52 protein-coding genes and 1 pseudogene (1 of these 53 running past the window's edge) are annotated in these 57,671 nt (G+C 42.9%); 20 read left to right on the top strand and 33 right to left on the bottom strand.

Translation table 11 applies throughout. From position 1 onward, the window contains the following. The 5 genes and pseudogenes from V7K42_RS21510 to V7K42_RS21490 form a co-directional block, all read left to right on the top strand. Positions 1 to 94, top strand: partial view of an MBL fold metallo-hydrolase gene (locus V7K42_RS21510; RefSeq protein WP_334919367.1) — the end only. The gene continues 1,409 nt to the left of window position 1, outside the view; only the last 94 of its 1,503 coding nucleotides appear in the window; the start codon falls outside the window, past its left edge; its stop codon occupies positions 92 to 94. Between the two features lie 189 nt (positions 95 to 283). Further along, positions 284 to 667: pseudogene (locus V7K42_RS21505) on the top strand (ABC transporter ATP-binding protein/permease); the annotation flags it as partial. 238 nt (positions 668 to 905) lie between these two features. Then, on the top strand, positions 906 to 2,258 hold the full coding sequence (locus V7K42_RS21500) for a histidine phosphatase family protein (protein ID WP_334919365.1): 1,353 nt from the start codon (positions 906 to 908) through the stop codon (positions 2,256 to 2,258). A 179-nt stretch (positions 2,259 to 2,437) separates the two neighbouring features. Next, positions 2,438 to 3,745, top strand: a complete 1,308-nt coding sequence (locus V7K42_RS21495) for a dihydroorotase (RefSeq protein ID WP_334919364.1) — start codon at positions 2,438 to 2,440, stop codon at positions 3,743 to 3,745. 282 nt (positions 3,746 to 4,027) lie between these two features. Further along, a complete protein-coding gene (locus V7K42_RS21490; protein WP_334919363.1) occupies positions 4,028 to 4,936 on the top strand; it encodes a peptidoglycan-binding protein in 909 nt (302 codons plus the stop codon). Between the two features lie 49 nt (positions 4,937 to 4,985). Here the strand turns inward: V7K42_RS21490 and V7K42_RS21485 are convergent, their stop codons facing one another. From V7K42_RS21485 to V7K42_RS21470, 4 genes are all read right to left on the bottom strand, one after another. After that, positions 4,986 to 5,900, bottom strand: a complete 915-nt coding sequence (locus V7K42_RS21485; RefSeq protein WP_334919362.1) for a TauD/TfdA dioxygenase family protein — start codon at positions 5,898 to 5,900, stop codon at positions 4,986 to 4,988. A 534-nt stretch (positions 5,901 to 6,434) separates the two neighbouring features. After that, on the bottom strand, positions 6,435 to 7,235 hold the full coding sequence (locus V7K42_RS21480) for an SDR family oxidoreductase (RefSeq protein ID WP_334919361.1): 801 nt from the start codon (positions 7,233 to 7,235) through the stop codon (positions 6,435 to 6,437). Between the two features lie 25 nt (positions 7,236 to 7,260). After that, the gene (locus V7K42_RS21475) at positions 7,261 to 7,614 is read right to left on the bottom strand and encodes a hypothetical protein (RefSeq protein WP_334919360.1); all 354 of its coding nucleotides are present in this window, start codon (positions 7,612 to 7,614) and stop codon (positions 7,261 to 7,263) included. 100 nt (positions 7,615 to 7,714) lie between these two features. Beyond that, the gene (locus V7K42_RS21470; RefSeq protein ID WP_334919359.1) at positions 7,715 to 8,662 is read right to left on the bottom strand and encodes a zinc-binding dehydrogenase; all 948 of its coding nucleotides are present in this window, start codon (positions 8,660 to 8,662) and stop codon (positions 7,715 to 7,717) included. 317 nt (positions 8,663 to 8,979) lie between these two features. Between V7K42_RS21470 and V7K42_RS21465 the strand changes: the two genes are divergently transcribed. Both V7K42_RS21465 and V7K42_RS21460 read left to right on the top strand, forming a co-directional pair. Further along, positions 8,980 to 9,276, top strand: coding sequence for an acetolactate decarboxylase (locus V7K42_RS21465; protein WP_334919358.1), 297 nt, complete (start codon positions 8,980 to 8,982; stop codon positions 9,274 to 9,276). Positions 9,277 to 9,777: 501 nt separating this feature from the next. Then, on the top strand, positions 9,778 to 10,179 hold the full coding sequence (locus V7K42_RS21460) for a VOC family protein (protein WP_334919357.1): 402 nt from the start codon (positions 9,778 to 9,780) through the stop codon (positions 10,177 to 10,179). 164 nt (positions 10,180 to 10,343) lie between these two features. On the opposite strand, the gene V7K42_RS21455 is transcribed toward V7K42_RS21460, so the two are convergent. From V7K42_RS21455 to V7K42_RS21410, 10 genes are all read right to left on the bottom strand, one after another. Beyond that, positions 10,344 to 12,062, bottom strand: coding sequence for an NAD+ synthase (locus V7K42_RS21455; RefSeq protein WP_334919410.1), 1,719 nt, complete (start codon positions 12,060 to 12,062; stop codon positions 10,344 to 10,346). Positions 12,063 to 12,421: 359 nt separating this feature from the next. Then, entirely contained in the window at positions 12,422 to 13,168 is a 747-nt protein-coding gene (locus V7K42_RS21450; protein WP_094332339.1) for an NUDIX hydrolase, read from the bottom strand. Continuing rightward, entirely contained in the window at positions 13,129 to 13,728 is a 600-nt protein-coding gene (locus tag V7K42_RS21445) for a nicotinate-nucleotide adenylyltransferase (protein WP_334887114.1), read from the bottom strand. The genes V7K42_RS21450 and V7K42_RS21445 overlap by 40 nt, the downstream gene beginning before the upstream one ends. A gap of 43 nt (positions 13,729 to 13,771) precedes the next feature. After that, positions 13,772 to 15,187: a nicotinate phosphoribosyltransferase gene (locus tag V7K42_RS21440; RefSeq protein WP_334919356.1), complete on the bottom strand. Its 1,416-nt coding sequence runs from the start codon at positions 15,185 to 15,187 to the stop codon at positions 13,772 to 13,774. Between the two features lie 480 nt (positions 15,188 to 15,667). Next, positions 15,668 to 16,372, bottom strand: a complete 705-nt coding sequence (locus tag V7K42_RS21435) for a mobilization protein (protein WP_334887029.1) — start codon at positions 16,370 to 16,372, stop codon at positions 15,668 to 15,670. Between the two features lie 362 nt (positions 16,373 to 16,734). Further along, positions 16,735 to 17,451 carry a pirin family protein gene (locus tag V7K42_RS21430; RefSeq protein WP_334919355.1) on the bottom strand — a complete coding sequence of 239 codons (717 nt, stop codon included), beginning with the start codon at positions 17,449 to 17,451 and terminating at the stop codon, positions 16,735 to 16,737. A gap of 346 nt (positions 17,452 to 17,797) precedes the next feature. Beyond that, positions 17,798 to 18,376 (bottom strand): DNA starvation/stationary phase protection protein Dps, encoded by a 579-nt coding sequence (dps, locus tag V7K42_RS21425; protein ID WP_334919354.1) that lies wholly within the window; start codon positions 18,374 to 18,376, stop codon positions 17,798 to 17,800. Between the two features lie 218 nt (positions 18,377 to 18,594). After that, entirely contained in the window at positions 18,595 to 18,729 is a 135-nt protein-coding gene (locus tag V7K42_RS21420) for a hypothetical protein (RefSeq protein ID WP_334919353.1), read from the bottom strand. A 44-nt stretch (positions 18,730 to 18,773) separates the two neighbouring features. Beyond that, positions 18,774 to 19,190: a hypothetical protein gene (locus V7K42_RS21415; RefSeq protein ID WP_334919352.1), complete on the bottom strand. Its 417-nt coding sequence runs from the start codon at positions 19,188 to 19,190 to the stop codon at positions 18,774 to 18,776. A gap of 27 nt (positions 19,191 to 19,217) precedes the next feature. Further along, positions 19,218 to 20,114 carry an FAD-binding domain-containing protein gene (locus V7K42_RS21410; RefSeq protein WP_334919351.1) on the bottom strand — a complete coding sequence of 299 codons (897 nt, stop codon included), beginning with the start codon at positions 20,112 to 20,114 and terminating at the stop codon, positions 19,218 to 19,220. 513 nt (positions 20,115 to 20,627) lie between these two features. On the opposite strand from V7K42_RS21410, the gene V7K42_RS21405 reads away from it, so the two are divergent. After that, positions 20,628 to 21,686, top strand: coding sequence for a glycosyltransferase family 4 protein (locus tag V7K42_RS21405; RefSeq protein WP_334919350.1), 1,059 nt, complete (start codon positions 20,628 to 20,630; stop codon positions 21,684 to 21,686). A 288-nt stretch (positions 21,687 to 21,974) separates the two neighbouring features. Here the strand turns inward: V7K42_RS21405 and V7K42_RS21400 are convergent, their stop codons facing one another. From V7K42_RS21400 to V7K42_RS21390, 3 genes are all read right to left on the bottom strand, one after another. Further along, the gene (locus tag V7K42_RS21400) at positions 21,975 to 22,607 is read right to left on the bottom strand and encodes a hypothetical protein (RefSeq protein ID WP_334919349.1); all 633 of its coding nucleotides are present in this window, start codon (positions 22,605 to 22,607) and stop codon (positions 21,975 to 21,977) included. Between the two features lie 381 nt (positions 22,608 to 22,988). Beyond that, the gene (locus V7K42_RS21395) at positions 22,989 to 26,276 is read right to left on the bottom strand and encodes an efflux RND transporter permease subunit (protein WP_334919348.1); all 3,288 of its coding nucleotides are present in this window, start codon (positions 26,274 to 26,276) and stop codon (positions 22,989 to 22,991) included. A 218-nt stretch (positions 26,277 to 26,494) separates the two neighbouring features. Next, on the bottom strand, positions 26,495 to 28,072 hold the full coding sequence (locus tag V7K42_RS21390; protein ID WP_334919347.1) for an efflux RND transporter periplasmic adaptor subunit: 1,578 nt from the start codon (positions 28,070 to 28,072) through the stop codon (positions 26,495 to 26,497). 576 nt (positions 28,073 to 28,648) lie between these two features. On the opposite strand from V7K42_RS21390, the gene V7K42_RS21385 reads away from it, so the two are divergent. Beyond that, on the top strand, positions 28,649 to 29,191 hold the full coding sequence (locus V7K42_RS21385; RefSeq protein WP_334887018.1) for a phycobiliprotein lyase: 543 nt from the start codon (positions 28,649 to 28,651) through the stop codon (positions 29,189 to 29,191). Positions 29,192 to 29,458: 267 nt separating this feature from the next. Then, positions 29,459 to 29,791, top strand: coding sequence for an RNA recognition motif domain-containing protein (locus V7K42_RS21380; protein WP_334919346.1), 333 nt, complete (start codon positions 29,459 to 29,461; stop codon positions 29,789 to 29,791). 87 nt (positions 29,792 to 29,878) lie between these two features. On the opposite strand, the gene V7K42_RS21375 is transcribed toward V7K42_RS21380, so the two are convergent. The 4 genes from V7K42_RS21375 to V7K42_RS21360 form a co-directional block, all read right to left on the bottom strand. Continuing rightward, the gene (locus V7K42_RS21375) at positions 29,879 to 30,262 is read right to left on the bottom strand and encodes a nuclear transport factor 2 family protein (RefSeq protein WP_334919345.1); all 384 of its coding nucleotides are present in this window, start codon (positions 30,260 to 30,262) and stop codon (positions 29,879 to 29,881) included. Positions 30,263 to 30,443: 181 nt separating this feature from the next. Beyond that, positions 30,444 to 30,662 (bottom strand): BrnT family toxin, encoded by a 219-nt coding sequence (locus V7K42_RS21370; RefSeq protein ID WP_442938616.1) that lies wholly within the window; start codon positions 30,660 to 30,662, stop codon positions 30,444 to 30,446. A gap of 51 nt (positions 30,663 to 30,713) precedes the next feature. After that, positions 30,714 to 32,426, bottom strand: a complete 1,713-nt coding sequence (locus V7K42_RS21365) for a diflavin flavoprotein (protein ID WP_334919343.1) — start codon at positions 32,424 to 32,426, stop codon at positions 30,714 to 30,716. A 142-nt stretch (positions 32,427 to 32,568) separates the two neighbouring features. Continuing rightward, positions 32,569 to 34,293 carry a diflavin flavoprotein gene (locus tag V7K42_RS21360; protein WP_334919342.1) on the bottom strand — a complete coding sequence of 575 codons (1,725 nt, stop codon included), beginning with the start codon at positions 34,291 to 34,293 and terminating at the stop codon, positions 32,569 to 32,571. A 109-nt stretch (positions 34,294 to 34,402) separates the two neighbouring features. On the opposite strand from V7K42_RS21360, the gene V7K42_RS21355 reads away from it, so the two are divergent. Continuing rightward, entirely contained in the window at positions 34,403 to 35,200 is a 798-nt protein-coding gene (locus V7K42_RS21355) for a pantothenate kinase (RefSeq protein WP_334919341.1), read from the top strand. Positions 35,201 to 35,369: 169 nt separating this feature from the next. On the opposite strand, the gene V7K42_RS21350 is transcribed toward V7K42_RS21355, so the two are convergent. Together V7K42_RS21350 and V7K42_RS21345 are read right to left on the bottom strand one after the other, a co-directional pair. Further along, on the bottom strand, positions 35,370 to 36,182 hold the full coding sequence (locus tag V7K42_RS21350; RefSeq protein ID WP_334919340.1) for an alpha/beta fold hydrolase: 813 nt from the start codon (positions 36,180 to 36,182) through the stop codon (positions 35,370 to 35,372). A 221-nt stretch (positions 36,183 to 36,403) separates the two neighbouring features. After that, on the bottom strand, positions 36,404 to 36,898 hold the full coding sequence (locus tag V7K42_RS21345) for an NUDIX hydrolase (RefSeq protein ID WP_334919339.1): 495 nt from the start codon (positions 36,896 to 36,898) through the stop codon (positions 36,404 to 36,406). 423 nt (positions 36,899 to 37,321) lie between these two features. Here V7K42_RS21345 and V7K42_RS21340 point away from each other — a divergent pair, with 423 nt between their 5' ends. Together V7K42_RS21340 and V7K42_RS21335 are read left to right on the top strand one after the other, a co-directional pair. After that, a complete protein-coding gene (locus V7K42_RS21340) occupies positions 37,322 to 37,813 on the top strand; it encodes a PEP-CTERM sorting domain-containing protein (RefSeq protein ID WP_334919338.1) in 492 nt (163 codons plus the stop codon). 559 nt (positions 37,814 to 38,372) lie between these two features. Then, positions 38,373 to 38,540: a hypothetical protein gene (locus V7K42_RS21335; RefSeq protein WP_322643767.1), complete on the top strand. Its 168-nt coding sequence runs from the start codon at positions 38,373 to 38,375 to the stop codon at positions 38,538 to 38,540. Between the two features lie 128 nt (positions 38,541 to 38,668). On the opposite strand, the gene argH is transcribed toward V7K42_RS21335, so the two are convergent. The 6 genes from argH to trmD form a co-directional block, all read right to left on the bottom strand. Then, positions 38,669 to 40,054 (bottom strand): argininosuccinate lyase, encoded by a 1,386-nt coding sequence (gene argH / locus V7K42_RS21330; RefSeq protein ID WP_334919337.1) that lies wholly within the window; start codon positions 40,052 to 40,054, stop codon positions 38,669 to 38,671. Between the two features lie 75 nt (positions 40,055 to 40,129). Further along, complete coding sequence (locus V7K42_RS21325) at positions 40,130 to 40,336, bottom strand: hypothetical protein (RefSeq protein WP_334919336.1); 207 nt, start codon at positions 40,334 to 40,336, stop codon at positions 40,130 to 40,132. A 107-nt stretch (positions 40,337 to 40,443) separates the two neighbouring features. Next, positions 40,444 to 41,232 carry a nickel pincer cofactor biosynthesis protein LarB gene (gene larB, locus V7K42_RS21320; protein ID WP_334919335.1) on the bottom strand — a complete coding sequence of 263 codons (789 nt, stop codon included), beginning with the start codon at positions 41,230 to 41,232 and terminating at the stop codon, positions 40,444 to 40,446. A 58-nt stretch (positions 41,233 to 41,290) separates the two neighbouring features. After that, positions 41,291 to 43,072, bottom strand: coding sequence for an ABC transporter substrate-binding protein (locus tag V7K42_RS21315; RefSeq protein ID WP_334919334.1), 1,782 nt, complete (start codon positions 43,070 to 43,072; stop codon positions 41,291 to 41,293). A 63-nt stretch (positions 43,073 to 43,135) separates the two neighbouring features. After that, on the bottom strand, positions 43,136 to 43,621 hold the full coding sequence (gene ispF / locus V7K42_RS21310; RefSeq protein ID WP_334919333.1) for a 2-C-methyl-D-erythritol 2,4-cyclodiphosphate synthase: 486 nt from the start codon (positions 43,619 to 43,621) through the stop codon (positions 43,136 to 43,138). Between the two features lie 99 nt (positions 43,622 to 43,720). Continuing rightward, entirely contained in the window at positions 43,721 to 44,410 is a 690-nt protein-coding gene (trmD, locus tag V7K42_RS21305) for a tRNA (guanosine(37)-N1)-methyltransferase TrmD (RefSeq protein WP_334919332.1), read from the bottom strand. A gap of 538 nt (positions 44,411 to 44,948) precedes the next feature. On the opposite strand from trmD, the gene V7K42_RS21300 reads away from it, so the two are divergent. Both V7K42_RS21300 and cphA read left to right on the top strand, forming a co-directional pair. After that, on the top strand, positions 44,949 to 45,812 hold the full coding sequence (locus V7K42_RS21300; protein ID WP_012412065.1) for a cyanophycinase: 864 nt from the start codon (positions 44,949 to 44,951) through the stop codon (positions 45,810 to 45,812). A gap of 418 nt (positions 45,813 to 46,230) precedes the next feature. Continuing rightward, positions 46,231 to 48,936, top strand: a complete 2,706-nt coding sequence (cphA, locus tag V7K42_RS21295; protein ID WP_334919409.1) for a cyanophycin synthetase — start codon at positions 46,231 to 46,233, stop codon at positions 48,934 to 48,936. A gap of 58 nt (positions 48,937 to 48,994) precedes the next feature. Here cphA and V7K42_RS21290 read toward each other — a convergent pair whose 3' ends face one another. After that, positions 48,995 to 49,168: a Sec-independent protein translocase subunit TatA/TatB gene (locus V7K42_RS21290; protein ID WP_334919331.1), complete on the bottom strand. Its 174-nt coding sequence runs from the start codon at positions 49,166 to 49,168 to the stop codon at positions 48,995 to 48,997. Positions 49,169 to 49,290: 122 nt separating this feature from the next. After that, entirely contained in the window at positions 49,291 to 50,712 is a 1,422-nt protein-coding gene (locus V7K42_RS21285; RefSeq protein WP_334919330.1) for a serine/threonine protein kinase, read from the bottom strand. A 95-nt stretch (positions 50,713 to 50,807) separates the two neighbouring features. On the opposite strand from V7K42_RS21285, the gene cbiT reads away from it, so the two are divergent. After that, positions 50,808 to 51,410 (top strand): precorrin-6Y C5,15-methyltransferase subunit CbiT, encoded by a 603-nt coding sequence (gene cbiT / locus V7K42_RS21280; RefSeq protein WP_334919329.1) that lies wholly within the window; start codon positions 50,808 to 50,810, stop codon positions 51,408 to 51,410. A 145-nt stretch (positions 51,411 to 51,555) separates the two neighbouring features. After that, positions 51,556 to 52,437 (top strand): phosphatidate cytidylyltransferase, encoded by an 882-nt coding sequence (locus tag V7K42_RS21275; RefSeq protein ID WP_334919408.1) that lies wholly within the window; start codon positions 51,556 to 51,558, stop codon positions 52,435 to 52,437. 288 nt (positions 52,438 to 52,725) lie between these two features. On the opposite strand, the gene V7K42_RS21270 is transcribed toward V7K42_RS21275, so the two are convergent. Next, complete coding sequence (locus tag V7K42_RS21270; RefSeq protein WP_334919328.1) at positions 52,726 to 53,442, bottom strand: LmeA family phospholipid-binding protein; 717 nt, start codon at positions 53,440 to 53,442, stop codon at positions 52,726 to 52,728. 134 nt (positions 53,443 to 53,576) lie between these two features. Here V7K42_RS21270 and V7K42_RS21265 point away from each other — a divergent pair, with 134 nt between their 5' ends. Both V7K42_RS21265 and V7K42_RS21260 read left to right on the top strand, forming a co-directional pair. Further along, the gene (locus V7K42_RS21265) at positions 53,577 to 54,389 is read left to right on the top strand and encodes a pseudouridine synthase (RefSeq protein ID WP_334919327.1); all 813 of its coding nucleotides are present in this window, start codon (positions 53,577 to 53,579) and stop codon (positions 54,387 to 54,389) included. Beyond that, entirely contained in the window at positions 54,364 to 55,176 is an 813-nt protein-coding gene (locus V7K42_RS21260; protein WP_334919326.1) for a helix-turn-helix domain-containing protein, read from the top strand. The genes V7K42_RS21265 and V7K42_RS21260 overlap by 26 nt, the downstream gene beginning before the upstream one ends. A gap of 204 nt (positions 55,177 to 55,380) precedes the next feature. Here the strand turns inward: V7K42_RS21260 and malQ are convergent, their stop codons facing one another. Beyond that, complete coding sequence (gene malQ / locus V7K42_RS21255; RefSeq protein WP_334919325.1) at positions 55,381 to 56,889, bottom strand: 4-alpha-glucanotransferase; 1,509 nt, start codon at positions 56,887 to 56,889, stop codon at positions 55,381 to 55,383. A gap of 206 nt (positions 56,890 to 57,095) precedes the next feature. Between malQ and V7K42_RS21250 the strand changes: the two genes are divergently transcribed. Next, positions 57,096 to 57,527 (top strand): NUDIX hydrolase, encoded by a 432-nt coding sequence (locus V7K42_RS21250; RefSeq protein ID WP_334919324.1) that lies wholly within the window; start codon positions 57,096 to 57,098, stop codon positions 57,525 to 57,527. Positions 57,528 to 57,671 lie beyond the last annotated feature (144 nt).

The raw sequence follows: 57,671 nt of genomic DNA, 5'->3' as shown, positions 1-57,671 counted from the left end.
AGATGCTCTTGCGTTTGCTCAAGAAGATACGCAAGTAGTTCAAAACCAATCTTGGCCATATTTTAAGTCGCTAGGGGAGCAACTCTTGAGCTAAATATGACTTACGCATGAGTTATGGAATAACGAACCGCAGAGGCGCAGAGGACACGGAGAAATCAGAGTTTGAGAGATATTTTGCGTAAGTCCTACTAAAGAACGAATTAACCTTTCAATTGTCGGCTTGGAGGCACAATATAGGTGAATTTTCTTCAGCAATTTTTGTCTCGGCTTTTCTAATAGTCTCTTACAAGAGACAAAAACAACGTTTATTAGTGTTGGACATAGGGAAAGTCTATTTGATTATCACCAATGGGTTTTGGAACTTTCACAAGATTCTAGTTGGCAACTTTTGACTGTCCAGGATTATCGAAATCAAAAAGCAAGCATTCCTAAACCCTCTGCAAATACTCCAGCTAAAATAGATGATTTTTCTTTAGAAAAATCTCCAAACAAGTCAGAAATTAGTACAATTGGAGGGCTTTCATATAAAGAAATGAATGCCTTAACGCCATATTCTCTTAGCACTATTAGAAGCAAGGCAAGTAAAGGAGAGTCGATCGCTACTACGGACGGCTTTATCTACCGCTATGACAAAGACCCAAAGGGATCGAAATGGGTTAGAGTTTAGCCCGCACTTACACAGCTAATTTAGGTATTGTATAAGTACAGATTAGTAGACAAAGAAGTCCTGAACATAATAAACGATCTTTAAGAAAAAATTGAGGGTTTTAAATCCACAGAGATGGATTTTGCCTGTGTAGTTACGCTTCCTAACTACCCTTTTAACTAAATCCGCCTTTCTGGGTCGGTAATTCTGCAATCATTTTGCAGTAGAATTAATCGTCTAGATACAGGAGGGCTTTAAAATGACTCGTGTCATCATTGTGCGCCACGGTCAAAGCGGTTATAATACCGAGCGGCGTATTCAGGGACGCACTGATGCGTCAACATTAACCGAAAAAGGTCGTAACGATGCAAGTATTGTTGGCAAAGCCCTCAGCAATATTATATTTAATGCTATTTATAGCAGTCCCCTGCAACGAGCGAAACATACAGCAGATATTATCCATAGTGAGTTAGCTACTCATCCTGAACAGTCTGCCGTAATCCAAGTTTCTAATTTGCTGCTAGAAATTGACCTGCCTTTATGGGAAGCACTGCTAACTTCTGAAGTTAAGCAAAAATTTGCCGAAGACTACCGCACTTGGCACCAACGGCCTGATGAACTGCGGATGCTGCTAAATGATGCAGAGGGAACAAGAGAACATTTTCCTGTTCTTGCTTTATACGAACAAGCGCGGCAGTTTTGGCAAGAAACTTTGTCTCAACATCAAGGCGAAACTATTCTGATAGTGGGACATAACGGCATTAATCGCGCTCTGATTAGTACAGCTTTGGGAATCTCTGCAAGTCGCTACCATTCAATTCAGCAATCTAACTGTGGCATCAGTGTACTTAATTTTGCTGGGGGATTGGGTGAACCAGTCCAGCTAGAATCTTTAAATCAGACGCAACACACTGGAGAGGCTTTACCTTCATTGCGACCGGATCATCAAGGAATACGTTTATTACTAGTGCGTCACGGCGAAACCGACTGGAATCGCCAAACTAGGTTTCAAGGACAAATTGATGTTCCCCTCAACGACAACGGTAGACAACAGTCGCAAAAAGCAGGCGAATTTCTCCAAGAGGTAGCGATTGATTTTGCTTGCAGTAGCCCAATGCTGCGTCCTAAAGAAACAGCAGAGATTATTTTAAAACAGCATCCTAATGTAAAGTTAGACTTGCAAGATGGTTTAAGAGAAATCAGCCACGGACTTTGGGAAGGAAAATTAGAAACAGAGATAGAACAAGAATTTCCCGGAGAGTTGCAACGCTGGCGGTTAGTACCAGCCCAAGTGCAAATGCCTGAAGGGGAAAATTTGCAAGAGGTGTGGGAACGGAGCGTTGCAGCTTGGAAATCAATAGTAGAAGCCGCATCAACTAATCAGTTCAAAACTGTATTAGTAGTAGCTCACGACGCAACTAATAAAACCTTACTTTGTCACATTTTAGGTTTATCGCTGGAAAATTTCTGGAATTTCCGTCAGGGTAATGGCGCAGTCAGCCTTATCGATTACCCTTCTGGAATCGATGGTTTACCAGTATTACAAGCTATGAACATCACCACTCATTTTGGTGGTGGCGTACTAGATAAAACAGCAGCAGGGGCATTGTAAAAAAGTTAGTAGTTAGGAGTGAGGACTTAGAAATAAAGTTAGGAGTGAAAAATTATGAGTGATGAATAAAGTTAAAAATGATGAGCAAGGAACAAATAACTGATAACTCCTAACTTATAACTGATAACTCCTAACTCCTAACTCCTAACTTTATTCTTAACTCATAACTAAAAAGCTTTATGACTGAACTGCTGCAAAAAGTACGGGTAATTGACCCAGTTTCTAAAATTGACGAACTCTTTGATGTGCTAATTGCTGATGGTTATATTAAAGAAGTAGCTTCGCACATTGCTGATATTCATTCCGATACTCAAATTAAAGATTGCCAAGGATTAGTTCTTGGGCCTGGGTTAGTGGATTTGTACAGCCACTCAGGTGAACCAGGGTTTGAAGAACGGGAAACTCTCTTGTCTCTTTTACAAGCTGCTTCTGCTGGCGGCTTTACCAGAGTTAGCATTTTACCCGATACATCTCCAGCTATTGATAACCCTGCACTTGTGGCACAGTTGCAGAATAAAGGTGGAGAGATAGGGAGGATGAGGGAGAAAGAGAAAACTAATTTGTCTCCCCTGCTCCCCTGCTCCCCTGCTCCCCTGCTTCATCTCTGGGGCGCTATCACCCTAGATGTTGCTGGGAAGCAAATGACGGAATTAGCAGATTTAGCGTCTGCTGGAGTTGTTGGTTTTAGCGATGGTAAACCCTTTGAAAATTTGGCGCTGGTGCGGCGAGTGTTAGAGTATCTCCAGCCGTTGGGTAAACCAGTCGCATTTTGGCCTAGCGATCGCCAGTTAACAGCAAATGGTGTAATGAGAGAAGGGGTAGATGCTCTCCGTTTCGGTTTACCACCAATACCCGCCAGTGCAGAAACCACTGCGATCGCAGCTATACTTGAATTGGTTGCAGCCATCGGTACACCAGTCCATATCATGCGCGTCTCCACATCTCGCAGCGTGGAATTAATCGCTTCAGCCAAAGCTGCTGATTTACCCATCACCGCCAGCACCACCTGGATGCACCTTTTACTTGATACAAAAGCAGTTAAGAGTTATCACACTAGCTTGCATTTAGACCCGCCTTTAGGCAATCCCAGTGATGTCGTGGCATTGCGTGCGGGGGTACGTACAGGCGTTATAGATGCGATCGCGATCGATCACACACCCTACAGCTACGAAGAAAAAGTCCAAGCCTTTGCCGAAGCGCCTCCAGGAGCAATTGGTTTAGAGTTAGCATTACCTTTGCTGTGGCAATATCTAGTTGAAACTGAAGAATTTACAGCATTAGAGTTATGGCGAGCATTGAGTCTTAGTCCAGCAGAGTGTTTGGGGCAAAAAGTCAGTGCGATTCTACCTCATCAACCAGCAGAACTTACTTTATTTGATCCCCAGCAAATCTGGAAAGTCGAACGAAAAAATCTTTATACACTTTCACAAAATACACCTTGGTTGGGACAACAAATGAAGGGTCATGTTGTGCAAACCTGGTGTTAAAAAATTGTTAGACTTGGCACGATAATATTTTTCACATCTTCCAGTACAACTTTATACTCATCATATTCATATATCTTCTAAATATTACGGAAAAAATTTAATAGAAATTTCCAATAAATAGTCTTTTATTCAGTTTCATTTCTATAAATTTTTGTGTGCTGAATCATAAATTAATAGTAAAAATTGTGACATCATATTCTAGCCAATAGTATAGTTTCAAACAACATCAATTTTTAGAATGATGTTTATACTTAGAAGTAAGTAAATGAAAGCAGGTGCATAATGAAACTACAAGATTTCTTGGGAAAAGATGAGAAATGGTCATTTGATGCGATCGCTCAAGATGCAGACTTAACTCGTCAGATTCAGATATTGTTAATCGGCTTAGGTTTGCTAGAACCTCCAGCCGATGGGATATTTGGCCCTGTTTCTGTAATATCTCTCAAAAAATTTCAAGAATTAGCAAAGACTGAAGAGAGTGGCTTTTTAGGAGCAGTCACAGCCAAGAAACTGATTGAAACAAAAATAGACGATCTTCCTAAACAACCTTTAAAACTTGGTAATGACATTGCTAGTAGGATTGTGAAATACTTGCTATCCAAAAATTATCAAGTATTCACCAATCCAAAAGAATATAACATTGTTTATATTGAAGGTATAAATGCAGACTGGAATCTCAATAGTGATACGCCTAATCAATTTAACGATCGCCGGATTGTCATTGAAGTAGTAAATGGCGTTCCCAAAATCGTAGATCACTGGGAAGCTACTACAGAACCAGGGAAGTACTACACTTATAATCCGATGAATCCCAAAGGAGCAGCAAGAATTCAGTTTGGGCAATACAAAGCTTGGTCTGTTGGCATCCACGGCACAGCAGAACCTCACGAAGCATTAGTACAAACTGGAGATATAACTGTTTGTAGAGATTTCAACCAAGATTTTAAACGGACTGGCGACAAGCTTGATACAGGTGATAATTTTTATGTGAATCAACACTATGGCTTTGATTTCCCCAGGAATGATATTCGCCTTGCTAGTGCGGGTTGTTTAGTAGGACGGACTCGTGACGGACATAGAGAGTTTATGAGGATTATTAAACAAGACCGGCGTTATGTCGCTAATCGCAAATACGCTTTTTACACTAGCGTGATTCCTGGAGATGATTTCGTCAAAACTTTTCCAGCTTAAAATATCCTCTTAGGGGCAGCATTCTGCCCCATGTGGAAATACCCAAATATTACGCAGTCACCGCCTCGCGTCGGTTGTATTCAGAAGCGTCTCCCTTGATAGCCTCACTTTGTTTACCATCAATGCCAACTGGGAGATCGCCGACAATTGTCACTCGTTGAACGCGGCGGGGCTGGTTTTCGTAATCTGCGATCGCATAATGTTGAGTAGCCCGATTATCCCAAAAGGCTACATCACCAACTTGCCAACGCCAACGAACCGTGTTCTCAGGACGTGTTATGTATGCTTGCAACAGCCGGAGAATATCATCCGATTCAGTCGTTGATAAGCCACGGAACTGGCGCACAAATCCACCGATAAATAGCCCACGCTCCCCAGATTCAGGATGGATACGTACAACTGGGTGCAGAGTCTCGTATACAGTCGAGGTGAAGACAGCCCGTTGAGCTTTGACATCTTCAGGTAGGTCGAATCCAGTTGCATAGTCGTAAGCGTTGCTGTGTACTGCCCAAAGTTGATCGGCGAGACTACGCAGATGAGTGGGTAAATCTTGGTATGCAGTCACAGAGTTTGCCCAGATTGTATCACCACCCGTTGGGGGAATATCAAGCGCTCGTAAGATAGAGCCGAGAGGAGGACGGTCTACAAATGTCACATCGGTATGCCAGTTATTGGCGCGGGAAGTGGTGCGCCCATAATTCAGGTCTAAAACTTCTGGGTTTTCTGGAAGCGATGGTACGGTGGGGTGAGCTGTAGTCAGTTTACCGAAACGACGAGCGAAGGTAACTTGTCCATCAGCATCGAGTTGTTGCTGATCGCGAAAAAAGATCACTTTGTGTTTGACTAAAGTCTTGCGAATATCGCTGATAATGTCATCGCTAAGGTGAGAACTCAGGTTAACACCAATAATTTCAGCACCGATCCGTCCTGCAACTGGTTTGATATCAAAGTATTGAGAACCCATGTTTTTATCTCCAAAAAGTTTATGTTTAGGATTAGCCTTTTCAAGTTGAGTGAAAATTTGCATCAATAAATTACAATCTCTTGACTCTGTGTTCTCTGTGCCTCTGTGGTTAAATAAAAAATCTTTTATTTAACCACAGAGACGCGGAGGAAGACACTTGCATGGGCGGGTTTCCCGACTTGAGCAAAGTGTCCGTGGTGCAGAGAGAAAAAAGAGATTTGATAAATCAACTTGCAAAGACTAATGTTTTTACTTAGAGGTTGAATGAACAAGTATTTCACTGTCATTTTAGGCACTTTGAGATCCCCCCTAACCCACGCCAGTCGCTCATGGGGGAAACCCCCAAGACCACGCTGGCTCCCATTTTCAAGGGTGGAACTGGAATCAAAGTCTCCCGATAAATTGGGAGATTTAGGGGGATCTAGAACTTTTTATACCAACAACAGGACTTTTCAAATAACCTTTTATGTTGTCAGCATTCATTCAATTTTGGATTGAACGAAAAATCTGCTGATTTCTGATTCCTTTTATCTGCTAAATACCAGGAGTAGAGCCGCCATCAACGATAATCTCTGTTCCTGTAATCGATGCAGCTAGATCGGACACCAAAAATAACGCTAACGCGGCAATTTCTTCTGGCTGGGCGATTCTTTTTAAAGGAATATTTTGGATGTTTTGTGCCTTTACTTCCTCGACAGTGATTCCTTGTGCTTGGGCGTTTTGCTGAGCTAAAGTCTCGGCACGCTCAGTAGCTGTAGCACCGGGTGATATGGCATTTATGCGAATCTTATACTCAGCTAACTCTTTAGAAATACCCTTTGTAAAGTTGAGCAAAGCAGCATTGCTTGTACCACCAGCGAGGAAGTTAGGGCGAGGTGTACGTCCTGCACCGCCAACTATATTAACAATCCGTCCATCACCGCGACTTTTTTGATGAGGAACAACGGCTCTAACTAGGCGGATGTAGCCCAATAATTTTAAGTTCCAAGCATCCAAAAATAAATCATCAGTGGATTCAAGGAAAGATCCAGCACGGGCTGAACCAGCGTTATTAATCAAGATATCAATCTGATTAAATTGTGCCAATGTTGTGGAGACAACTTTCTCAATATCTTCTGTTTTTGTTAAATCAGCACTGATGGCAATAACTTTCGCGCCTGATGTTGGTAGCGACTGGATGGCAACTACTGCATTTTCTAGTCTTTCTTGATTACGAGCTGCGATCGCAACATTTACACCTTCACTATAAAGGGCTTTGGCAGTAGCTAAACCAATTCCTGCACTTCCTCCTGTAACGATCGCAGTTTTACCTGATAGTTTTAGTTCTAAACTCATACAAATTCATCCTCATAAATTTAATTTACTTGCGAACCAATAATATTGCCGATTGAGAGCCTGTATTATGGATATCTAAAATGGCTTGTCTTTCCTCAGATGTACAACCCAGAAGTATCTTGATTTCTGTATCCCACTTTTCTAAATCAATACTACAAATAACGGCAGTTACTGTTTGATTTAACAAGCTCCCTATCCAGAGATCAATATTATTTCCGTCTCCAGATTGAGTATCTTGTAAATACCCATAATCCAGTGGATAAACGAAAGATGGATAACGTGGATGTGATGTTCCTTTTGGGCGATCTATCTTGAGATTACTAGCTGCTACAAGTTGATATAGTTTGAACCAAAAGTCAGCATAATTCGTATTTATCACCCCACTAATAAATCTGCTTGATTGCAATAAGCAAAAAATTAGTCTTTCTCCATAAATGAGTGGATGAAAAGAGAATTATTTACAAATTATTCGGTAATACTCAATTTGAAATGTGCAACACAGCCTTACCAGGAAAACGCCTGTCAAGTAGTTGCTGCGCTACATCAGCTATTTGTGTCCAAGAAGCTTCTAAATCAATGTGAGGATGCAACTGACCAGTTTCTACTAGACTCAAAAGCCGTTTTAGACCGACTGCGGCTGATTCAAATCTCAATTCATCGAATAGACGTAAACCATACAGGCTCACACTACCAGTCCCGAAAAATTGGGCAGCGTTGAATGTCACCTCTGCTCCCCCAGATACTCCATACAGAACAGTTTTGCCATCCTGTGCCAGTAAGCCAAGGGCTACCCCCAATGTCTTGCCACCCACTGACTCAATAATTAGATGATAAGGGCCATACTCACTGGCAGGTGAAAGGTCTTCGCTAATCACTACTGATTGTGCCCCTGCTTCTCTAACTAGAGTTTCATAGCCAGCTTGACGAATATGTGCCACAACTTGCGCCCCTGACAGTCGCGCCAATTGGATAGCGAAGTAACCAACCCCTCCTGATGCACCTGTTACCAAAACTGCACGACCTAAAAGCAAACCACCTTTTAAAACTGCATGGTATGCAGTTAGACCAGCTACAGGCAGTGTGGCAGCTTGAGCAAAAGATACCGATGGCGGCAGTTCTGCTAAGGCGTTAGTAGGAACAGATACAAGTTCCGCCCAAGCACCGGCGCGGCGTAAGCCAACTACACGCGCCCCTTGGGAAGGCCCTGATCCATCAGCCGCAGAGATTTCCACTACACCTGCCAAGTCCCAACCAGGCTGCCAACCAGCCTCAGCAGTGGTTGAACGTTTTATTTCTCCCCGATTCAGAGAAATCGCCGCTACCCTGACTAGAGCTTCATCTGGAGCAGGCTTTGGTGTATTCACTTCACTCAGTGCCAAACGCCCTGGCACATTGGGGTCAACAATCACAGCACGTATTTTGCTCATAAGGTTGCCCTGGCTTAGAGATTAATTTCTAGTTCGTTGGTTCGTAATGTACTGCGTGCAATAGATAAACTCGATTCCAAATCCTTGTAACTAGGTTAACGAAATTCCCTAAAATACGGTAACCTTATTGTGTTACCGTATTTTAAGGTGTAAAAAGAAAGCTATCACAGACAGCCAGAATAATCAAGCACTTTGCAAAAAGATTTGTTTCATCAATAGTTACATCTATTGCTGTGTTGTCACCTAGTCGCTATCAACCTCCTACCTGGCTGTATGACTAGCTGCTTTCCAAGTTTCTCTAGATTTTGCTGGGCAGTATGGGAAAATTCAAAATTAAGAACTTTTATATCTTTGGTGTGATGAAACTCAGGCGTTATTTCTGGATAACTATTTTAACCATCACTGCATTATTAGTTTCTATTTTCCCAGCGATGACTCAGCAATACACGTCATCAAATATCCTATTTAAAGCATCTACAATTAGCCCTCTCGCAGTGGGAATTTTTGACGATACTACTAATTTTAAGCAATTGAAAAAACACGGTAATTTTGGTTTGGGGACAGTAAATTCTCTGGATGGAGAAATGGTGGGATTAGATGGTAAATTTTATTAGATAAAAGTTTTAGATCCCCCTAAATCTCCCTTAAAAAGGGGGACTTTTAGAGACTTTGCCCCCCTTTTAAGGCAGGGCTGTTTCATTCCCTAAAGAGCGCTAAATATCAAGGGTTCTAGCGATTTAAAATTGATTATTTTGTTACCAGCGTGCCAAGAAAATGAACAATCTTACTGTTGTTTAAGTGCTTAAAAGTTCATCTTCTCGTCACTATCACTTACAATTTTCTCGCTAACCATCTTGATAAATCCTGTTTGGAATAGAATGAATCAGCTCTGGGGGTTGGGGGGAGCAATAAGTGCCTAAAATTACAGCCAACCACTTTTAAAACATCCTTTTAGATGGACAATTCCAAAATGCTAAAGTAGAACTAGATCCTTTATCAAGGGTTGAGATAAATTTGCCTAAGACTGCTGAATTTAGCCAAGCTGATTTGGGAGATGGCAGATCGGCTGAAGTCAACAAAGTTAAAAGGTAACTAAATATTTTTGGATGAAAGCTATGTCACTACCAGAAACTATTGCAAAAGAAAAGGATACCCGTCCGCCGGTGGCGATTGGGCATGTGAGATTATATGTGAGTAATGTAGCGGAGGCTAGCGATTTTTTTGTCAAGATAGGGCTGCGGCCGATCGCCCAATCAGAACAATTAGCTGTTTTAGAATTGCGGGGAGGAACGCACTTAGTTTTAAGAACAAGTTTAGAAGCGATCGCTCCTGGAATGAATGCGCCTTTCGATCTGATGGTAGATGATGTTGTCGCTACCAGAGAGACTTTTAGGAAGTGGGGACTGACTGTTTCTGAGATCGAAACAGGTAGAATCCACAGTTCATTTAGTTTGACTGGGCCGGATGGCTATTTATTGACGCTGACTTCTTCACACACAGGCGATAGAGAAGTTTAACAACAAAGGTGTCATCTGTCAGAATTGGGCATGAATTAGAGTCAGACTTAGGCATAGGTGCGTGAGTTTACCGTTTTTTCTAATCTCAGTAGAATCACAGTATGGACAATACACAGTAGAACACCTTAATTCATTCCTCTATTATGCAACGCCCATTTTGTCTGTCACAACAAACTAAGATTAGGTGTAGCTGTGATTTTAGTCTGATAAGCCTTTTTGACACCAACCCAGTTACTAGCAATTGGCATTCGCCAACCAGTCCCGAAGGCGCGATCGGTGATTTTTAAACCTGGGGGTGCTTGTCGCCGTTTAAATTCAGCCCGCGCCACCATTTGGATTACTCTATCTACAATCACCGAATCGTGACCGACTGCAACAATTTGCGCTGCTGATTGGTGGTTATGAACTAGGCGTTGCAAAATATCGTCCAAAATTTCGTAGGGCGGTAGAGAGTCTTGATCCACTTGACCTGGTTTGAGTTCAGCGCTGGGTGCTTTAGTCAAGACGTTTTGCGGGATGATTTCATTATTGCGATTTAACCATTGGCAAAGTGAATACACACGGGTTTTCGGAACATCTGCAATCACTGCTAACCCGCCATTCATATCGCCGTAGAGGGTACAGTAACCCACAGCCATTTCTGACTTGTTACCCGTAGATAAAAGCAGGTAGCCAAATTTATTAGCGATCGCCATTAATAAATTACCGCGAATCCGAGACTGGATATTTTCTTCAGCTAGTCCAAACTCAGTACCTGCAAACAAATCGTCTAAAGTTCGATCGAAGCCTTGCATTAACTCGCCAATTGGTAAAAGATTAGTCTTAATCCCCAAATTGTCGGCTAATGCCACAGCATCACTGATAGAATGCTCGGAACTGTAAGGGGAAGGCATGAGAACACCGAGGACATTTTCTTTACCAAGTGCAGCAGCTGCGATCGCAGCTACGATTGCCGAGTCAATCCCACCACTTAAACCCAACACTACTTTAGAAAAGCGACACTTGCGAGCATAATCTCGCACTCCCAAAACCAAAGCTTGCCAAATTTCTTCATCTTCTGATTCATCCGCAGATACTACAGAACCCAACTGGAAATCGCGTTGTATTTGATCAAATTCAACTACTAATAAATCGGTGTCAAAACCACGGGCGCGACATATAACTTCACCTTGACGATTTAAGGCAAAACTACGCCCATCAAAAATTAGATCGTCATTTCCCCCAACCTGATTAGCATAAATAATTGGCTGTTGAAAACGGACTGCACTATGCTTGAGCATTGTTTCTCGAAGCTGCTGCTTGCCTAGCGTGTAGGGCGAAGCAGATAAATTCACAATCAAATCTACACCCAAAATTGCTAAATCAGCAATAGGATTTACTGCATAAGTTCGTTTGCCCCAGAATTCCTCATCATTCCATAAATCTTCGCAAATAGTTACGCCAATATGGATATCATCTAAAGTGAAATAATTAGCTTGTAACCCTGCTTCAAAATAGCGACGTTCGTCAAATACATCGTAAGTAGGCAAAAGTCGCTTGTGAAAAACTTGCTTGACTTTGCCATCTTCTAACAAAGCTATGCTGTTAAATAATGTTTTCCCGCCTGTAATAGAGGCTTCGAGATTTTGTTCAACAGTTCCTACCAACACAGCTAAATGTGGCGGTAAATCTTGAGCCAAGTTTTGTAAAGTGATACCCATTGCTTCCACAAAACTAGGATTTAGTAATAAATCTCTAGGTGGATAGCCACATAAAGAAAGTTCCGGTGTGAGCAACAAACGCGCCCCGCTAGATGCCGCGCGTTGTGCCGCCTCCAGAATTTTTTGGGCATTTAAAAGCAAATCACCAATTGTCGGATTAATTTGAGCGATCGCAATTTTCATATTATTTGTCATTAGTCATTGGTCATTTGTCAAGAGTCAAGAGTCACTTATGACTTATGACTTTGCAATCCGGTTCGGTTAACGTTTTAATATTTTGAAGATCCCCCCAACCCCCTTAAAAAGAGAGGCTTATAACCCTCTTCTACCCCCTTTTTAACCCGGATTTCTCACCAAGGGGAGAGGGGGAGGAGAGGAGCAGGGGAGCAGGGGAGAGTTCAAATACCAAGTTCTTTCCCCTCTGCCCCTCTGCTTCTCTGCCCCTCAAGCTTGTGATAAATGCGGGTTTAAGGGGGTCGCCGCAGCTAGGGGGATCTTAACCGAAAGGTATTGCAGGAATTTGGACTCTGTAAAGTGATTAGTTAAATAAACACCAAAGGTTTATCTTTCAGGGGAGCAAAAGCTTCCGCATCAAACTTATACAAGCTAGCAGGACGACCAGCACCCCGTGATACCTTAATTCCGGTATCGCATAAAAAACCTAACTTGAGTAGACGCGCCCGAAAATTAGAATAATCGGAAAAGTTATCACCTAAAACTGTGGCGTATAACTGATATAAATCGTTTAAGGTAAACATTTCTGGCAAGACTTCAAAAGCTACCGGGCTATACTCTAATTTATTACGCAACCGCCTGTGGCCATAAGCCAGAATTTCATTATGGTCAAAAGCTAATTGCGGTACTTGTTTTACCGGATACCAAGCTATGCCAGTCATGCGATCGGCAATTAATTCGGCTTCCTCAAATCGCACTAGGGCAAAGTAACTAACTGATAGATAACGCACACCATAACTATCAGTTGCTTCCCGTGGATCGCGATTTGGTCCGCCAAATGTATAGAGTTGTTCTAAGTAGAGATTGTTGACCTTAATTTTCTCTGCCATAATGCGATAGGCGGCATCTTCTAAAGACTCTCCGGGACGCACTAAAGTACCGGGAAGACTCCAATGATTTAAAAATGGTTCTTGCTGTCGCATTACAAGTAGAACTAACAGCCGATTTTGTACAGTATCTACAGAAAAAATTACATTATCAACACCAACCTTGAAATCGGCCAAAGGTTGTTGGTTTAACGGAGTTGGTATATTTTTTTGTGAACGTCCTGGCATTCGTACAAATGCTCTTGATTAATATAGGCAACTACAGGGGCTGTGAGGGCTTGAGAATCTCCATGTTCGCGGTATGCTGTTGAGGAAACATCTAGACCGGTCAGACTAGCGATCGCAATTTTCCCTCCCAGCTTTTGCACTACCTCTGAACTAGACTCATCTATTACATATCCGGGTCGCGGTACAATCAGTAGTTGCACTTGCTGTAACAAATCTTCAATGCGATACCAACGTGGTAGCTGACTCAGTAAATCTGAACCAATAATCAACGTCAATTCAGCGTCTTCACCCCAAGTAATCTTCGCTTTCTCAACTGTTTCCAGTGTTCGGAAGCTACTTAATTCTTGTTCCAAAGCAATATTGTGCCTTAGCGCGTCTATATCCGCAATCAACAGTCGCAACATTGCCGCCCGATGTTCTAGGGGTGTTTGATGAGACTTAAATGGATTATCTGCTGCCCAAACCGCTACCCAATCATAACGCTCAGACAACCAACTCAGAATTTTTTCATGTCCCGCAGTTGGTGGATCGGCACTAGTACCAAACAAAGCAACTCTCATAGTAATTCGTAATTCGTAATTAAGACAGACTGAAAAAGTACTTTTAACTCTGTGTTCTGTGCGCCTCTGTGGTTCGTTTCTTAGTTTCTTCAGTCAACACCCGTAACCCCTCAGAAATCTCCACTTCTACAGCTACAGGACCATCTAAACACCGTGTCTGTTGTGGCAAACTAGCAACTGAAGCGGCGGTACGCTGACGAATTGTTGCCAACGATTCCAGTGGTTGCACCTGTTTACCTTCTTGTACTACCAACTGCAACAAAGGTTCCTCATCCAGAAGACTTTCACCTAAAAGTCCCAATCTGTCTGCTTTTACCTTACCTCCTGTAAACGAGCGAAAAATCTGCTTGCGCCCTGGATAAGTAACCTTACCACTTGACTGCTTCATGACTGGGATACCATCAATGTCTACGAGTTTATAGACTCCATTTACAGGCGAACCTGTAACTAGTCGCGTTCCCAGCCCGTAACCATCAATTTGCGCCCCAGCAGCTTTTAACCTGGCAATTTCCCACTCATCCAAGTCGCCACTGGCAAAAATTGGTACACCAGGAAGGAGCGATCGCACCTGTTTTGATAAAGTAACTAAATCTCCTGAGTCCAATCGCACTCCTGTTAATTGCATTTCCTCGGAATTTACTTTTTGGGCCAAGTGCTGGGCAGCAGCAACGGTATCGTAGGTATCAATCAGCAACGGCGCACCCGGAAAATATTGATGAAATGCACTAAAGGCTTGTTCTTCAGTGCCTTCTATTGCTGACAACGCCATCACCAGGGCGTGTGCCATCGTACCACTTGGCTGTTGGCCCAGTTGTAGCGCCGCTAACACATTAGAAGTGGAATCTAACCCACCTGCCAACGCCGCCCGCGCTGCCCACAAAGACCCTTGGGGACTAAATGCTCGTCTTGTGCCAAATTCTAAAAGTGTTGCTGATTCCCCCGCTACATCCCGCAACCTTGCTGCTTTTGTAGCAATCAAAGTCTGGTAATTAATCGTATTCAGAAGGTAAGTTTCCACTAGTTGCGCTTGCCAAAGCGGTGCTTCCACCCGCAACAGTGGTTGATTGGCAAATACAGCTGTCCCTTCTGGTACTGCCCAAACATCACCAGTAAATTTACCCTCAGCTAAAAGTGACCAAAAGCGATCGCTTACATGAGCGAAAATTCCCGTCGCCTGTAATGCGGCAATTTGCGATGGACTAAAGCGGAATTTGGCTAAATATTCCAATGCCTGCGTTAGCCCCATTGCAATTAAATAACCAAAACCCTCTGGCAATCGTCTGACAGACAACTCAAAGCTGGCCCGTCGTTGTTCGATACCTTCGCCTGTGTAACAAGCCGCCATCGTCAATTGGTAAAGATCCGTCAGCAAGCTGTAGTCTTCCGCAGAGAGGTTTAGTTCCTGGTTCTGCTGGCTTTGCTGTTTATATACATAGTCCAAATCTGGCAAAGTTGTCATGCAAGAGATTCCTTACAAGATGCTTCTTTTATTTATGGTAATATTCACCATAAATAATGTCAACTACCGTTAAGGATATTTCAGAGATTGCTCTATAAAGTAGGTTTATGGGCAAATTTATACTAGCTTTATAAAATACTTAATATTTTTTAATAGTAAAAGCTAGTAATAATCTTTATCAGACCTCTTGTAAGAGGTCTAATCCCGGATTTCTCACTACATCTCTCAAAGCCTTGTGCAGGGGAGCAGGGGAGCAGGGGAGCAGGGGAGAGTTCAAATACCAAGTTCTTTCCCCTCTACCCCTCTACCCCTCTGCTCCTCTGCCCCTCTGCCCCTCTGCTCCTCTGCCCCTCTGCCCCTCTGCTCCTCTGCTCCTCTCTCTGCCCCTGAAGCCCCTCTGCTCCTCTCTCTGCCCCTGAAGCCCCTCTGCTCCTGAAGCCCCTCAAACTTGTGAGAAATGCGGGTAATGACTAATGACCGCTATTCAACTTTTTCATACCAGATACCTACTTTCTCAAAAGCACCATAAGCAAGCTTGAGAAAATTCACTACTCTCTGTTTCCCAATTATCCCAAATTCTTTATACTCTCTAGCCTCTGCAAACGTTAGGCGATTTTGGTCAATTATGTTTCTTTCTCTGTATGCTAACTTCGGAAAATCTATAATTTTTATCGGATATTTATTTACTATGTTCTGAAAGTTGGAGTCTGACTCTAGATGCTCCCAATCATCACATAGCCCTAAATTCCTCACCAGAATATGAGGGATTTTCTCACCGTAAGTATTCACTGACTGATTAAACAGGTTGATGCTGTCGTATCCTCCTGTCGATACAAACCATTTGCAAAACATCACTCCTTGCGAACTTCCTAGTTCAAGTAATTGATTAGATTCAATCCACCCTTGTACTGCTCTATGGGATTGTGCGGATAAATTCACAATTACTGGCTTCTCTACCGCCCACTCAAATATTCTATCTGCCTTATTTGCCTGTCGTTCATTCTCACTAAACACAGCATACTTACATATTTCCTTATATACCCCTGCCACATCTGGATTCGATCTATCTGTCTCCACTGGTACAAACGGGATTCTCTTATCTAGACAATACTGAATCATTGTCCTGGCAAAGAGAGATTTTCCTACCCCGCCTTTTTCACCATCTATAAAATGAATCGTTGGCATTACAGCGACCTCTAATATTTATTAAAGTCTGATACATCTTTCCCAGGCTAAGAACTTTTTGGCGATCGCCGCCTAGTTGTTTTCGTAGTTTTGTGAGAAAGTATAACCTTTCTTCAGAGCCGATTGAAGGTCAATTTCGTAGAAAGTAAACGCTTTCTGGTGGTGATAGTTCTTTTTTGTCCTTCTCTTCTAGCTTGTCTAGGAAGTTAGAGTCGCTTAAGGATTCGTAATGCGATGCCTGTGGAGGGCTAGTCCTACGTAAATCCGCACCCAATCGAGAAATATTTCCTCTCCCAAAGCATAATAGGGTGGGCATTCAATGCCCACCCTATTAGCTAGCTTTTCAGCAAACAGACTTAAGATTAGCCCAAATCGAAAAGCAAGATTTCGCCGCCGATGTTGGTGCTAATTTCTAGCTGTTCTTCGCCATTGATTTGCACGCCATCACCTGCTCTAAGTTCTTCACCATTTAAGTTGACTATACCTTGGGCTATTTGTAACCAGGCATAGCGATCGCTTTTGACTTGATAATTAACAACATCACCATCTTCTAAAACAGATGTGTATAAATCCACATCTTGGTGAATCGTCACAGCACCATCGCGCCCATCTTTAGAGGCAATTAAGCGCAGTTTACCGCGCTTTTCTTCGAGAGGAAAAGCTTTTTGTTCGTATCTTGGCGTTATTCCTTCTCGATCGGGAAGAATCCAGATTTGTAGTAAGTGTAATGGTTCAGTTGGTGAGGGATTAAATTCACTGTGGCTGATTCCAGTTCCAGCGCTCATAATTTGGGCATCACCGGGGCGAATCACCGAACCAGTACCCAAGCTGTCTTTATGCTCTACAGCACCTTCTAAGACATAAGTGAGGATTTCCATGTCACGATGACTGTGGGTAGGGAATCCTGCTCCTGGGGCGATACGATCGTCGTTAATCACGCGCAGAGAGCGAAATCCCATCCGGTTGGGATCGTAAAAGCTACCGAAAGAAAATGTGTGATAGCTATCGAGCCAGCCCATTTTAGCGTGACCGCGAGAATTGCGATCGTGAATTAAGTGGGTAATTGTATTTTGAGACATAAATTTACCTCTTTGTTAATGAGTATTTAGTTAGGAAGCGCTCAATTTTTGATTTTGGATTTTAGATAGCGGAGTGTCTTTTGGATTACAGGAAAAATTTAAAACTGGCAGACTTTGAAATCAAAATGGAATTAGCATACCTTTTTACCAACCTAATAACTTCTTCAAGTTTAAGTATTGATTTTGATGGAGAACTTGTAGAAGATATTTGGAATTTCTTGACTTCCTTTTGAACTATTTCAATAGTAAAGTATATACATATAAATGAAAAGTACGCACTTAAAAGTGACGTACTTACCAAAAAGATACTATTAGATTTAAGAAAGACTACTTTTCTCAAAAGTGCTTATTTTACACCAGCAGGGATCTTTTGAGTTTTAGTAATACCAGCTTTGCCATTGCCATTCTCTGCCTTAATTTCTGCTACTTGCAGATGAGCTTCTAAGAACCAGAGACGTTTGTCAATGGTGCGGGAGATTTCGGTGTAAAGATCGGCAGTATCGAGGTCGTCTAATTCATCAGTTTTAGCGATCGCGTCTCTAAGATGTTTAGCATAGATGGCATAACGATCTGCTAAGGCTGTTACATGGTCTTTACCATCCAAAATATCTAATGCATATTCTGGCAAAATTGAATTACTAGCTGCGGCCCGGGCTGTTCCAAAAGCGTATCCGCCTAAAGCTGTAATGCGTTCAGCTACCAAATCGATATACTCTTCCAGTTCGCCAGCCAGTTCATCAAATAATAGGTGTAGCTGGTAGAAGTCAGTCCCTTTAACATTCCAGTGAGCTTGCTTGGCTTGGGTTTTCAGATCCGAAGTAGCTGCCAAGCTTTGGTTGAGAAGTTCCACGATTTGGACTCGCGCTTCGGCAGGAATGTCAATGCGAGTAGGGTACAGACGTGATGTAATGCTGTTGTCGCTCATGAGTCTACGTTGTTAATGCCTTTTAAACCTAACTTTACAGATATTAGTTGGCTGTGCGAAACTCTCTGACGATGGATTATATTAACGGCTGAATGTGTTACTGTATATAGCTTATACAATTTTTAATTGAGAATTTTTCGGCAAAAGGGTCAAACGATAAATGACATTAGATGTGATGGTTTTCTATGGTATTAAATGTACTACCGAAAAGGCGATCGCTAATTTTTATCATTTGGCAAAAAGTCATGAGCAACACTCAGTTCAATTTGACTCACTTCATCTAACGGTTGCAAATGTTCAGGCGAGAGACTGAGATACAAAGAAGCGATGTAAAGTACTTTACCTGTATCCATTGGCAGAAGAAGCGATCGCTAAGTGTTACAATATTACAATTGGGCTATTCAAAAACATAATCTTGAGCCACTTTCCAATAGCGTGAGAACCGCTTCAGGTCAATATAGCCATCATAATCAAAAAATGGTTCAACCTCTACGACTTCCACTGCTATAGAACTCTCTATTTGATTGCAAATGTCATTAAATCGGGGACTGGGACTGTTGGCTGTGACAACTAAATTCGCATCATGTTCTTTCGCACAAGCTAAAATTTCTTGTGCCACATCACCACGACGGATAACAACGGGTAACTCTAGCAAGCATTCGTAAATAAACGTGAGGCGTTTAAGACTCAGTTGCCATTCATCTATCAAAGCCTCGTCCCAAACCCAGATAGCTGGGGCATCAGGATATTTTTGCAATCCGGGGTTATATGGACTGAGGCAGTCTCCATGTACCCAAACAATTGGTTTAGTCATTTGTTATTTGTCATTTGTCAAGAGTTATTATTCTCTTCCTTGTCCCGCTTGTCCTCTCCCACTCCCCCTGCTCCCCTTCCCTTTTTTATCACGCTGCCAACTTTGGCTATTGGCTTGTTTGCTAAATTCCCCTTTAGGAAAAAGTCGCTGTTCTAATTCTTCATAGCTGTCTTCAAAATCACAATGGCCGTAAAGGGGACATTTCTGGCAATAAATACTTTTAGTGTAGCGTTCCAAATTTTCACGGTTGAAAAAATACGGTTTATGACTAAAGGTGCTAGCAACCCACTGCCAGGACATATTATTGCTAGCAGGATCTCCATCTAAAAGGTGTTCGAGAAACCACTTCGCTCCCGCTTGCCAACGAATCCGCCGCCAATGGACAATATAAGCGGCTAGCCACATCCGCGCGTGGTTATGTAAATAGCCAGTTTCTTTTAAATCATGGCTAAAACTGTCAATGCAGACTCTGCCTGTGGTTCCTTGTTTGATATCTTGCGGCAATTCCAATGTATATTCAGCCACAGTGTAACCAGTTTTATACTCTTCCTGGTCTTTCCAGATTCCATCCCCTAACTTCACATACAACCGTTGCCAGTAGTCGCGCCAACCTAACTCGTTAATTAGTTTCGTCGCATCGTTTTGGTGCTGTACCCGTTCAAGGACATAATCTCGAATTTCTCGCAAACTCAAAACGCCATAACGAATGTAAGGCGAAAGTCGCGTGACTGCACCGATGAAAAAATTACGTGTTTGCGCGTACCCTACTGGGTCGATTTTTTGCAGCGCTTCTTGTGCTGCTTTGCGTCCCCCCAGAGTTTGGCTGATGTGGCGATCGCGTTCTGCTGCACCTGGGAATTGTTCGCGGAGGTAAGCTACCAACTCATCGCGGTTGGTAAATTCGCGTTGCATATCTTTAGACATTATTAGTTTTGACTCTCGACGATCGCTACTTTAGTAAATCTTAATCTTAAGCGACTTTTCAAAGCTTCAATTCCAACTTTCATGACTATCAGCTTGCTAAAGTATAGGACTCCTATTTGATTTTTGAACAAGATTCAGTACACATCTATACCCTTCTTTTCTGTTGCGTATTCCCTACCTACGCAGATAATTATGGCTACGCCACGCTACGCGAACAGGAATCAAATCGGATCGCTGCTGATGCTGGTGTAGCCATTGGAAATAGAAAATAAATCTCTAGCGACTGAAATTACAGATTCGGTCTTTAAAATTTTGGAGTTTTACCCCGATTTATCGAGCTGTTACTGAATAAGTCTTTAAGCTAAGTAACTCGTTATCAACGCTATTAGTCAGTAGTGAGTGGTGAATTGTACCGACTACTGACTACTTTTTAGCTGTCGCTGAATATCTCAATAATTATGTTGATTGATACTCAGTTACTTATCTTAAATTTTTATACATTTCTAAAACATTATGCGAATCATACATATTTTAAACCACGTTCAAGAGATCGGTAACGGTATTGTAAATGTGGCTGTGGACTTGGCTTGTTTACAGGCAAAATCTGGTTATGAGGTAGCAGTTATTTCTGCTGGTGGTGAATATGAAAAATTACTAAATGTATGTGGTGTCAAACACTACCAATTAGACCAAACGAGGAAACCGATAAGTATTATCAAAGCGGCTAGGCGTTACCGAGCGATCGCAGCAGAATTTCGGCCGGATATTGTTCATGCTCACATGATGACGGGAGTAATTCTAGCGCGCATTTTTAAAGGCAATAAATATACTTTAGTTTCCACAGTCCACAACGAATTTCAGCGTTCCAGTGTGCTGATGGGTTTAGCTGACAGGGTAATTGCCGTCAGCAAGGCGGTGCGAGATTCTATGGCAAAGCGCGGTATCCCAGGAAACAAGTTGCGGGTAGTATGCAATGGAACTTTGGGCAGTCCCCGTACCCGGCCAATACAAGATTATCAGCCTTTAGGGTTACAACGTCCAGCGATCGCTACTGTAGCCGGAATGTATCAACGCAAAGGTATTGCTGAGTTAATCGCTGCCTTTGAACAAATTGCCCCAGATTTTCCCCAAGCGCACCTTTATTTGGTAGGAAATGGCCCGGATAAACAGCTATTTGAGGCACAAGCACTAGCAACTTCTGTAAAAGAACGGATTCATTTTGAAGGCTTCCAGCCAGAACCTCAACGCTACCTGATATCTTGTGACATATTTGTGCTGGCTTCCCATCGAGATCCTTGCCCTCTGGTACTTTCCGAAGCCAGAGAAGCTGGAATTGCGATCGTTGGCACTCAAGTAGATGGGATTCCTGAAGCTTTGGACAATGGGCAAGCAGGTCTTTTAGTGCCAGCAAAAGAGAGTAAGGCTTTGGCTGGGGTTTTAGTGCAATTACTGAATAATGCCGATATGTTGTCTGAGTGGAAACACCGGGCAAATCAAAACCTCCAGTGGTTAAGTGTTGCCCGCGTTCATCAGGAAACATTGGCAGTGTATCGTGAGTTAATTATAGATTAAAGGGGATTGGGGATTGGGAATTGGGGATTGGGTATGGATTATTTATTCTCCTTTTCCCTAGTCCCCAGTCCGAATGGCACGCTTGTAAAGGGAAAATCTTTGAGGCTCTTGGGTGCAGAGGAGCAGAGGAGCAGGGGAGCAGGGGAGCAGGGGAGAAAGAAGAAGTTTTAGGTATTGCGTTTGGATATTTAGAAATTCCCCTCTGCAACCTTGCCCCTGCCCCTCTGTAATCCTTACGCTGCATACTCTTCAGCTTAAATTAGTGCCATTCTCCCCAGTCCCTTGTCCCTAATAACCATGTAGCGATCGCTTGAATTTTAAAGCTACACCTAAAGCACCAAGGACTAATACACCCAAAACGTTAGTTGATTCAGGAATAGCGGTATAAAAAGCAGCAACTCTTATAGGGCCATCTTTATCTGTTTGTTCTGCTGGTATTGGTGGAACGATTCCACCACCTGGGGCTAGATTTGGTAGTGTAGCAAAGGGATTGTAAAACAGGCTTCCCTTTGGAATTACGCCACCACTAAAAGTAATAGTGCTACCACTGATGCTAATGTCTGTAAAAATATCCTTTAGATCGGGGTTATTAGAGTAACCAACTTTTCCATCTTTATTAACATCTCCCCACTCCACAGGCTCATTATTATAAGACAGCGTTTTTAAATCAAAGACTAAGCTTTCAATATCGTACCCAGTGTTATTTTGAAAGTTATTAGCTACATCTGGCACACCATATTCTATTACTTGCCCTGGTTGATAATCTGTAAGAATTCTTGGGTTTTTTAACTTGAGTATGTCTTTATTTTGAGTCGTTACAATGGGTTCTACCAAGATAACGGCTTTCGCTGGTGTCAAAGACAAAAAACTAATTCCTGCTGCTCCTAGAAGAGACAAGGCTATTTTGGTTACTATTGTCATATTTCTGTCCTCTTCGATATTGATTGAGAAAATGCTATGTCGGGTGGATTAAATCAAACAGCAAAACCTCACTTTTGAACTGCTATATACTTGCTAGGTAAATAGCGGTTAATGTGTGCTTGCTCAGTGAGTTTACATATACTCGTATGTTGATTTATAAAGCAATTCTGGTAATGCTCGATCGCAATAACTAGTAATTTCACGCAATCTTTATAAAAAATCTAAGTCAGAACTTATGTATGTGTTGACATATTAGACAATGTGTAGAGAGAGCAAAAAAGCTTAGTTAACGCGATCTGCCAACGAAAAACTTGTTGAAAGATCGCGTTAATTGAAATTTTAGTGTCTGGCGTGTTGAAAAAATTAATCCCTCTCAGGAACTCAAATAAATTTTTTCGTAAATCCACGCAATCGGATTAACACTGGCTTCGCCCAATTTCCACCTAGCAAATCGTGCAGCAGGATATAAAAACAGGGGATGATAAATAGTGTCAGCATTGTAGAGATCGCCATCCCAAAGAAAACTACAATCCCTAAAGGCTGCAAAAACTCAGAACCTTCGCCAATGCCCAATGCTAAGGGGCACAGTCCCAATATAGTGGTGACTGTGGTCATGATAATCGGGCGCAAGCGTTGAGGAGCAGCTTTCACGATCGCAATTTGGCGACTACAACCTTCCTCATCCCGAATTTGGTTTGCAAGTTCCACCATCAGAATCCCTGCGTTCACGACAATTCCCACCAGCAGGACGACACCAACAATTACAGTTGCGCCAATTGCAGTTTGGGTAATGTAAAGCCCAAAAATTCCCCCAGCTAACGCTAGTGGTACGGTGAAGATAATTACCAACGGGTCAATGAGCGAATTGTATTGCACCGCCATAACTACAAAGATTAAGAACACCGCCAACGCCCCCAAAGTTTTTAAAGCATCTTGAAGTTGTTGATTAGTTTCTTGGGCAGAACTAGGCACAATTGAAACGCCATCAGGTAAGTCTACATCCTTAAGTACCTCGTTGACTTCTGCGATCGCCTCACCAAGACTAGCTCCCTCGCTCAGATTTCCTGCGACAATAAAAGCTTGGCGCTGATTAATCCGTTGCACTTCACCAGGCGCTTGACCTTCTTGAATGTTCGCAACATCTGAAAGACGGATTAGTTGATTGTTTTCTGTAAATAGCGGTAATTGCTTTAGCTGGGAAGGACGCTGAATTGCTTCTTTATTTAGCTGTACCCGCACATCAACTAAACGATTACCGCGTTGAATTTGTGTAGGAACTGAACCTTCAATTGCTGTTTGAACAGTTGCACCAATTTGCCCGGCGCTCAATCCTAAAGCCGAAACCCTTTCCCAGTCAGGGTGAATTTGGATTTCTGGTTGTCGGGGGTCAGCATCTGGTCGGAATGTCGCTAATTTTGCCCTTTCTTGCAATGCTTGCAACACTTGCGCCCCTGCTTGCGTTAAACTTTCTTCTTTCTCACCTTGCAAAATCACGTCAACTTCCGATCCTTGCACTGGAGAATTACTCAAGATTAAACCCCGCACCTGGCCGGGATTGAGGCGCAGCAGAATTCCTGCTAAGTTGAGTTTGTTAAATTCCTGAGTTACTTTTTTGACGAAGGCTTCGACATCTGTACCTGGTTTAAGATTGATGGTGCTACTGGCACGTAAAGGATTTTCTGTAGTATTGCTACCAAACAAAGAACCACCCACAGTTGTAAAAGCAGACTCGGTTTCTGGTTGTTTGAGCAAAATGTCATCGACAATTTGCATAACTTTTTCAGAAGTTGCTAGAGGTGTACCGGGTGGAAACTGCGCTCTCAAATTAGCTTGACCAGTACTAATGCGGGGTAAAATTTCTTGGGGAATTTGACCAAACATCAAAAAGCTACTACTGCCTAAAATCAGCAAAGCAGCAGTTACTACAATGAGACGATAGCGTAAAACCCTGGTTAGGAAGCTACCATATCCCCGCGTAGCATCTTCAAATCGGTGGTTAAACTGTCTAAGCAACCAAAATTCCCCGATCCGACTAGACCAGGGAATTCCCAAAAGTCGAGAAGATAGCATCGGCACTACTGTAATCGCAACTACAAGGGATGCTGCAACTGCGAAGCTAATTGTCAGAATCAGTTCATTAAATAGCAGTGCAATAAAGCCGCCAATTAAAAGGAATGGCACTACAGAAACTAAGTTTGCCCCTGTAGCAGCAACTAAAGCAGATTCTACTTCTTGGGAAGCTGCGATCGCACTGTCAATAAAGAATTTGGAATTTTTCTTCTGTCCCTCTGCCTCCATCTCTTTCTGATTGGGAGTCATGCCCGTTTTTTCGGAAATGTTCTCTAAGATCACAACCGATGTGTCAATTGCTTGACCAACTCCTAATGTCAAACCTGCCAAACTAAACACATTCAAAGTCAGGCCAAAGATTTTCATTAAAGCGATCGCAGCCAGAGTACACAATGGGATGGTCAAACTGATAATCAATGTTTGCCTAAACGATCCCAAAAATAACAACACGGCTGCTGCTGCTAGCAATGCCCCAGAAATCCCCGAAAAGATGACATCATTTAAAGAATTGCGAATAAAGACAGATTCATCTGTGGTGGGACTCAAAGTCATGTCTGCTGGAATTAAACCCGATTGCCGTAATTGTTCAATTCGCTGTTTAACAGCATCTACAACTGCGATCGTGTTGGCTTCAGGCTGCTTTTGAATTGAAAATTTCACCGCAGGCTGACGATTGAGGTAAACAAATACTCGCTGCTCTTCTGTATCGTCAATTACCTCAGCAAAGTCTCGCAAGTAGACGCGGCGGGAAGGAGTAGGGGAGGTAGGGGAGGTAGGGGAGGCAGGGGAGGCAGGGGAGGTAGGGGAGGTAGGGGAAGAAGAGGAGACTTCTAAGGAAAGGTTTTCAATTTCCTTGGCATTTTGGAAGCGTCCAACAGTTCGAGTCAATGGCTCGGAATTTTGTCCTAGAATCCGACCGCCAGAAGTATCTTGGTTACGGGCTGTTAATTCATCTAAGACATCATTTAGCCCTACACCCAAAGCTTGCAATCGGTTTAAATCAACAAGCACGCGTACTTCTTCTTCTGCACCACCAGATACATCAACTGAGGCGACTCCTGGCACGACACTAAGTTCGCGGTTTAATTCTTCATCAGCAAATATACGTAATTCTTTGCCTGGCAAAGAAGCAGATGTCAGCGCTAATTCATAAACCGGCAATTGAGAGGGATCGACTTTAAATAATCGCGGCTCCTCTATCGTATCTGGCAGTTGTCCTCGACCCCGATTAAAAGCAGCAGTAGCATCGTTTAGGGCTTGGTCAATATCGCCTCCTGGTTGGAAGTATAAATCGAGGCTTACCTGTCCTTCACGGGTACGGGAGAAAACTTGCACTACATTTTCGGTTGCAGCTAAAGCTTCTTCTAAAGGTCTGGTGATTTCATCTACTGCTACTTCTGGGGAAATACCAGGAGCTTCTAGCCGAACGCCAATTCGGGGATAGGTAATTGATGGTAGAAGATCGACTTGGATGGTTGTGAGAAAAAATACCCCTATGACAATTACTGCCACAGTGAGCATGAGTGTGCCAATGTGTTGGCGGATAGCGATCGCACTAAGACTAAATCCGCTATTGCCATTATTATTTGCTTGTTGCATGATTCTAAGTGCTAAATGCTAAATGCTGACTACTGAGTAGTTTTTTCATTGGTATGGTGGTTATTGCAAATTAAAGGGTTTAAATCCCCTTATGTAACTCTTTTCAATTTTGTTAGCGCAGCCTTAGCGAGTCCGCGTACCCCTGCTCTTAAGCAAGCTAGCAAGAGCGTCTCGTAGAGAGCGTCATTTTGAATTTTGAATTGTTATTGCTCACCCTACTATTGCTTTTCTGAAAGAATTGAAAGACTTACAGTGTCACCTTCTTTTAACGGTTTACCACTCCGAACAACATAGCGCTCTCCCGCTTGCAAACCGGATAAAATTTCCACTCTACTATCAGCCCTTTCTCCCAACATTACGGCTCGTGTTGTTACCTTCGTTTTGCCTTCTGCGTCTTTGACAACAAATATTGTCCCACTTCGGTCTTGTGGTTTTACCTCTGCTCTACCAGATGTGTTAGGCGCGGAAGATTCCTGCCGGACATTTGTTTGCGTCTCCCCTATACCCTTAGAGTTATTACTGGCTGCTTGTTTTTGAATGGCTGTTTGTGGCACGACTACGCGCTGTTGAGTCTGGTTTTCAAAGTTGACTCGCGCTAGCAGTCCACTGCCAATTTTGCCTTGAGCGTTGGGAATTACAACCTCTATAGGTATTAATCGAGCGGTGGCATCGGCAGCAGGAGAAATGCGGGTAACTCTCCCAATTAATCCTTGATCGGGAAAGGCATCTAAGCGAACTTGTACAGACTGTCCAACCTGAATTTGTGCTAGTTCTAATTCGGAAACTTGCACAACAACTTTTACACGGTTAAAATCGCCAATTTTGAGGACTTCATTACCTGCTTGTAGAAGATTGCCCGGTTCTGTCACCTTTTCTGTAACTATGCCAGCGATCGGAGATGTCAGCCGAGTGTAAGACCTACGTTCTTTGGCTTGGGCAACCAATGCTTGCTGGGCAAGTACTCTACCTTGGGCGGCGGCGACGGCTTGCTGTTCTGTACGGACTTGCTCTTGGGCTGCCCGCAGTGCCTGGGCTGCTGTTTGCGCCTGGGTACGTGATTGTTGGGCAGTTTGTTCAGCGATCGCTCCAGCTTTAAACAACTTCTGCTGCCGTTCTGAATCTGCCTGAGCTTGTAGAACCTCTAACCGCGCCCGTTCAACGTCTGCACGGGCATTACTTACCTGATTATTTGCCCTAGCTACTTCTGATTTCAGGGCTGCTAGTTCGGCTTCTGCTTGCTTTAATTCGGTCGAAAGGATGGCATCATCCAACTGCCCGACGTTTTGCCCAAGCTTTACTGTATCGCCCACATCTAAGTTCAAAGCCAACAAGCGACCTTCTACTTGCGATCGCAGCGATACGATGCGGAAGGGTATTGTATTACCTGTATATTCTGGTTGTTTTTGTAGCAAGTCAGTTCGAGCGATCGCCACATCTACAGGCGTTCCGCCACTCCGTTCGCTACTTCCAGGACTCTGAGATTGTGCATCTGCTGATTCTTTGGGCGATGAACCGCAACTCACCGTCAGCAATCCTATACCTAACAAACAGGAAATTAATAAACTTCTTACAGAAGCGGAGGTAAGGAAATAGTTTTTCCCTTTCGCTTTTCCACCAGTTGCACAAGTATTGTTTGCAAGAAGTCTACTCTTTAAATCTGCGTAGGCGCAGCTCAACCCAGGCATCACTACCCCAGTCTTTACAACTGAATTTAACTGGATATTTATTAGTTGGTTAGCGACTACGGGATCTTTCCTTTTAACCTGTTTGTGCGGCTTATTTATGTCCAAAATCATTTGTTTTTCTCCTATTGGGGAGCTTTTGGGGTTAAACAGCCGTGTTTTACCAAGTAATTTTGAGAGATATCATTAACAAAAAACGGCGAGAATTCATAAGCTGTCTGACAGTAATTTTTTTGATTAAAAACTACTGTTTTCCCACAAAAGTCCAAAATTTCTCACCGTTCTACTTCTTACGCAGAGGTAGATAATCTTCTTGCAGTTAATAAATTATAAACTTAGTATAAAGATTTGTCTGTTTTCTGGAATCTACCTATAGGAGAAACCTGGTTTTTTCTCAAGATATGAAACTTTTTATCTCAATACCATAATATTAGCGATATTAAAATAATTATTCTTAGTTTTACATATTTTTTTGCTCTTACTATAACTACTGATAGTTACAGATATTGTTATTTATTACGAATATTAAAGATTTATTGCTTTTTTATGTCTATAATGTAGTGGAAAACACTATTTTTTCTTAGCCTCCTTGCGTAATATGGCAAGAAACAGGGCGATAAGTACATAACAACAGGTAAGAATGAACTTTTTTGCCAGAAATATATTTGCATTAGGTGAGGAAGGTAAGGCGTGACATCTCTGTTCAAAATTGCACAAACCACTGATGAATCTCAGATTTCCGAATTTTTCCATGAATCAGCAGGTAAGTGGCGATCGCAACGACGCTACTACACGCTACCCGAAGGAGAAACTAAGGAGATAGAGAGTATAGTTACAATCAATTTTCTAGAGCAGGGTTGTGATGAATTGCAAAAGCTAGCTCAGATGCACGATTTATCTGATGTAGGGAGTTTAATTTGTGGTGCGGCAGTTGTCTGGGAAAGTACGGACGTGCTGAAGACAAAGAAAGAATCGCAAGGTTCAACAATATTTGGGGTGATGGGAAATACCTTGTATCGCGATCGCGGTTTTGCCATATCTAAACCAGTCACCGCCCATTATTATTTCTCCAACCCGAAAACACTGTGTTTGCGAACTGAATACAACGGCTCAGTATTTGAGGAAGAGTTAAAGCTAATTGGCAGCAAATACCGCACTAGACAAACCATTATCTCTCGTGCTGGCGAGCAGTTGATGATTGGTCAATATTTAGAAAAGAGAGTGGAGAGTTAGTTTATTGGGTGGCTATGGCTGGCGGCTATAGCTTCACCCATTTTAGAACTACACGGTACCTAGCTCTTAAATGGCAATATAACTTTTTATAACATTTTATCAAACTTCCTCCCTGAAAGTGAATGGCTATGCAATCATGGGAGGTGAAATGAGAATTAATTCGGCGACAGTGTTTGTTTTTAGTATTGACAGGCTTTTCCCTTTTGGTATTACAGACTTCTCTCCGAAATCTAAATCTCTACAAACTTATGATTTTGGAGACATTTAATGTCAATTTACGTTGGTAACCTCTCCTATGATGTTACACAAGATGCGCTGAGTACTGTTTTTGCAGAATATGGTTCTGTAAAGCGCGTTCAGCTACCTACTGACCGTGAAACAGGTCGTTTACGCGGCTTTGCTTTCGTGGAAATGAGTTCAGAAGATGAAGAAACCAAAGCCATTGAAGCCCTTGATGGTGCTGAATGGCTGGGTCGTGACCTTAAAGTGAATAAGGCCAAGCCCAGAGAAGACAGAGGTGGTTCCTTTGGTGGTGGTAATCGCGGCGGTGGCGGCGGCGGCTACAACCGTGGCGGTGGTGGCGGTGGTGGCCGTTACTAAGCTAAATAAGCGAAAATCATTTAGTTGAATCTAAGAAAGGCTCAGGCAGAAATGCTTGAGCCTTTTTTATCCAAAACCTGCACTACACTATGATTCTCTAACCAAAGTCCCTTGATGAAAAATTATTTTCCATCGATCGTTGTTAAATTTCCAGATGGAACTTCGCAGTGAATGAACAGGCTGTTCGCCAGATAGATATCTGACTATATGATAAGTTACTAAAATAACCCCTGTTGCCAAAACTAAGGTTTTGAATTCTGTTATCGATCTTTGAGTCACGGGTTCGATGGGTTCATTTTGCAAGCTCTCGATAATTTGCTGTTTATTAAAAACACGCCCTGAGCTTCCGAACTCAATGAACTCGTCAGCAAGTAAATCCATAACATCCTTAGCTGACTTTCGGACATCGGGTTGAAGCAAACGTTCCTCCAACTCACGGAGTAGCGATTCCTCTAAGTAGTCTGCTTTCATCTACTTGCTAGGGTTGATTATCCCTTTGATAAGAGGGCTTGCAACTGTCCAATACAACGAGGTTATTAGACTGTCTTGCCGTTTGCGGCTTGTGGCATTGACTCAATCAACGCCCTTGGGGCTTTCCAAGAAATCGAAGCAATACTCAGCTTGAAGCCCGTCGTCAGAATTTTGCGATTTTTCAAAAGGTGTTTCGTTCATAATCTTCACGTTCCTTTCGAGTAGCTAGACGGGCGCTGATGATACGGATAGCATTGGAACGCTCAGTGAAGCAAATCAATAGCAACAAATTTTGTTGAGAGTAACCAATAATGATTTCTCGCTGCTCGTTTATAGAGTGCGGTTCATCATCAAAGCTAACACCATGCTTCTTCAAATTTGTGGCTGCTTTTGATTGTATCCTACTCGAATTCCATGACCAGATCGTATCCGATTAGCTATGCAAAGTTAATTAATAATGAGTTGCCGACTTACGATGATGCACAGATGTAACACCATCTTGATTTAGCACTTTGCCATTCTCAACAGTTGCATAAACCAGCCAATGGTCGCCAGATTCCATCCGGTTTTGTACGGAACATTCCAGATATGCTAGGGCATCGGTAAGTATGGGAGAACCGTTTTCAGCAACTTCTGCGGCGACATCGGCAAATCGATCTTGTCCTGGGCCGAAGGGTTTGAGGAAGTGCTTCATTAATCCCAAATGATTGCCTTCTTTGAGAATGTTGAGGACAAATTTGTTTCCTGAGTGTGTCAATGTTTCTACTGCTCGGTCTTTAGCGACAGCTATGGTTAAACCAGGGGGATTAAAGCTAGCTTGAGCCACCCAAGAGGCTAACATAGCACTAGAGCGATCGCCTTCTTTGGCTGTGAGAACGCACAGAGAACCAACAATGCGACCAACTGCTTGTTCTACAGTAGTAGCAGGAATGCTCTGCGATCGCACTTTTCTAGCTTTTTTCAATGCTTGGGCAAAGTCAGTTCCAGCTTCTTCACACAATTGTAAGGTGGCATCGTCGGGTTTGAATTTTACGCGAATGGCATCAAAACCAAACCGATAGCCAGCATCTTTTAATTTCCCTTCAATTAAATCAACCGCTTCCCCACTCCAGCCAAAGGAACCAAAAACACCAGCAAGTTTATTGTTTGTTGCGGTGGATAATACAATTCCTAAAGCTGTTTGCACCGGTGTAGGTGCATGACCGCCGAGGGTAGGAGAACCCATGATGAAACCACCGGCTTTTTCCACCGCCGCTCGGATTTCTTCTGGTTCAGTAAATTCGCAGTTTATCGATTCTACAGCAACACCAGCTTTGGTGATCCCACGAGCGATCGCTTGGGCTAATGTGGCTGTATTTCCATAAGCTGAGGCATAAATTAACGCCACTGTCAAGTCAGCAGATGTTTGCTGTTGACTCCATTCTCGATAAGCTTTGGTCAATTCGATTAAGCCATAGCGCACCAAAGGCCCGTGTCCAGTGGCATACATTCTCACAGGAAAATCGGCTAGTTTATCCAACGCTGTTTCTACTTGACGAGCATGGGGAGCCATGAGGCAATCAAAATAATAGCGCCGATCTTCGTTATATACTTCCCAGCCTTCATCAAATACCTGATCTCCACAAACGTGGGCCCCAAATAACTTATCTGTGTACAGAACTTCTGTTTGCGGATCGTAGGTGCAAAGTTGATCTGCATAGCGGGGATTAGGGGTGGGAATAAATTGTAAATTATGCCCATTGCCCAAATCTAGGGTTTCTTCACCCCGCATGACAAGAATTTGCAAATCTGGATTTTCCAGCGCACTACGTAAATTTATCGCCCCTGGATTAGAACAGACAAAGGTGATTTGTGGAGCAATTTCTAATAAAGCTTTTAAAGTTGTAGCGCGGTTAGGATTTACGTGTCCCAAAATTACATAATCTAAGTCTTCCAGATGGAAACGTTGCTGTAAGGCTTCTAAATAAATGTCTGTAAACGTTTCCCCTGGAGGGTCAATGATAGCAGTTTTATCGCTTTCGATTAAATAAGAATTAGCTGTTGTACCCTTAGCAAGAGCATATTCAATTTCAAATCTGAGCCTTGACCAACTGCGCGATCGCAGTATTTTTGTATCTGTCGCTATTGGATAAACTTGAACATCACGGGGTTTATTTGTTGACATAGCTTTATTGGGGATTGGGTACTGGGTACTGGGTACTGGGTACTGGGTACTGGGTACTGGGTACTGGGTACTGGGTATTTGGAAAACTTTTTCCCAGTTCCTAGTCCCTAGTCCCTAGTCCCTAGTCCCTAGTCCCCAGTCCCTAATAGTGATTTCCAACTTTGCGATGATGCACAGCAGTTAAAGCATCGGGTTTAGAAACTCGTCCGGCGTAGACAGTGCTATATACTGCCCAATGGTCGCCGCAATCCATTCTACTGACGACTTCGCACTCCATGTAGGCGAGGGCATCGTTGAGGATAGGCGCACCATTTTCGGCGGGCTGAGTTCTCACTCCTTGAAAGCGATCTGCGCCAGGGCCGAAGCGTTTCAAAAAGTGCTTCATGAGTGGTTGGAAATTGCCTTCTTCTAAGACGTTGAGAACAAAGCGATCGCCTACTTGCATAAGTGATTCAATTGCCCGATCTTTGGCGACTGCAATGGAAAATCCCAAGGGTTTAAAGCTGGATTGAGCAACCCAGGAGGCTAACATAGCACTGGATACATCACCTTTTTTGGCAGTAATAATATACAGTCCGCCGCTAAGTCTACCAAGGGCTTTATCTAAGTCAGCACCGAGGGATTTCATGGCTTTGATGCTGCGATCGCGTGTTACCCATTGAGCTAAGTCTGTACCCGCTTCTTCACAAAGCTTGTAGGTATTTTCTGTAGGCGCTTCTTTAATCCGAATCGCTGGAAAAATTGTAATCAAGCCCAGATTGCGGAATTTACTCACCAAAGGATCTATCGGTTCATCATCGCCACCGCCACTTTCAAACACGCCGATGGCTTGCTTTTCTTTGGCAGATCCTAAAACTGTGCTGAGTGCAGATTGAATACTCGCAGCGCCAGAAGCCGGAGGTAGACCAACGATCAGCCCTGTACAACGGCCAACTAGTTCTCGCAGTTCTTGTAAATCGACTTCAGAACCCAAATCGACAATTTCCACGGCGACACCGGTTTTACCGATACCATTAGCAATTGCTTGTGCGAGGCGATCGCTATATCCGTATTCGGAAACGTAAAATATCCCAATTATGGTTTCTGGCTTGGCTTGCGTTTTGCTCCAAGCGCGGTAACGTCCAACTAATTCCTCAACATTGTGAGACAATAATGGACCGTGTCCTGTGGCAATCATACTAATGGTTTTCAGTTCCGCCATGCGTTTAAGGGCAGACAAAACTGACCGAGCATTCGGCCCCATCAAGCAATCGTAGTAATAATGGAAATCTTCTTCAATCGCCGCCAAGTCTTCATCAAAGGTGCTATCTGAGCAATAGTGCAACCCAAAAGCGTCGCAGGTGTAGAGAGTTTTGGTTTTGTGGTCGAAGCTGAAAATAGTATCCGGCCAATGTAAATTTGGGGCAATCACAAATTCAAATTCATGACCATTGCCCAAATCTAAGCGACCGCCATTTTTTACAATCCGCCGTTTGAATGGCTGATGTACGAAATCTTCAAGAAACTGAATCGCTACTTTAGAACCGACAACGGTAATTTCTGGAGCCATAAGCAGCAAATCTTTAACCAAACCGCTATGGTCTGGCTCAGTGTGGCTGATAATTAGATAATCAATATCTGTTGGCTTGATTAGTCCGGTGAGCGTATCAAAATATAGCTGACGAAACTTTTCGTGAGAGGTATCAACTAAAGCAGTCTGCTCTCCACGGATGAGAAACGAGTTATAAGTAGTACCGTTTTGCAAACCAAACTCAATATCGAAGCGATCGCGATCCCAGTCCAAAGAGCGAATAGCCGTCGTCTCTTGACCGATTTCCACAGTCTGTATGGTGAGCCGTTTTTCAGTTTTTTCGGTGAGCGCTACCATAACTCCCTCCTTGATACAATGAGTATTTGTTCCTCTATGTTTATTGTTACACGGCTTGAATGTTAATTTTTATTAAAAAGTATATAACTGACTTAAAAAAGTTAAAAGTGTGAAACCGCAGAGGCACATAGAGGAAATTTGGCTAGGGTTGGAAATTGGTAATTCCCGACTGCATTGGGCGTTGTTTATTGGTGAGACGCTTTATTCAGCTTGGGACACTGACTATCTTCCTGAATCTGTTATACAACAGTTGGCTGAATATCAAACCCTGAATGATTTACTAAAAAAAATTTTTCCACAAGGTGAATTTTTCACAAATACTCTGCCCCTTTGCCCTCTCTTCGTCGCCTCCGTAGTTCCCAGCCAAACTGCTATTTGGCAAACTTACCCAAATACTCATGTTATTACATTAGACCAAGTACCACTAAAAGGTGTTTATCCCACACTAGGAATTGACCGCGCCTTAGCTTTGTGGGGTGCGGGGAAAATGTGGGGTTTTCCCATGTTGGTAATTGATGCTGGGACAGCGCTAACTTTTACGGCTGCGGATGCTAATGAGTGTCTAGTTGGAGGGGCAATTTTGCCGGGATTAGGCTTACAATTTACAACTCTCGATCAACAAACAGGACAATTACCATTAGTAGAAACGCAAACTTTTTCGCCTTTGCCACTGCGTTTTGCTCTTAATACGAAAGAAGCTATTCAAAGTGGAGTTATTTACACTTTAATAGCTGGGATTAAAGATTTTATTGAAGCGTGGTTGCAATTATTTCCTCATGGGAAGATTGCGATTAAAGGGGGCGATCGGACTGTGCTAATTAACTATTTGCAAGCTTTATATCCTGAGATTACAGCAATTTTGATTGTAGAACCAAATTTAATTTTTTGGGGAATGTATTTAGATTAGTTTAGAACATGTTTTAAAAGTGGTTAGCTGTAATTTTAGGCACTTTTTGATCCTCCCACCCCTCCCTTAGCTCGACTTTATCCAAAATTATGAACTTGGTTTTTTTTATCCAGCAAAAAACACGTTTGTTTATAAATATAAGTTTTATAAACCCACTTTTCCCCAATTACTAATTTCCTTTAAGAAACTCCTGAATCTCAACCGCCACAACCCCAGCACAAGATTCTGGTAAGTCGTTTCCGGCATGGGAAATCATTTTCAATTCAACTTTCGGCATCAGTTGAGCATAAACTCTACTTTTGGCTAAAGCATCTGGTGTATCTTGGCCACCTTGTAGAATAAAAACCGGCACATCTATCATATAAAGCCGCTTTTGCACTAATTCTGCATCAATTTCTATTTGTCGCCGTTTGAAAAGTAACTGACAACCTATAGGATAGGGCAATAACGACTGACGCAGCTGCAAGTCTTGGGCAATTTTTTCATGCCAACCCAGCATTTTAGTTAAAGGAATTAGCGATCGCAACAATTTAACTATTAGTGGTGGATAATTCAATAGTCGCCGCATCTTTCGGCAATACTCTTCAAGTCCAGCTATCTCTACACCCTCTGGTGCAACCAGCACCAAACCAGCAACTTTCTCTGGATACTTTAAAGCATAGCTAGCAGCAATCCAACCCCCAAGAGAATGCCCGACTAAATATACTTTTTCTAGCTTCACAGCTTGCAAAAATTCTGCCAAGCACTCCACTTGTAAATCTATCGAATGATGGATATTCGGATTTTCTGACTCACCAAACCCTAACAAATCAGGTGCGAAGCAATGAAAATCTTGTGCAAGGGACTCCATCACAGACAACCATTGACTGCTCTCATTCCAAGCACCATGTAAAAAAATTATAGGAGTTTTTTCACCGACTTCACGCCAAAATATTAGCCCTTGAGAGAGCTTTATCCGGGAGTTACGGAATAGTGTATCCATTTTAATTTAGATTAGTCATTGGTCATTGGTTATTGGTTATTCGTCATTTGTCATTGGTTATTGGTCATTAGTTTTGGGCAAATTATAAACAGAGAAGTCTGAGTCATTCGCGTAACGTCTTGTTGGCGCAGCCTCTTGTAGAGAAGAAAGGCTTTCTTAAATCAGAACCTTGGCGGCAAATAACAAATGACAAATGACAAATAACTAATGACAAAATATTATTATGCCAATGTTGTCAAGCCATTCAAGTAGTCTTGCAACTGCCGAGTATGGTCATGAGACATCTGTCCTGAAGGTAACAAATTGGGAGAGAAAGCTTGGATTTCCATGACTTCTAAAGTATCCTGAATTTCCATTGTCCCATGTACCTCGGCTTCAACCGCAATACAAATTGAGTGGATTCTGGGATCGCGGTCTGGTGCGGAGTAAACTCCTACCAAACGGTTTATTTTCAGCAATTCTAGCCCGGTTTCCTCCACCAATTCCCGGCGGACTGTGTTGGGAATATCTTCTCCCCAATCCACTATGCCTCCAGGTAATGCCCAAAGACCATCATCGCGCCGTCGGATCAGTACTATTCGACCATCGGGTAAAATTGGGATGATACTAGTGCCAGTAATGGGATGACGAAATATAATACCCAATACTGTTTGTCCAATACGCCATAAGCTACGTGTGGACTTGACTGCTGCCGGAAAAAAAGCAATAACGTTCAATCTTCAAAATTTATATGTTGTATTCTATATTTCTCTACCACTTACATAACTCAACTCCTAAAATTTTCGTTGAGTTTTGTTTTATACAAAAATGTTTGTGGTTTGAGATTTTATTCTGACGATTTACGTAGAATATTATTAATCTTAACATCAAGTTTCAATAGAAGCACTGTATTTATATATACATGATATTTTTAATTTAAAAAACTTTTCAATTTATAAATAACATTAGCCTTGCTAAAACCAGCTATCATTAATATTTTTTCAGCAAACTTTCAAAAAATTAATCTGAATAAGTTAAGTCTAAATTCTGAATTCTGAAGAGGTAATTAAGCCGCACTTGAGATTGCGACCAAATTCTTGATAATTAAGCTTAATATACAAAAATCCTTGGCAAAAACTGCGATCGCCCAAATAATCTCTATGAAAAATCTAGCTCTACTATCTGCCATAGTCCTCACCATCACATTTGGATTGGTTTTCGGTACAATGGAAGCGGCCTCTGCTTTAACTTGGAAATGGAATTATTCTGGTACTGGTATAGAGGCAATTGGTACTTTTACCACTAATAATACTCCTAACGATTTGGGTTTTTATCAGATTTTGGAAATTACTGGTACACGAAATGGTGAAACAATTACTGGTCTCCAACCTGTAGAGACTCCAATCCCAGGAAACGAACCTTTTGATGTTGACAATTTAATTAGTCTTAATACTCAGCAGTTAACGCGTGATGGTTTTGGGTATTCTACATCGGAGGGAAACTATTCTAGTCCGCTTTTCGCTAGTTTCTTACCAACACCAAGTTATTTAGAAGTTTTTTCTGTGCCACCACTGACACCAGGTTCTGAAAATTTTGGCACCGAAGATAGTGAGTTACCTATTAGTTTTTCTGCAACCATAATCACCCCTTAACACACCTCTATCTTTAGCTGATGGTGCGTTACGCTACGCTAACGCACGTCAAAAATCAACTATTAGTCTTAGAGGTTGTTTGAAAAGTATTTGGCTGTAGATTTTAGGCACTTAGAGATCCCCCCTAGCCCCCCTTAAAAAGGGGGGAACCGGAATCAAAGTCCCCCAATTGAGCGGGGGATTTAGGGGGATCTGAAATGTTTTGCTACCAACGAGAGGACTTGTTCATTCATCCTCTTATAGCGAATAAAGTAGCAAGGACAAAATTTCAAACCGCCTGACGAATTATTGGTTTGTTCTAAGAACGATAACTAGTTAGGTAATTTACATCTCTCTAACTAACATATTTGAATCTAAAAAAAAGGTATTTTTAGTCTACCTGGTGGGGACTATTTAAAATTTTTATTGACAAAACAAGGGAAAATACGGTAGACTAGTACACTGTTTAAAGTGTATTGATTGCTGCACTAGGCTACAAGTATATCAATAATATTGGTAGCTAATATTGCCTACGTGATGCCTAGTTGCTACTCTTTTGTTGTTTATTAATGAGGTGAACATGGCCAAGCGCCGTAACCCGAAAAAAGAAAAGGCGCTACGGAACCAGGCATATGCCAGAAAGTTTCGTAAACGAACTACCACAGGAAGAATGCAGAGAAGGTTCCAACAAAGACCACCGAAGAGTGAAGAAGAAGAAGGCGCAGCAACAGCAGCTGAAACTGACTAAGCTATCTGCTTAAAGCCTTTTTATTTAGATTATTTATCTTTTAGGGCGTACAAATGTACGCCTTTATTTTTGGGAATTGGGAATTGGAAATTGGGCAATAATTAATAGTTTTTCTTCTCCTGCTCCTCCTATTGCTCGATTTGAGCGCGGGCGGTGACGAGTGCTTTACTAACCTGTAAAAAGCCAGTACCACCATGACTGTTGCGGGCGGCCACAACTTGACGAGGGGATATCGCCTCGTAAATATCTGCTGCAAATGCTGGATGTAGTTGTTGCCACTCTTCCAATTTCAAATCTTTTAGGAGTTTACCTGCGGCAATACTAGTCTTTACCACCTTACCTACAAGGTTGTAAGCTTCCCGGAAAGGAACGCCCCGTGCTGCAAGATAATCTGCTACGTCGGTAGCGTTGGAAAAATCTTCGGTTACAGCTTCTGCTAAACGCTGGGTACGAAATTCTAAACCCTCCCTGAGCAAAATCGTCATTGCTTCTAGAGAGGCTTTGACTGTGTTGACGCTATCAAATAGACCTTCTTTGTCTTCTTGCAGGTCTTTGTTATATGCCAAGGGTAGACCCTTCATAATTACTAACATCGCCTGGAGATGACCAAATACACGCCCTGTTTTCCCCCGCACCAATTCTGGTACATCAGGGTTTTTCTTTTGGGGCATGATACTAGAACCTGTGGCACAGCTATCTTTAAGGGTGACAAAGCGGAATTCTTCAGATGACCAAAGAATGACTTCTTCTGCAAGGCGGCTGAGGTGAACCATAATCAAGCTAGCAGCACACAAGAATTCGATCGCAAAATCGCGATCGCTCACTCCATCAAGGCTGTTAGCATAAATATCGTCAAAATCCAATAGTTTGGCTGTGTAGTGGCGATCAATGGGGAAAGTGGTTCCCGCCAAAGCACCGCATCCTAAAGGTGAGATATTGACGCGGCGAGAAACATCTTTTAAGCGTTCCCAGTCGCGTTGGGCCATTTGAAAGTATGCCAAAAGGTGATGAGCCAAACTTACCGGTTGGGCGCGTTGTAGGTGAGTATAGCCTGGGATCAAGGTTTCAACGTGTTTTTCGGCTATATCCAGTAAAACCCCTTGGAATTCTCGCAATTCACTTTTGATTTGCTGGATTTGGTCGCGCAGGTAGAGTCTAGTATCAGTACCAACTTGGTCGTTACGCGATCGCGCTGTATGCAGCTTTTTACCCACATCACCGACAATTTCTGTCAGTCGTTTTTCAACTGCAAAATGTACGTCTTCAGCATCGACACCAGGCTGAAATTTACCTTGGCGGTACTCTTGGCGAATTTGTTCTAAACCTGCAACCAGTTGCTCACCTTCTTCTGAGGAGATAATGCCCGTGTGAGCTAGCATTTTGGCATGAGCTTGAGAACCAGTCAGATCGTATTCTATTAATTCAATATCAAAACCTATACTGGCATTAAAACGAGCGATCGCTGGATGCAATGCTGATTCAAACCTCTGGCTCCAAGTTTGTTCTTTGGTCATAAATCTCTAGGGATTGGGCATCAATTTTGGATTTTAGATTAATCATCAATCTAAAATCCAAAATCTAAAATTACTTTAACCGTAGCTAGTTAGATTCCGAATCATATAGCCAATGATTACACCAATCAACAATGCCCACACTTGACCTGTCTGTATAAAGTGGCTCCAAGCTTTTTGCATCTGACCCATGACGTTTGGATCGGTAATTGTTTGTGCTAATGCCGTCAAATTTACAGGCAAGTGCCAATATAACTGAGATATCAAATCGCTGTAATGGCTCATATTTGGTAATTAAGAGGTTGGGGCTGGCAAATTTAATTATCAGTTTATTTTTTACATAAATTACTGATAATCTACTGAAATACTGGGTATAACTTTAATGTCTTAACTCAAGATTCAGCCGATGCCAACCGCAATTTCTCGGCAGTTCGCAAAATTTGCCCCGCCAGTACTGCTGCGCCAAAACCATTATCGATATTTACTACGCCTACTCCCGCAGCACAAGAGTTGAGCATTGTCAATAAAGGTGCTAAACCGCCAAAACTTGCCCCATAACCGATGCTGGTGGGTACAGCAATCACCGGACAACTTGCTAAACCAGCGACAACGCTGGGTAAAGCGCCTTCCATCCCTGCCACGACAATTAATACTGATGCCGACTCAATCAGGTGGCGGTTGCTTAATAAACGATGAATCCCCGCAACACCAACATCCCAGAGGCGCTGTATCCGAAAACCAGAAAGTTCGGCAGTGACAGCCGCTTCTTCAGCAACAGCTAAATCGGCAGTACCAGCAGAAAGAATGCCTATTTCACCCTGGAATTGTGGTTCGATGGTAGGGGGAGCGATCGCACAAATTCGCGCCGAATCGTAATATCGCAAACCGCTAACTTTTGATTGCAGTACGGCATAAACTGCTGGTTCAATGCGAGTTGCCATCACCACCGGATTGCGGAGGCGCATCACCTCCATAATTTGAACAATTTGTTCGGGCGTTTTACCAGGCCCCCAAATCACCTCTGGGAAACCAGTTCTTAGCTGGCGATGATGGTCGATTTTGGCAAATTCACCTACAGACTCATAAGTTAAGTCTTTGAGTGAGTCTAATGCCGTATCTGGCGTAACTTTACCATTGGCAACCGCAACGAGTAGTGATCGCAAAGTTTTTTCATCGGTCATTGGTTTTTGTCCTTTGTCATTTGTCCTTTGTCATTTGTGAATAACCAATGCCCAATAACTAATCTGTTACTTTGATTTGTTCAATATTCCAGAATGCACCACCCAGGGCAGAGAATTTTATGCCTTCAAAACGATTACGCACGGCTGACATGGAATAAGGATTAACCAGGAAAATAAAAGGTAAATTTTCTTGAGTAATTCTCTGTGTTTCGGCATAAATTGCTTTAACTTTAGCTTCGTCTAATTCTCGTGCAGCTTGAATGTAAAGATTCCCTATTTCTGCTTCCCAAGGAGCAACTTCCCAATCCTGAATTGGCTTTTGTCCTGCTTGTGGTTTCTGATTAAACATGTGTAATCCGCCTTCAGGTGCCCAAACATTAGCACCATCATTCGGTTCTAATCCGCCAGTCAGACCCATTAAAGATGCTTCCCAGTCCAATGAGTTAGAAATTTTGTCAGTAAAAGTATTCCATGCCAACGGGGTGAAATCAACTTGAATACCGATTTTACTCAAGTCTTGTTTAATCTGCGATCCCATTGCCTCACGGATTTTATTTCCAGCATTGGTAAGCAAAGAAAAACGGACGCGATTTCCCTGAGCATCTACTAACTGATTGTTGTTGTACTTAAATCCTGCTTTTAGTAGCAATTCCTTAGCTTTTTGCTGATTATAGTCGTAAACTTTTAACCCTTCTTTAGGAGAAAGGTAATAGGGACTTTGCACAGAAATGGGTGAATTTTGCGCTACACCCAAGCCGCGAAAAGTGTTATTAATCATCGTTTGGCGGTCAATTGCATAAGCTACAGCCTGCCGAAATTGCACATTATTGAACCACTGAGACTTAACTGGATCGACCAGTGGTTTTCCATTCCTTTTACCTTTGTTGAGATTGAACCAAACAAACGATGTACTGGATGTTGGCCCACCATTATAAATGGTGAAATGACTCTGCTTTTCTTGTACCTTTAACAAAGAAAAGTAATCTGGCGATATTGCCACAGTATCTAATCCACCAGAACGAAATTGCAGCAAGGAGGTATCTGTAGATTCCACAATTTGCCAAATTACCCGTTCAATGTAAGGCTGGGAATTGCCTTGAGCATCCTTACGCCAGTAGTAAGGGTTGCGTCGGAAGGATACACGCTGACTCGTGTCGTAGCGTTCTATTTTGTAAGGGCCGTTGACAATAATTTGGTCGGGAGGAGTATCAACGCCCCATTGTGTTAGAAAAGTCGGCTTTCCATCTTGGTCTTTCGTTTTTACCCATTTTTCCAGTACATGAGCAGGCAAAATTGGAGAACCAGTACTCAGCAGAAAAGGTCTAAAGGGTTCTGGTACGCTAAACTCAACTCGACGTTCATCCACTTTTTGCACAGTGGGTAGCTTCCGACTTTCACCAATCCTCAAGCCATCTCTCACATCTGTAGGAATCGCTTCGTTAAGGTAGATATTGTTGTAGGTGAACACCACATCATCTACTGTTAGCGGCTGACCATCAGACCATTTCAACCCTTGGCGTAGAGTAAAAACAATCTTTAATTTATCATCGGAAATTTGCCAGGATTCCGCTAAGGCTGGTTCGACTTTAGCAGTTATCGGGTTTTGGCCAATTAGCCCCTCATAAATTAGAGGAAAAACATTTGGAGATTCTTGACTAAGAGGATAATTAAAAGTTTTAGGATCGCTGAGAATGGCGCTTACCAATTGCGGCACTTTAGCGGATGCACTTTTGAAGTTAGTGGGATTACATGCGGTAATTGTAAGTGCTGTTGTTAAAGTCAGAATTATTGGCAACCAAAAATATTTGATTGCCACAAGTATGTTGCTAAAAAATTTCATAATTTCAAATTTATTTCCATCCTAATCAGTCTTCAATATCCTTATCGGAGGCTAAAATAAAAGTCATTCGGAAGCAACTAGCAAGACAACAGCATAAGCACATATCCCTTCTTCGCGGCCAACGGGGCCTAATTTTTCGTTGGTGGTAGCTTTGATGCCAATTTGATTTGGTTGTAATTCTAAAATCGCCGCTAATTTGTCGCGCATCTTGTTAATATGCGGCTTTAATTTTGGACGTTCTGCTACTACCACCGAGTCAATATTTCCTATCTGCCAGCCTTGATCGCAAATTAGTTGATGTACTTGAGTTAATAGTACTAAACTATCTGCCCCCGCCCATTGGGGATCGCTAGGCGGAAAATAATGACCAATATCCCCCAAAGATAATGCCCCAAGCATGGCATCCATAATCGCGTGCGTTAGCACATCAGCGTCACTGTGTCCTAATAAACCCAGTTCATGAGGAATTTGAATTCCACCTAAAATCAAAGCGCGATCGCTCACCAGTTGGTGAATATCGTAGCCGTTACCAATACGAATTTTTGTCATTTGTCATTTGTCATTTGTCATTTGTCATTTGTCATTTGTCATTTGTCAGGAGTTATTCTCCTCTCCCTACCCCCTGCTCCCCTGCTCCCCCTGCCTCCCCTACTCCCCCTGCTCCCATTTCTCTAGCAGATCAGGGCGGCGATCGCGGGTTTTTTGAATTTGTTGCTCGTAACGCCACTTAGCGATCGCTGCATGATTGCCACTGAGCAAGACATCAGGCACTTTCAAACCACGAAAATTGGCAGGACGAGTATATTGGGGATAATCCAATAACCCTTCTTCAAAACTTTCTGCTGTCAGGGATGCGGTTTTGGCCACGGTTCCTGGTATTAGTCGCACTACACCATTAATCAAAGCCATTGCTGGAATTTCCCCGCCAGTCAGAATAAAATCGCCCAAAGACACTTCCCGAGTTACCAAATGCAGCACCCTCTCATCCACTCCTTCGTAATGCCCGCAAATAACTACTAACTGGTCATAATTTGTCACCAATTCTTTCAAAAGAGGTTGATTAATTGTTTCACCCTGTGGACTCATCAAAATTACTTCTCTTCGGGGAAGAGTTGGCAGCGACTCTACAGCCGTAAAAATCGGTTCTGGTTTCATTAGCATCCCCACACCGCCGCCGTAGGGTTCATCATCCACCTTGCGGTGCTTATCAGTGGTAAAGTCCCGTGGATTAACCAGATGCACTTCGGCAATCTGTTTAGCTAAGGCTTTACCCAGTAACCCAGAATTGAGAACAGAGTGAAAACAGTCAGGAAAAAGTGTAACTATATCAAAGCGCACAGTTATTCGTATTCGAGGACACTAATCTTAAATTTGGATGTCTAGCAAACACCGCCAAGCAAAGGTCGAGTCAAACTCCAGTTAAACTTTATCAATAGTATCTAAAACTACCAGGACTCTTGGATTTTAGATGGGATCAAAAGTTTTTCTAATTACTTAATTTATGTTTAAATGTTGTCACAAGTACATTTAAATTAATAATCAGATCGAGTTAACAACTTCCAGGATGCATCGAGCCAGCCTCAGAAAAAAGCGTAGTCTTGCCTGCTCGTCCCCAGCCTTAGAGGGGGAATCTAGCCCCCTAAAGACTATTTTGCCCTGCTGCAAGTGGACAGGTGAAAAACAAGGCCCTGGCTTTGAAGAATGGGAACAAAGACGTTTAGACTGAGGCAACGCGAGCGTTAAGCGAGAATTCGGAGAGTGGCTGCCCAGTTTCAAAACTTCCAAAAAGTGTCCTCTCGAAAGTTGCAAAGCGCAAAAATCATCAGGCAACTGATCCTTGTTAAATTCACCTGAAGTTGTTGACAGGAGAAACAAAATGCCGCAATTACAAGCTAAATCGCTAGAAATGAGGACACCCCAAGCAACTAAAACCGCCGTTCTGGTTATCGGAGGCGCAGAAGACAAAGTTCACGGGCGCGAAATCCTACGAACTTTTTTTGGACGTGCCGGTGCTAGTAAGGCTTATATTACAATTATTCCATCTGCCTCTCGCGAACCTGCCATTATCGGTGGTCGGTACATTCGCATTTTTGAAGAAATGGGTGCCCAAAAGGTAGAAATTCTAGACATCCGCGAACGCGAACAGTGTGAAGCCTCTCAAATCAAAGCATCCTTAGAAGCCTGTAGTGGAGTATTTTTGACAGGAGGAGATCAACTGCGTCTCTGTGGCGTATTGGCAGATACGCCAGCAATGGAAATTATTCGGCAGCGGGTGAGGGCAGGGCAACTGACGTTAGCAGGCACCAGTGCCGGAGCGGCAGTAATGGGGCATCACATGATTGCTGGCGGCGGGAGTGGAGAGTCGCCAAATCGTTCTTTAGTCGATATGGCAACGGGTTTGGGATTTATTCCTGAAGTAATCGTTGACCAACATTTTCACAACCGGAATCGGATGGGGCGGCTGATAAGTGCGATCGCAGCTCACCCCGATCGCTTAGGCATTGGCATTGACGAAGATACTTGTGCAGTGTTTGAACGGGATGGTTGGTTACAAGTTATGGGTAAAGGCAGTGTCACCATTGTCGACCCTACTGAAGCCACCCACACCAACGAACCTCATGTTGGTGCTAATGAACCATTAACCGTACATAATTTACGTCTCCATATCCTCAGCTACGGCGATCGCTTCCACCTGTACCAGCGCACTGTATTGCCTGCCGTACACCGGATATCCAGCTGACGGGATAGAGTATCTGAGGTTACACTGACGTTGACCACAAATTTTAGATTTTGGATTTTGCGAAAAGTTGTAAGGAGGGTTTCCCTCGGTAGCAAACTTTTCAAGACGGATTTTAGAAAAAGAAGAGCTTTTCGGCAGATGCTGCCAGAAAGTGGGCGAAACAAATCTAAAAACCTCTTGATGACTCGTTGACGCTAGGCGATCGTAAATCTAAAATTACCAGAGCTAAGTACCCTAATTGTCTCTTTTAATCCAAAATCATAAATCTAAAATCGGTTGACCGCACATTTATTTCTTGTTGTAGAAAAATGATGAGAATACTATGTAAAAAGAAAAAACTGTTCGTTGCAAACAGTTTAGCGGTCAATTTCAGTAAGAAACTAGAATTTTGGTTCCGAATCTCCATCTACCTATTCCCATGAGAATCCTCAAGATCCAGACCTTACGCGGCCCAAACTATTGGAGCATTCGACGCCACAAGCTGATCGTCATGCGCCTCGATTTAGAAACCCTTGCCGAGTCGCCCTCGAATGAAATCCCTGGCTTTTATGAAGGACTAGTTGAGGCGCTGCCGAGTCTGGAGGGTCATTATTGTTCGCCTGGCTGTCGTGGTGGTTTTTTGATGCGAGTCAAAGAAGGCACTATGATTGGCCATATCGTAGAACACGTAGCCCTAGAACTCCAGGAATTAGCTGGTATGCATGTTGGCTTTGGTCGCACCCGCGAAACTGCCACACCCGGAATTTATCAAGTAGTAATTGAGTACCAGAATGAGGAGGCGGGACGCTACGCTGGACGAGCCGCAGTCAGGCTATGCCAGAGTATCGTTGATCGAGGCCGTTATCCCAAGGCAGAACTAGAGCAAGATATCCAAGACCTGAAAGACTTCACCCGTGAAGCTTCTTTAGGCCCTTCTACTGAAGCGATCATCAAAGAAGCAGAAAAAAGAGGTATTCCCTGGATGCCCCTAGAAGCCCGCTTTTTGATTCAGCTAGGCTACGGCGTGAACCAGAAGCGGATGCAAGCCACAATGACTGACAATACCAGTATTTTGGGCGTAGAACTAGCTTGCGACAAAGAAGCCACTAAACGTATCCTCGCTGCGGCTGGTGCGCCAGTACCCAGAGGTACAGTAATCAACTTCTTAGACGATTTGGAACAAGCCATTGAATATGTTGGCGGCTATCCCATCGTTGTCAAGCCACTCGATGGCAATCATGGACGTGGGATCACCATTGACATCAGAACTTGGGAAGAAGCCGAAGCTGCCTACGAAGCTGCTAGACAGGTTTCCCGGTCAATTATCGTTGAAAGATATTACGTTGGGCGCGACCACAGGGTGCTGGTGGTAAATGGCAAAGTAGTCGCAGTAGCTGAACGTGTCCCGGCTCACGTCATTGGCAATGGCAGATCCACCATCTCCGAACTGATTGAGGAAACAAACCTCGATCCAAATCGCGGTGAAGGACATGATAATGTCCTGACCAAGATTGAATTAGACCGCACCAGCTATCAACTATTAGAAAGGCAAGGCTATACCCTAAATAGCGTTCCACCCAAGGGTACTATTTGTTATCTCAGGGCAACAGCCAACTTAAGTACAGGTGGTAGCGCCGTAGACCGTACCGATGAAATTCACCCAGAAAATCTGTGGTTGGCACAACGGGTAGTCAAGATTATCGGCTTAGATATCGCGGGACTCGATATCGTTACTACGGATATTGGCCGTCCTCTGCGGGAAGTGGATGGCGTAATTGTCGAAGTTAACGCCGCTCCTGGCTTTCGGATGCACGTTGCTCCAAGCGTGGGTATTCCCCGCAACGTCGCCGGCGCAGTGATGGATATGCTGTTTCCCAACGAGCAATCTAACCAAATTCCCATCCTCAGCATTACTGGTACTAATGGTAAAACCACTACTACCCGACTACTCGCACATATTTATAAACAGACGGGTAAAGTGGTTGGATATACCACTACTGACGGAACATATATCGGTGATTACTTAGTGGAAGCTGGCGACAATACAGGCCCTCAAAGTGCCCACGTCATCCTCCAAGATCCTACTGTGGAAGTAGCGGTACTGGAAACGGCGCGTGGTGGTATTCTCCGCTCTGGATTGGGCTTTGAAGCCGCAAATGTGGGAGTGGTCTTGAATGTAGCCGCCGACCACTTAGGGATAGGCGATATCGATACCATTGAGCAGTTAGCTAACCTCAAGAGTGTAGTAGCTGAAGCCGTATTCCCTGATGGTTACGCGGTACTGAACGCCGACGATCGCCGCGTCGCCGCTATGTCAGAAAAAACCAAGGCTAATATTGCTTACTTCACCATGAACCCCGACTCAGAATTGGTGCGAAAGCACATCCAAAAGGGTGGAGTCGCCGCAGTATATGAAAGTGGCTATTTGTCAATTGTTAAAGGTGATTGGACACACAGGATAGAAAGAGCAGAAAATATACCTTTAACAATGGGCGGACGTGCGCCGTTTATGATTGCCAATGCTTTAGCTGCAAGTTTGGCAGCATTCGTGCAAAACGTCACAATTGAGCAGATTCGTGCTGGTTTGAAGACCTTCCGAGCTTCAGTTAGTCAAACGCCGGGACGAATGAATTTATTTAATTTAGGCAACTACCACGCTTTAGTAGATTATGCCCACAACGCAGCCAGTTACGAAGCTGTAGGTTCCTTTGTACGGAACTGGACTACAGGACAACGGATTGGCGTAATTGGTGGCCCTGGCGATCGCCGCGATGAAGACTTTGTGACTTTGGGCAAGTTAGCAGCACAAATCTTTGATTACATCATCATCAAAGAAGATGATGACACACGGGGACGTTTACGGGGTTCAGCCGCCCAGTTAATTATTCAAGGCATCACCCAGGTGAAGCCTGATAGCCGCTATGAATCAATTTTGGATGAAACCCAAGCCATCAATAAAGGCTTAGATATGGCTCCTGATAAGAGCCTGGTGGTAATTTTACCAGAAAGCGTGACTAGGGCTATTAAGTTAATTAAGCTGCGTGGTTTAGCTAAGGAAGAGACACATCAACAAAATACTGGCACAACTGCTATCGATTCCCCAAATGGGATTGCACCTTCTTCTGTAGTCAATACACTATTGTAGTGAAAAGTCAAGAGTCTAAAATTCAGCATTTACAAAGTCTTTGACCCTTGACTCTTGACTATTGTTTTTCTTCTTCTGGATTGGTTTCATCACTGGGGGTTTTCATCTCCTCCTTAAAACCTTGTAGGGTTTTGCCTAGTGCAGTACCCAGTTCGGGAATTTTTTTCGGGCCAAAAATTAGAATAGCGACTATGGTAATTACAGCGATTTCTGGCCATCCTAGTCCAAACATAGACATTTCCTCTCAATAATTTTTAAGCGGTTTCTTTCTTGGATTCATCCCAAGATATAGTATCGTTAATTTTTGCGTTTGCTATTTCAGCACGAGCATTTCTAATATCTTCTTCATTTTATTTATTCTCGCTTAATTGGGATATCCAACCAATCACTTAATTCGTGAGCTAGCCACTCTAGTTCCGCTTCAGAGATGAAGCAATGGGTAACACCCTTAACACTAGTATGGTTAATACCACTAGTACTAATCTTATATTTTTGTACTCCTACCCAAATATCTAATCCCGCCGGCACTTGAATTCGTTTGCCCTCATCGTCTGTTGTATGGTGTGTTGGCACATAAACCAACTTGATGATATTTTCTCTAGGCAATTGACAGGGACGGTGAAATTTAAATCCCAATAATTCATGGGTTAAGGCAATTTTCTGCTGATTTATATGCAGTCGAAAACGTCCATAAAGATTAAACAAAACGGTATGAACCATTGACAAACCCACTCCCCAAAAGGGAAGTGAGAACAAAGCAAAGGGAATGTTTACAGGAAAAGGGGTTGAGAGAGCGCAAATTGTCCAAAAAAGGATAAATGAATTCCAAATGGTAGCAAACATACCTATAAAAAATAGCGATGAATGCAAACGAGGTGGAACAATAATTTCTAGAGCATCTTGATTTTTGCTCAGTTGAATTTTGCTACCAGATGGTTGGCTAACACTTAAAGTTCTAGTGCTTTCAATTTGCGGTTTATCCAAAGCTGTTAATGCAACATGGGCAGAACCCAAACGCCGTTCTAAACTGGGTTCAGTTATCGACTTCAACCAGCGAGTCAATCCAGGACTGACATTAGCCACTTGTTCAAACTGAATCCGAAAATCTTTTTGGGGTAAATCGGCTGGATGAGTACCCGTCACTAAATAAATTAAAGTTGCACCTAAGCTATAAAGATCGGAAGCGGGGACAGTGCGACCGCCAAATTGCTCCTGAGGCATATAGCCATAGCTTCCCACCAGAGTCCTAGTTCCACCTTCGGTAGCGAGGACAGTTTGCACCGAACCAAAATCTACCAGGTAAACTTGACCAACACTGTTACCTGAACGCTCTCCCAATAAAATATTGCTAGGCTTAAGATCGCGATGGATAACAGGCGGATATAACCCATGTAGGTAAATGAGAATTTCTAAAAGTGCTTTGGCTATCTGTTTGACTTCTGCTTCGGTAAAAGTCCGCCCAGATTGGAAGTATTGCTCTAAAGTTTTTGCTGGGATATAAGTTTGTACTAGGGCAAATCCTTTAATTGTCGCTGAATTTACCTCAAAATAGTCTAAATAGCGAGGTATTAAGGGATATGACAAAGATTTTAGAGTTTCAGCTTCTCGCTCAAACAGCTTGAGATCGTCCCATTCAAAGTCACCACCAAAAGAGAGTAACTTGATAACGACTAATTCCTGAGTATTCAAATCACGAGCTACAAGTGTTCGCCGCCCTGCTTTTTTACCTAATAGCTGCTGAACTTCATAGCGTTCGGCTAATATTTCGCCAATCATTATGGTTTCTTATAATGCTACGTTTGAAAAGTTTTTAGAGATTATGACTTTCCAATTTTGGCAAATCGATATTTTTAGTATAATTGCGTAATTCTATGCCTTCCCAACTTTGGCCTTATATTACCCCTGGTATTCCTGATGACTTATTCGAGCATTTGCCAGGAATTCCCCTGAGCCAGCGAGAAGTCCGACTACTGTTAATTGCCCAACTGCGGTTAACATCAGATTCTGTTTTGTGGGACATTGGCGCAGGTACAGGTACAATTCCCGTAGAGGTTGGGCTATTGTGTCCAAAAGGTCAGATTATCGCTATCGAAAGGGATGAAGAAGTAGCTAATCTGATCAAACGTAACTGCGATCGCTTTGAAGTGAAAAACGTCGAAGTCATTGAAGGTAGCGCCCCAAAGTGTTTACATAACCTTAAGGTTGCTCCTCACCGTATTTGTATCGAGGGAGGAAGACCTATTCAGGAAATTCTGCAAGCAGCATGGCATTATTTGCCACCATCGGGTCGGGTTGTAGCCACAGCTGCTAATCTAGAAAGTCTGTATGCTATTTCTCAAAGCTTTTCTCTGTTAAGGGCTAGGAATATTGAAGTAGTGCAGTCTGCGGTTAACCGCTTAGAGACGCGCGGCTTCTCTCAAACCTTTACCGCCGTTGATCCCATTTTTATCCTCAGTGGTGAGAAACTGGATTAGGAACTGGGGAGTAGGGACTGGGGACTGGGGACTGGGGACTAGGGACTAGGGACTAGGAGTTTTCCAAATACCCAATACTCAATACCCAGTACCCAATGCCCAGTACCCAATGCCCAGTACCCAATACCCAGTACCCAATACTTCTATGCCTTGGTCTCGGATTATTAGTGGAATTGTTGCGATCGCTCTTGCTCTTTCTGTTAGCCTTTTGGGCGGTTGGTATTTTACCATCATGTTTGCAGTTGTCATCTTTTTGGGTCAACAGGAATATTTTAATTTGGTGCGAGCCAGAGGTATCGCTCCAGCTGCCAAAACCACTATGGCTGTTAGCCTAGTTTTGCTAGTAATTTGTACCATTGATGGCAGTTTAGCTGACGCTGTGATGCCTTTAGCTGGTACATTCATTTGTTTTTACCTGTTATTTCAGCCCAAATTTGCCACGATCGCTGACGTTTCCGCTTCTATAATGGGGCTATTTTACGTAGGTTATTTGCCGAGTTACTGGGTGCGGTTACGAGCAATTGATAGTGCTATTTTTAGCAATCTCCCTTTCGGAGGTTACTGGCCCACAACCTGGGCAGATTTCTGGGAAAAGGCAAATTCTGCTTCCTTAGCACAAGGTTTTACAGCAACAATGCTGACTTTTTTGTGTATTTGGGCAGCCGATATTGGCGCTTACACCATTGGCAAATTCTTTGGGAAAACCCGTCTGTCTGATATTAGCCCGAAAAAAACTGTAGAAGGTGCTGTCTTTGGCATTACTTCGAGTGTTGCTGTAGCTATAGCAGGAGCCTATTATTTACACTTGCCCAGATCCCCGTTTACTGGTTTAGCATTGGGTTTACTAATTGGTATTGCTAGTCTTTTAGGGGATCTTACCGAGTCTATGCTGAAGCGCGATGCTGGAGTCAAAGATTCTGGACAATTAATTCCCGGTCATGGTGGTATTTTAGACCGTACTGATAGTTATATTTTCACAGCACCTTTGGTTTATTATTTTGTGACACTACTGTTGCCGCTACTATAGAAACGTGTAGCATCTTAACCACCTATCACAGTCAATTCATCGTGTCGAACGGGAGCAATGCGATTTTGTGAGCAGGGGGAGCAGGGGATGCTCTTGAGGCAGGGGAAGAGAAAGAAATAAGTGTATTTATAGCTATAAAGGTCGTAAAAAAGACTAAAGTTTTCTCTTCACTCCCCCTGCTCCCCCTGCTCCCCCTGCCTCCCCTGCTCTTTTCACGAGGATCTCACTTTTTCGCGTTGCTCCCCTGTCGAACTCACATTAGGATAGGATATTTTTAATTTTTCATCATCAAGGATTAACGTTAATCCGCCCCCGACACACTAGCTTACCTGGGATTAGCGTTAGTTCTTGGATATCGACATCTGAGCCAAGATCCAGATTGTACTGGCGATCGCCCTCTAATATATCTCCCTGGTTAGGCTTAATTTTTACTTGTGCCAGTTGCAACTCATGACCACTGAGTAACTGTAAGCCACCCAGAGAAATCTCTAGAGGCGTTGTTTCACTATTGGTGACTCTCAAACCTCGCAGTATAATTTGATTGTTATCAAGAATAATTTCTTGCCAATTAATTGGTTCTGACTTTGGGAAATGTGTTGGTAAAACCTTAACCAGAAAATCGCTCAAAGCAGTCGATAATAAATCAGATGAGAGAGAAGCATTCAGATCCTTCTCGTCTACGATCGAGTCGCCAACCACTGATACTGTTTCTAACAGTCGTAAGGGCTTTCCCCTGAGTACGGAGCCAATGTTTATCTGAATATTTTCTGCCGTTAATTCAATTTGTGTAATTAGGAGACCTTGATAAACTGCATGAGAAGCAAAAATAGATACCAAGGGGATGCGCCCAGAAAGAAGTTGGAGATCGCTTGCTTTAATCTCCACCTTTAATTCTGATATTTGACTCACTTGCGCTCTTAACCAGAGCTTTAGGGCTTTGGTGAGTACCTGAGTAATTATACGGATTTTATTTGCATCTCTTGTTGGGGAATTTTGCTCTGCCATCTAACCAATTTGTTTATGAGTATTTGCTCAATAACCGGACAGAATATTAAACAAGTCTTAAATGTAACATTTCTGCCTACTCGCTACAAAATGCAAATATCATTTAATTGTTAACAGTAAATAAGTAATTCCAGATGGAGGAAAGGGTACAAAAAATTATCGCTCAATGGGGCATCGCTTCACGTCGTGAAGCTGAAGAAATGATTAGGCACTCACGGGTGCGAATCAATGGAGTATTGGCGCATTTGGGTCAAAAAGTTGATCCCCAAAAAGATGCGATCGCAATTGATGGTAAAACTATATCCCAAAAGCAGCGTCCGGCTTTAATATATCTATTGCTGCATAAACCTGCGGGAGTAGTTTCTACTTGCTATGACCCTCACCGAAGAAAAACAGTCCTGGATCTACTACCGAAAGAATTACGGGAGGGTTCAGGTATTCACCCAGTTGGGCGTTTAGATGCAGACTCTACGGGAGCATTAATTCTCACAAATGACGGAAATCTGACATTTGGACTAACCCATCCCCGCCACAGTATTTCCAAGACATACCATGTTGTAGTCAAAGGACATCCCCCAGAAGCAGTATTGCAAATGTGGCGTGAGGGTATGGTGTTGGAGGGTAGAAAAACCAGGGCTGCTAAGGTACATCTAATAGAACGTCGTGCCGAGCAAAGCTTTTTAGAAATAGTCTTGCAGGAGGGAAGAAATCGCCAAATTCGCCGCATAGCCCAACAGTTAGGATACCCAGTAATCAAGCTGCATCGAACTGCTATCGGCCCCATTCAATTACAAACTCCAAAAGAACCCTTATTGTCAGAGGGTAAATATCGTTCCCTCAACGATTATGAGATTCACTTTTTGCAAGATCGGATAACGCAACCTACTAAAGATTCAGTGGAGTTAAGGAGTGTCAGCAGGCATGAAATGGCTAAGAAAGAAAAATAATCACCAGCCATCAATTTCGTTAGAGCAACAACGGTCCGAAAAGTTAGCAGAATTGGGCGCTCAACTTTGGGCGTTGCGTCAAGAACAAGGCTTATCTCTAGAGCAAGTGGTTATATTAACCAGAATTCCCCAGCGATTATTGCAGGCGATCGAAGAAGGTAATTTAAACGATCTGCCAGAACCAGTCTATATTCAGGGTTTTATCAGGCAATTTGCTGATGCACTGGGCTTGAATGGAGTAGAATTCTCTGGCACTTTTCCCATTAGTTCTGCACAAGTAAACCCTCAAGGAATGGGGAATACTTCACCCATTAATCAACTACGTCCGATTCATCTTTACTTTCTTTACATATTGCTAATTGTATGCTCTGTCAATGGCTTATCTCAGTTATTAAATGACGCAGTACTACAAGCAAGTAATAGCCAAAACCAACCATACCCAAAACAAAAGTCCATTGTTAAACCAGAGCCAACCCAACCAAAAGATTCACTAAGAGTTCAACCCGTCAGCGATCCCCTTAACGGTAGACAACAGGGACAGGTTGTACAAATTGGTGTGACTTTGAAAGCGTCATCTTGGATTCGCGTCATAGCTGATGGCAAAACCGAGTTTGAGGGTATTCTCCCAGAGGGAACTCACCGGACTTGGAAAGCTCAAGAGCAACTGACAGTAAAAACTGATAATGCTGGTGGTGTGTTAATGAGCGTCAATCAAGAGAAAGCCAAGGAAATGGGAGAGCCAGGAAAAGAGGAAGAAGTTAGGATTGCTGCCAAGCCTAAGTTTTGAGATGAGGGAGAAATAAATTCAAAATTCAAAATGACGATTGCGGACTCGCTAACAAAATTGAAAAAAAAGACTGGGGGAGATGACGAGGATGAGGGGGACAACGAGACAAGGAGGTAAAAGGAGGCATTTACTCCTCCCTCAACCTTGTCTGCCTTGTCTGCCTTGTCTTTTGCTACTACCCTTCTAGCCTCATTTCCCTACTCCTCAATTTTGTTGCGGGGCGCGTCCATTAAGTCTGGTCAGAACTTTTAAGCGATCGCCTAATTCCTCTCTCAAGGCTCCTGGTTGATAGCGCCACTCCCAGTTACCCTCAGCAACACTGGGAAAATTCATCCGCGCTTCATTTCCTAATCCCAAGATATCTTGCAAAGGAATAATCGCTTGATTAGCTATGGAACTCAAAGCTAGTCGAATCAAATCCCACTGGATACCTTCAGAACTGATACAACCTAAATAAAGCCATAAGTTATGTTTTTCATTGTCGTTAGCTGAGTTGAACCAGCCTACAGTCGTGTCATTATCGTGAGTGCCAGTATAAACTACAGCATTTCTTGGGTAGTTAAATGGTAAAAACGGATTTTCGGGATCAGAACCAAAAGCAAACTGCAAAATCTTCATCCCAGGAAATTCATACTTGTCTCGCAGTGCTTCTACCTCTGGTGTAATCACTCCTAAATCTTCTGCTAAGACGGGTAGCTTGCCCAACTTCTGCCTAATAACTTCAAAAAAAGCGTCTCCAGGTGCTTCCACCCATTTGCCATTCATAGCAGTTTCTTCGCCTTTGGGTACTGACCAATAAGCCTCGAAGCCCCGGAAGTGGTCAATACGAATTATATCTACATAGTCCAGCATTGCCTCAAAGCGTTGTATCCACCATTTAAAGTCTTGTTTTTGCAATTCTTCCCAGTTATAAACCGGGTTGCCCCACAATTGACCAGTGGCGCTAAAGTAATCTGGTGGGACTCCCGCCATTTGAGCAGCTTCTCCCGTTTGTTCGTCTAAGCAAAAGATGTCGGGATGCGCCCACACATCAGCACTATCATGAGCTACGTAGATGGGGATATCGCCAATAATATCAATGCCGCGCATATTGGCGTAGTTTTTCAGGTCTGACCACTGGCGGAAAAACTCAAATTGGATGAATTTATAATAAAAAATCTCTCCGTTAAGCCGCTCCTGTACTTGCTCCATTGCTTGTGGATCACGCTTGACAAGTTCTGGCTTCCATGCGTGCCAGTTTGCATTCTCGTTATCATCTTTTAGCGCCATAAATAAGGCGTAATTATCTAGCCAATAGGCTTTACTATCGCAAAAACCTTCAAACTCTTTCTGCTGGATAGGTGTAGCATTGGTTCTAAAATGTTCACAGGCTTTTTTCAGTAACCCAATCTTAATCGGCACAACCTGCTCGAAATCTACCTTATGTTCTGGAAATCCTGGTAAGTTAGCAAAGTCTTCTTCAGTTAGTAAACCCTCATCTCGCAGTTTTTCTGGGCTAATCAGCAGGGGATTTCCTGCCATAGCCGAGTAGCACATATACGGGGAATTACCGTATCCAGTGGGGCCCAGGGGTAAAACTTGCCAATATTGTTGATGGCTATCTTTGAGAAAATCAATAAAGCGATAGGCTTCTAAGCCTAAATCTCCAACGCCAAATCGACTAGGAAAGGATGTAGGATGCAGCAAAATACCACTGGATCTAGGAAAAGGCATAAATAACCTGAATTATGAGAGGGAGCAATTATCTGATGGACACGCTATGCGATTGCCCAAGGGGCAGTGGCAAAGCCAATCGCATCGAATTTATCACGGAACAGTATTTGCACGGTAAATCAAGTAAACTCATTTTGTTTGTCCTTAGTCATTTGTCCTTTGCTCTTGACTAATGACCAATGACCAATGACCAATGACTAATAAATATGACTTACCGAAATCCTGCACCGACAGTTGATATCATCATTGAACTAGTAGATCGACCTCATCGGCCAATAGTGTTAATTGAAAGACATAATCTTCCTTTAGGTTGGGCTATTCCTGGTGGGTTTATAGATTATGGGGAAGCTGTGGAAGTGGCGGCGCGAAGGGAAGCTGAGGAAGAAACGGGTTTGCAGGTGGAATTAGTCGAACAATTACTGGTGTATTCTGACCCCAATCGCGATCCGCGTCAGCATACCATTAGCATTGTGTTTTTGGCGACAGCTACGGGGGAACCTGTGGCTGGGGATGATGCTAAGGGTGTAGGCATTTTTGAGTATTGGCGTGTGCCTGGTAATTTATGTTTTGACCACGATCGCATTTTGCGCGATTATTGGCGGTATCGGCATTATGGGATACGTCCGAGGTTGGGGTAGGAGGAACGAACCACAGAGGCGCAGAGAACGCAGAGGGAAGAGGGGAGAGGAATAAGCTGCTACGCAGCTAAATTTAATAAACAGCATTACCTTTATTTTTAATCTTGCGCTCCCATTTAATAATAAGGCCTCCTTCATTTAACA

The sequence above is a fragment of the Nostoc sp. genome, assembly GCF_036917455.1.
GTDB lineage: Bacteria > Cyanobacteriota > Cyanobacteriia > Cyanobacteriales > Nostocaceae > Nostoc.
Note: the sequence above shows the minus strand (reverse complement) of the source record. Positions and strands in the feature narration are given on the sequence as shown.

What these genes read in the sequence shown, in the direction of transcription:
- V7K42_RS21490 (WP_334919363.1), top strand. Translation starts at nt 4,028, where the DNA reads ATGAAACTACAAGATTTCTTGGGAAAAGATGAGAAATGGTCATTTGAT.
- V7K42_RS21250 (WP_334919324.1), top strand. Translation starts at nt 57,096, where the DNA reads ATGACTTACCGAAATCCTGCACCGACAGTTGATATCATCATTGAACTA.
- malQ (WP_334919325.1), bottom strand. Translation starts at nt 56,889, where the DNA reads ATGCCTTTTCCTAGATCCAGTGGTATTTTGCTGCATCCTACATCCTTT.
- V7K42_RS21270 (WP_334919328.1), bottom strand. Translation starts at nt 53,442, where the DNA reads ATGGCAGAGCAAAATTCCCCAACAAGAGATGCAAATAAAATCCGTATA.
- V7K42_RS21495 (WP_334919364.1), top strand. Translation starts at nt 2,438, where the DNA reads ATGACTGAACTGCTGCAAAAAGTACGGGTAATTGACCCAGTTTCTAAA.
- V7K42_RS21455 (WP_334919410.1), bottom strand. Translation starts at nt 12,062, where the DNA reads ATGAAAATTGCGATCGCTCAAATTAATCCGACAATTGGTGATTTGCTT.
- V7K42_RS21315 (WP_334919334.1), bottom strand. Translation starts at nt 43,072, where the DNA reads ATGAAATTTTTTAGCAACATACTTGTGGCAATCAAATATTTTTGGTTG.
- V7K42_RS21375 (WP_334919345.1), bottom strand. Translation starts at nt 30,262, where the DNA reads ATGAAAGCAGACTACTTAGAGGAATCGCTACTCCGTGAGTTGGAGGAA.
- V7K42_RS21460 (WP_334919357.1), top strand. Translation starts at nt 9,778, where the DNA reads ATGTCACTACCAGAAACTATTGCAAAAGAAAAGGATACCCGTCCGCCG.
- V7K42_RS21420 (WP_334919353.1), bottom strand. Translation starts at nt 18,729, where the DNA reads ATGGATACAGGTAAAGTACTTTACATCGCTTCTTTGTATCTCAGTCTC.
- argH (WP_334919337.1), bottom strand. Translation starts at nt 40,054, where the DNA reads ATGACCAAAGAACAAACTTGGAGCCAGAGGTTTGAATCAGCATTGCAT.
- V7K42_RS21300 (WP_012412065.1), top strand. Translation starts at nt 44,949, where the DNA reads ATGCCGCAATTACAAGCTAAATCGCTAGAAATGAGGACACCCCAAGCA.
- V7K42_RS21335 (WP_322643767.1), top strand. Translation starts at nt 38,373, where the DNA reads ATGGCCAAGCGCCGTAACCCGAAAAAAGAAAAGGCGCTACGGAACCAG.
- V7K42_RS21265 (WP_334919327.1), top strand. Translation starts at nt 53,577, where the DNA reads ATGGAGGAAAGGGTACAAAAAATTATCGCTCAATGGGGCATCGCTTCA.
- V7K42_RS21350 (WP_334919340.1), bottom strand. Translation starts at nt 36,182, where the DNA reads ATGGATACACTATTCCGTAACTCCCGGATAAAGCTCTCTCAAGGGCTA.
- V7K42_RS21380 (WP_334919346.1), top strand. Translation starts at nt 29,459, where the DNA reads ATGTCAATTTACGTTGGTAACCTCTCCTATGATGTTACACAAGATGCG.
- cbiT (WP_334919329.1), top strand. Translation starts at nt 50,808, where the DNA reads ATGCCTTCCCAACTTTGGCCTTATATTACCCCTGGTATTCCTGATGAC.
- V7K42_RS21435 (WP_334887029.1), bottom strand. Translation starts at nt 16,372, where the DNA reads ATGCCAACGATTCATTTTATAGATGGTGAAAAAGGCGGGGTAGGAAAA.
- V7K42_RS21395 (WP_334919348.1), bottom strand. Translation starts at nt 26,276, where the DNA reads ATGCAACAAGCAAATAATAATGGCAATAGCGGATTTAGTCTTAGTGCG.
- V7K42_RS21445 (WP_334887114.1), bottom strand. Translation starts at nt 13,728, where the DNA reads ATGAGAGTTGCTTTGTTTGGTACTAGTGCCGATCCACCAACTGCGGGA.
- V7K42_RS21405 (WP_334919350.1), top strand. Translation starts at nt 20,628, where the DNA reads ATGCGAATCATACATATTTTAAACCACGTTCAAGAGATCGGTAACGGT.
- V7K42_RS21440 (WP_334919356.1), bottom strand. Translation starts at nt 15,187, where the DNA reads ATGACAACTTTGCCAGATTTGGACTATGTATATAAACAGCAAAGCCAG.
- V7K42_RS21480 (WP_334919361.1), bottom strand. Translation starts at nt 7,235, where the DNA reads ATGAGTTTAGAACTAAAACTATCAGGTAAAACTGCGATCGTTACAGGA.
- V7K42_RS21365 (WP_334919343.1), bottom strand. Translation starts at nt 32,426, where the DNA reads ATGTCAACAAATAAACCCCGTGATGTTCAAGTTTATCCAATAGCGACA.
- V7K42_RS21390 (WP_334919347.1), bottom strand. Translation starts at nt 28,072, where the DNA reads ATGATTTTGGACATAAATAAGCCGCACAAACAGGTTAAAAGGAAAGAT.
- V7K42_RS21285 (WP_334919330.1), bottom strand. Translation starts at nt 50,712, where the DNA reads ATGATTGGCGAAATATTAGCCGAACGCTATGAAGTTCAGCAGCTATTA.
- V7K42_RS21340 (WP_334919338.1), top strand. Translation starts at nt 37,322, where the DNA reads ATGAAAAATCTAGCTCTACTATCTGCCATAGTCCTCACCATCACATTT.
- V7K42_RS21430 (WP_334919355.1), bottom strand. Translation starts at nt 17,451, where the DNA reads ATGTCTCAAAATACAATTACCCACTTAATTCACGATCGCAATTCTCGC.
- larB (WP_334919335.1), bottom strand. Translation starts at nt 41,232, where the DNA reads ATGACCGATGAAAAAACTTTGCGATCACTACTCGTTGCGGTTGCCAAT.
- V7K42_RS21325 (WP_334919336.1), bottom strand. Translation starts at nt 40,336, where the DNA reads ATGAGCCATTACAGCGATTTGATATCTCAGTTATATTGGCACTTGCCT.
- V7K42_RS21415 (WP_334919352.1), bottom strand. Translation starts at nt 19,190, where the DNA reads ATGACTAAACCAATTGTTTGGGTACATGGAGACTGCCTCAGTCCATAT.
- V7K42_RS21275 (WP_334919408.1), top strand. Translation starts at nt 51,556, where the DNA reads ATGCCTTGGTCTCGGATTATTAGTGGAATTGTTGCGATCGCTCTTGCT.
- V7K42_RS21450 (WP_094332339.1), bottom strand. Translation starts at nt 13,168, where the DNA reads ATGCCAGGACGTTCACAAAAAAATATACCAACTCCGTTAAACCAACAA.
- V7K42_RS21260 (WP_334919326.1), top strand. Translation starts at nt 54,364, where the DNA reads ATGAAATGGCTAAGAAAGAAAAATAATCACCAGCCATCAATTTCGTTA.
- V7K42_RS21410 (WP_334919351.1), bottom strand. Translation starts at nt 20,114, where the DNA reads ATGTCTAAAGATATGCAACGCGAATTTACCAACCGCGATGAGTTGGTA.
- ispF (WP_334919333.1), bottom strand. Translation starts at nt 43,621, where the DNA reads ATGACAAAAATTCGTATTGGTAACGGCTACGATATTCACCAACTGGTG.
- V7K42_RS21465 (WP_334919358.1), top strand. Translation starts at nt 8,980, where the DNA reads ATGGGAAAATTCAAAATTAAGAACTTTTATATCTTTGGTGTGATGAAA.
- cphA (WP_334919409.1), top strand. Translation starts at nt 46,231, where the DNA reads ATGAGAATCCTCAAGATCCAGACCTTACGCGGCCCAAACTATTGGAGC.
- V7K42_RS21360 (WP_334919342.1), bottom strand. Translation starts at nt 34,293, where the DNA reads ATGGTAGCGCTCACCGAAAAAACTGAAAAACGGCTCACCATACAGACT.
- V7K42_RS21400 (WP_334919349.1), bottom strand. Translation starts at nt 22,607, where the DNA reads ATGACAATAGTAACCAAAATAGCCTTGTCTCTTCTAGGAGCAGCAGGA.
- V7K42_RS21470 (WP_334919359.1), bottom strand. Translation starts at nt 8,662, where the DNA reads ATGAGCAAAATACGTGCTGTGATTGTTGACCCCAATGTGCCAGGGCGT.
- V7K42_RS21500 (WP_334919365.1), top strand. Translation starts at nt 906, where the DNA reads ATGACTCGTGTCATCATTGTGCGCCACGGTCAAAGCGGTTATAATACC.
- V7K42_RS21485 (WP_334919362.1), bottom strand. Translation starts at nt 5,900, where the DNA reads ATGGGTTCTCAATACTTTGATATCAAACCAGTTGCAGGACGGATCGGT.
- dps (WP_334919354.1), bottom strand. Translation starts at nt 18,376, where the DNA reads ATGAGCGACAACAGCATTACATCACGTCTGTACCCTACTCGCATTGAC.
- V7K42_RS21290 (WP_334919331.1), bottom strand. Translation starts at nt 49,168, where the DNA reads ATGTTTGGACTAGGATGGCCAGAAATCGCTGTAATTACCATAGTCGCT.